At 53.7% G+C, this 57,671-nt stretch carries 53 protein-coding genes and 1 tRNA gene; 31 read left to right on the top strand and 23 right to left on the bottom strand.

What is annotated here, in order from left to right; all coding sequences use genetic code 11:
* Nucleotides 1–1,047: an autoinducer 2 ABC transporter substrate-binding protein gene (locus tag TALK_RS19125; RefSeq protein ID WP_085620768.1), complete on the bottom strand. Its 1,047-nt coding sequence runs from the start codon at nucleotides 1,045–1,047 to the stop codon at nucleotides 1–3.
* A 136-nt stretch (nucleotides 1,048–1,183) separates the two neighbouring features.
* Complete coding sequence (deoC, locus tag TALK_RS19120) at nucleotides 1,184–1,855, bottom strand: deoxyribose-phosphate aldolase (RefSeq protein ID WP_085620759.1); 672 nt, start codon at nucleotides 1,853–1,855, stop codon at nucleotides 1,184–1,186.
* A 260-nt stretch (nucleotides 1,856–2,115) separates the two neighbouring features.
* On the opposite strand from deoC, the gene TALK_RS19115 reads away from it, so the two are divergent.
* Nucleotides 2,116–2,874: a DeoR/GlpR family DNA-binding transcription regulator gene (locus tag TALK_RS19115; protein WP_085620758.1), complete on the top strand. Its 759-nt coding sequence runs from the start codon at nucleotides 2,116–2,118 to the stop codon at nucleotides 2,872–2,874.
* Nucleotides 2,875–2,895: 21 nt separating this feature from the next.
* On the opposite strand, the gene TALK_RS19110 is transcribed toward TALK_RS19115, so the two are convergent.
* The 10 genes from TALK_RS19110 to TALK_RS19065 form a co-directional block, all read right to left on the bottom strand.
* On the bottom strand, nucleotides 2,896–3,651 hold the full coding sequence (locus TALK_RS19110; protein WP_085620757.1) for a tetratricopeptide repeat protein: 756 nt from the start codon (nucleotides 3,649–3,651) through the stop codon (nucleotides 2,896–2,898).
* 52 nt (nucleotides 3,652–3,703) lie between these two features.
* Nucleotides 3,704–4,198 carry a cytochrome c-type biogenesis protein gene (locus TALK_RS19105; RefSeq protein WP_085620756.1) on the bottom strand — a complete coding sequence of 165 codons (495 nt, stop codon included), beginning with the start codon at nucleotides 4,196–4,198 and terminating at the stop codon, nucleotides 3,704–3,706.
* A complete protein-coding gene (locus TALK_RS19100; RefSeq protein WP_085620755.1) occupies nucleotides 4,195–4,731 on the bottom strand; it encodes a DsbE family thiol:disulfide interchange protein in 537 nt (178 codons plus the stop codon). The genes TALK_RS19105 and TALK_RS19100 overlap by 4 nt, the downstream gene beginning before the upstream one ends.
* Nucleotides 4,728–6,773, bottom strand: coding sequence for a heme lyase CcmF/NrfE family subunit (locus TALK_RS19095; RefSeq protein WP_085620754.1), 2,046 nt, complete (start codon nucleotides 6,771–6,773; stop codon nucleotides 4,728–4,730). The genes TALK_RS19100 and TALK_RS19095 overlap by 4 nt, the downstream gene beginning before the upstream one ends.
* A gap of 143 nt (nucleotides 6,774–6,916) precedes the next feature.
* Nucleotides 6,917–7,405: a cytochrome c maturation protein CcmE gene (gene ccmE / locus TALK_RS19090; RefSeq protein WP_085620753.1), complete on the bottom strand. Its 489-nt coding sequence runs from the start codon at nucleotides 7,403–7,405 to the stop codon at nucleotides 6,917–6,919.
* Nucleotides 7,406–7,420: 15 nt separating this feature from the next.
* A complete protein-coding gene (gene ccmD / locus TALK_RS19085; RefSeq protein ID WP_085620752.1) occupies nucleotides 7,421–7,618 on the bottom strand; it encodes a heme exporter protein CcmD in 198 nt (65 codons plus the stop codon).
* Complete coding sequence (locus TALK_RS19080) at nucleotides 7,615–8,406, bottom strand: heme ABC transporter permease (RefSeq protein WP_085620751.1); 792 nt, start codon at nucleotides 8,404–8,406, stop codon at nucleotides 7,615–7,617. Before TALK_RS19080 ends, ccmD begins: the two co-directional genes overlap by 4 nt.
* Nucleotides 8,407–8,479: 73 nt before the next feature.
* A complete protein-coding gene (ccmB, locus tag TALK_RS19075) occupies nucleotides 8,480–9,145 on the bottom strand; it encodes a heme exporter protein CcmB (protein ID WP_085620750.1) in 666 nt (221 codons plus the stop codon).
* Nucleotides 9,142–9,873: a heme ABC exporter ATP-binding protein CcmA gene (gene ccmA, locus TALK_RS19070; RefSeq protein ID WP_085620749.1), complete on the bottom strand. Its 732-nt coding sequence runs from the start codon at nucleotides 9,871–9,873 to the stop codon at nucleotides 9,142–9,144. Before ccmA ends, ccmB begins: the two co-directional genes overlap by 4 nt.
* Before the next feature lie 179 nt (nucleotides 9,874–10,052).
* Nucleotides 10,053–10,796, bottom strand: coding sequence for a DUF1223 domain-containing protein (locus TALK_RS19065; protein WP_085620767.1), 744 nt, complete (start codon nucleotides 10,794–10,796; stop codon nucleotides 10,053–10,055).
* Between the two features lie 280 nt (nucleotides 10,797–11,076).
* Here TALK_RS19065 and TALK_RS19060 point away from each other — a divergent pair, with 280 nt between their 5' ends.
* A complete protein-coding gene (locus TALK_RS19060; RefSeq protein ID WP_085620748.1) occupies nucleotides 11,077–12,414 on the top strand; it encodes a sodium-dependent transporter in 1,338 nt (445 codons plus the stop codon).
* An 87-nt stretch (nucleotides 12,415–12,501) separates the two neighbouring features.
* Here TALK_RS19060 and TALK_RS19055 read toward each other — a convergent pair whose 3' ends face one another.
* Together TALK_RS19055 and acnA are read right to left on the bottom strand one after the other, a co-directional pair.
* Nucleotides 12,502–15,090, bottom strand: a complete 2,589-nt coding sequence (locus TALK_RS19055; RefSeq protein WP_085620747.1) for an EAL domain-containing protein — start codon at nucleotides 15,088–15,090, stop codon at nucleotides 12,502–12,504.
* A 220-nt stretch (nucleotides 15,091–15,310) separates the two neighbouring features.
* Entirely contained in the window at nucleotides 15,311–17,998 is a 2,688-nt protein-coding gene (gene acnA, locus TALK_RS19050) for an aconitate hydratase AcnA (RefSeq protein WP_085620746.1), read from the bottom strand.
* Nucleotides 17,999–18,799: 801 nt separating this feature from the next.
* Between acnA and TALK_RS19045 the strand changes: the two genes are divergently transcribed.
* From TALK_RS19045 to TALK_RS18965, 17 genes are all read left to right on the top strand, one after another.
* On the top strand, nucleotides 18,800–19,609 hold the full coding sequence (locus tag TALK_RS19045; RefSeq protein WP_085620745.1) for an ABC transporter ATP-binding protein: 810 nt from the start codon (nucleotides 18,800–18,802) through the stop codon (nucleotides 19,607–19,609).
* A 2-nt stretch (nucleotides 19,610–19,611) separates the two neighbouring features.
* Nucleotides 19,612–21,561, top strand: coding sequence for a long-chain fatty acid--CoA ligase (locus TALK_RS19040; RefSeq protein ID WP_085620744.1), 1,950 nt, complete (start codon nucleotides 19,612–19,614; stop codon nucleotides 21,559–21,561).
* Nucleotides 21,562–21,630: 69 nt separating this feature from the next.
* Entirely contained in the window at nucleotides 21,631–22,524 is an 894-nt protein-coding gene (locus TALK_RS19035; RefSeq protein ID WP_085620743.1) for a branched-chain amino acid ABC transporter permease, read from the top strand.
* Between the two features lie 18 nt (nucleotides 22,525–22,542).
* Nucleotides 22,543–23,616, top strand: coding sequence for a branched-chain amino acid ABC transporter permease (locus TALK_RS19030; protein WP_085620742.1), 1,074 nt, complete (start codon nucleotides 22,543–22,545; stop codon nucleotides 23,614–23,616).
* Nucleotides 23,617–23,723: 107 nt separating this feature from the next.
* Nucleotides 23,724–24,968: an ABC transporter substrate-binding protein gene (locus TALK_RS19025; RefSeq protein WP_085620741.1), complete on the top strand. Its 1,245-nt coding sequence runs from the start codon at nucleotides 23,724–23,726 to the stop codon at nucleotides 24,966–24,968.
* A 112-nt stretch (nucleotides 24,969–25,080) separates the two neighbouring features.
* Complete coding sequence (locus tag TALK_RS19020) at nucleotides 25,081–25,902, top strand: ABC transporter ATP-binding protein (protein ID WP_139833888.1); 822 nt, start codon at nucleotides 25,081–25,083, stop codon at nucleotides 25,900–25,902.
* A 46-nt stretch (nucleotides 25,903–25,948) separates the two neighbouring features.
* Complete coding sequence (locus TALK_RS19015) at nucleotides 25,949–27,184, top strand: phenylacetate--CoA ligase family protein (RefSeq protein ID WP_085620740.1); 1,236 nt, start codon at nucleotides 25,949–25,951, stop codon at nucleotides 27,182–27,184.
* A gap of 238 nt (nucleotides 27,185–27,422) precedes the next feature.
* A complete protein-coding gene (locus TALK_RS19010) occupies nucleotides 27,423–28,583 on the top strand; it encodes a trans-sulfuration enzyme family protein (RefSeq protein ID WP_085620739.1) in 1,161 nt (386 codons plus the stop codon).
* A gap of 113 nt (nucleotides 28,584–28,696) precedes the next feature.
* The gene (locus TALK_RS19005; RefSeq protein WP_085620738.1) at nucleotides 28,697–29,905 is read left to right on the top strand and encodes an MFS transporter; all 1,209 of its coding nucleotides are present in this window, start codon (nucleotides 28,697–28,699) and stop codon (nucleotides 29,903–29,905) included.
* A gap of 174 nt (nucleotides 29,906–30,079) precedes the next feature.
* On the top strand, nucleotides 30,080–32,959 hold the full coding sequence (locus tag TALK_RS19000; protein WP_085620737.1) for a monovalent cation/H+ antiporter subunit A: 2,880 nt from the start codon (nucleotides 30,080–30,082) through the stop codon (nucleotides 32,957–32,959).
* Between the two features lie 4 nt (nucleotides 32,960–32,963).
* A complete protein-coding gene (locus TALK_RS18995; RefSeq protein ID WP_085620736.1) occupies nucleotides 32,964–33,320 on the top strand; it encodes a Na+/H+ antiporter subunit C in 357 nt (118 codons plus the stop codon).
* Entirely contained in the window at nucleotides 33,320–34,852 is a 1,533-nt protein-coding gene (locus tag TALK_RS18990) for a monovalent cation/H+ antiporter subunit D (RefSeq protein WP_085620735.1), read from the top strand. Before TALK_RS18995 ends, TALK_RS18990 begins: the two co-directional genes overlap by 1 nt.
* Before the next feature lie 20 nt (nucleotides 34,853–34,872).
* Nucleotides 34,873–35,367, top strand: a complete 495-nt coding sequence (locus tag TALK_RS18985) for a Na+/H+ antiporter subunit E (protein ID WP_245830047.1) — start codon at nucleotides 34,873–34,875, stop codon at nucleotides 35,365–35,367.
* A complete protein-coding gene (locus TALK_RS18980) occupies nucleotides 35,364–35,633 on the top strand; it encodes a K+/H+ antiporter subunit F (protein WP_085620733.1) in 270 nt (89 codons plus the stop codon). Before TALK_RS18985 ends, TALK_RS18980 begins: the two co-directional genes overlap by 4 nt.
* A gap of 12 nt (nucleotides 35,634–35,645) precedes the next feature.
* Nucleotides 35,646–36,050, top strand: coding sequence for a Na+/H+ antiporter subunit G (locus TALK_RS18975; RefSeq protein ID WP_085620732.1), 405 nt, complete (start codon nucleotides 35,646–35,648; stop codon nucleotides 36,048–36,050).
* Nucleotides 36,051–36,138: 88 nt separating this feature from the next.
* A complete protein-coding gene (locus TALK_RS18970) occupies nucleotides 36,139–36,654 on the top strand; it encodes a GNAT family N-acetyltransferase (RefSeq protein WP_085620731.1) in 516 nt (171 codons plus the stop codon).
* An 80-nt stretch (nucleotides 36,655–36,734) separates the two neighbouring features.
* Nucleotides 36,735–37,349, top strand: coding sequence for a ribonuclease HII (locus TALK_RS18965; RefSeq protein WP_085620730.1), 615 nt, complete (start codon nucleotides 36,735–36,737; stop codon nucleotides 37,347–37,349).
* A gap of 22 nt (nucleotides 37,350–37,371) precedes the next feature.
* On the opposite strand, the gene TALK_RS18960 is transcribed toward TALK_RS18965, so the two are convergent.
* On the bottom strand, nucleotides 37,372–38,154 hold the full coding sequence (locus tag TALK_RS18960) for an acyl-[acyl-carrier-protein] thioesterase (protein ID WP_085620765.1): 783 nt from the start codon (nucleotides 38,152–38,154) through the stop codon (nucleotides 37,372–37,374).
* A gap of 135 nt (nucleotides 38,155–38,289) precedes the next feature.
* Entirely contained in the window at nucleotides 38,290–38,796 is a 507-nt protein-coding gene (locus TALK_RS18955) for a hypothetical protein (RefSeq protein ID WP_085620729.1), read from the bottom strand.
* Nucleotides 38,797–39,152: 356 nt separating this feature from the next.
* Between TALK_RS18955 and TALK_RS18950 the strand changes: the two genes are divergently transcribed.
* Nucleotides 39,153–39,746, top strand: a complete 594-nt coding sequence (locus TALK_RS18950) for a TetR/AcrR family transcriptional regulator (protein WP_085620728.1) — start codon at nucleotides 39,153–39,155, stop codon at nucleotides 39,744–39,746.
* 48 nt (nucleotides 39,747–39,794) lie between these two features.
* On the opposite strand, the gene arfB is transcribed toward TALK_RS18950, so the two are convergent.
* Nucleotides 39,795–40,211: an alternative ribosome rescue aminoacyl-tRNA hydrolase ArfB gene (gene arfB, locus TALK_RS18945; RefSeq protein ID WP_085620727.1), complete on the bottom strand. Its 417-nt coding sequence runs from the start codon at nucleotides 40,209–40,211 to the stop codon at nucleotides 39,795–39,797.
* 170 nt (nucleotides 40,212–40,381) lie between these two features.
* On the opposite strand from arfB, the gene TALK_RS18940 reads away from it, so the two are divergent.
* Nucleotides 40,382–40,792 carry a YbaN family protein gene (locus TALK_RS18940; RefSeq protein ID WP_085620726.1) on the top strand — a complete coding sequence of 137 codons (411 nt, stop codon included), beginning with the start codon at nucleotides 40,382–40,384 and terminating at the stop codon, nucleotides 40,790–40,792.
* Between the two features lie 21 nt (nucleotides 40,793–40,813).
* On the opposite strand, the gene TALK_RS18935 is transcribed toward TALK_RS18940, so the two are convergent.
* The 5 genes from TALK_RS18935 to TALK_RS18915 form a co-directional block, all read right to left on the bottom strand.
* Nucleotides 40,814–41,197, bottom strand: a complete 384-nt coding sequence (locus TALK_RS18935) for a MerR family transcriptional regulator (RefSeq protein WP_085620725.1) — start codon at nucleotides 41,195–41,197, stop codon at nucleotides 40,814–40,816.
* 37 nt (nucleotides 41,198–41,234) lie between these two features.
* Nucleotides 41,235–42,836 carry a sensor histidine kinase gene (locus TALK_RS18930; RefSeq protein WP_085620724.1) on the bottom strand — a complete coding sequence of 534 codons (1,602 nt, stop codon included), beginning with the start codon at nucleotides 42,834–42,836 and terminating at the stop codon, nucleotides 41,235–41,237.
* Between the two features lie 11 nt (nucleotides 42,837–42,847).
* Entirely contained in the window at nucleotides 42,848–43,474 is a 627-nt protein-coding gene (locus tag TALK_RS18925; protein WP_085620723.1) for a chemotaxis protein CheC, read from the bottom strand.
* Entirely contained in the window at nucleotides 43,471–43,845 is a 375-nt protein-coding gene (locus tag TALK_RS18920) for a response regulator (RefSeq protein WP_085620722.1), read from the bottom strand. Before TALK_RS18920 ends, TALK_RS18925 begins: the two co-directional genes overlap by 4 nt.
* An 80-nt stretch (nucleotides 43,846–43,925) precedes the next feature.
* Nucleotides 43,926–46,349 carry a putative bifunctional diguanylate cyclase/phosphodiesterase gene (locus TALK_RS18915; protein ID WP_245830049.1) on the bottom strand — a complete coding sequence of 808 codons (2,424 nt, stop codon included), beginning with the start codon at nucleotides 46,347–46,349 and terminating at the stop codon, nucleotides 43,926–43,928.
* Between the two features lie 379 nt (nucleotides 46,350–46,728).
* Here TALK_RS18915 and fdxA point away from each other — a divergent pair, with 379 nt between their 5' ends.
* From fdxA to TALK_RS18900, 3 genes are all read left to right on the top strand, one after another.
* The gene (gene fdxA / locus TALK_RS18910; RefSeq protein ID WP_085620721.1) at nucleotides 46,729–47,064 is read left to right on the top strand and encodes a ferredoxin FdxA; all 336 of its coding nucleotides are present in this window, start codon (nucleotides 46,729–46,731) and stop codon (nucleotides 47,062–47,064) included.
* A 297-nt stretch (nucleotides 47,065–47,361) separates the two neighbouring features.
* Entirely contained in the window at nucleotides 47,362–47,862 is a 501-nt protein-coding gene (locus TALK_RS18905) for a CarD family transcriptional regulator (protein ID WP_085620720.1), read from the top strand.
* A gap of 94 nt (nucleotides 47,863–47,956) precedes the next feature.
* Complete coding sequence (locus TALK_RS18900; protein ID WP_085620719.1) at nucleotides 47,957–48,763, top strand: hypothetical protein; 807 nt, start codon at nucleotides 47,957–47,959, stop codon at nucleotides 48,761–48,763.
* 142 nt (nucleotides 48,764–48,905) lie between these two features.
* Here the strand turns inward: TALK_RS18900 and TALK_RS18895 are convergent, their stop codons facing one another.
* Nucleotides 48,906–50,387 (bottom strand): M48 family metalloprotease, encoded by a 1,482-nt coding sequence (locus TALK_RS18895; protein WP_085620718.1) that lies wholly within the window; start codon nucleotides 50,385–50,387, stop codon nucleotides 48,906–48,908.
* A 189-nt stretch (nucleotides 50,388–50,576) separates the two neighbouring features.
* Between TALK_RS18895 and TALK_RS18890 the strand changes: the two genes are divergently transcribed.
* The 7 genes from TALK_RS18890 (at nucleotide 50,577) to TALK_RS18860 (ending at nucleotide 57,528) form a co-directional block, all read left to right on the top strand.
* Nucleotides 50,577–51,401, top strand: a complete 825-nt coding sequence (locus TALK_RS18890) for a hypothetical protein (protein ID WP_139833887.1) — start codon at nucleotides 50,577–50,579, stop codon at nucleotides 51,399–51,401.
* 73 nt (nucleotides 51,402–51,474) lie between these two features.
* A complete protein-coding gene (gene pip / locus TALK_RS18885) occupies nucleotides 51,475–52,437 on the top strand; it encodes a prolyl aminopeptidase (protein ID WP_085620716.1) in 963 nt (320 codons plus the stop codon).
* 82 nt (nucleotides 52,438–52,519) lie between these two features.
* A complete protein-coding gene (locus TALK_RS18880; protein WP_085620715.1) occupies nucleotides 52,520–53,044 on the top strand; it encodes an acyloxyacyl hydrolase in 525 nt (174 codons plus the stop codon).
* 143 nt (nucleotides 53,045–53,187) lie between these two features.
* Nucleotides 53,188–53,264: transfer RNA gene (locus TALK_RS18875), tRNA-Arg, on the top strand.
* 181 nt (nucleotides 53,265–53,445) lie between these two features.
* Complete coding sequence (locus tag TALK_RS18870) at nucleotides 53,446–54,594, top strand: homogentisate 1,2-dioxygenase (protein WP_085620714.1); 1,149 nt, start codon at nucleotides 53,446–53,448, stop codon at nucleotides 54,592–54,594.
* Between the two features lie 400 nt (nucleotides 54,595–54,994).
* A complete protein-coding gene (locus TALK_RS18865; RefSeq protein WP_245830045.1) occupies nucleotides 54,995–56,080 on the top strand; it encodes a hypothetical protein in 1,086 nt (361 codons plus the stop codon).
* Complete coding sequence (locus TALK_RS18860; protein WP_085620712.1) at nucleotides 56,077–57,528, top strand: hypothetical protein; 1,452 nt, start codon at nucleotides 56,077–56,079, stop codon at nucleotides 57,526–57,528. The genes TALK_RS18865 and TALK_RS18860 overlap by 4 nt, the downstream gene beginning before the upstream one ends.
* The last annotated feature ends 143 nt before the right edge of the window (nucleotides 57,529–57,671 follow it).

The raw sequence follows: 57,671 nt of genomic DNA, 5'->3' as shown, positions 1-57,671 counted from the left end.
TCAGAAGTTATACTTGTCCATGTTTTCTTTGGTCACACCGACCCAGCCCTGACCATAAACCAGATTGGCATTGCTGCCTTCCGGGGTGCTGAGATTGGTGTAACCCGGCAGGCCAAGGTCAAGACCGGCCTTGATCTGGTCGCCCTTGCCATCCAGTGCCATAACGGCCAGCATGTTCATGGCATAGCCAGCAACTGCCGGATCCCAGAACTGGATGTATTCGATGTCGCCATTTGCCAGATATTCACCGGCAACCGACACCAGACCGGTACCTGCGAAGTGCAGTTTACCTTGAAGACCGCGTTCGGCGATCAGGCGACCGGCACCTGCCGAGGTTGGCATCGGACCGCCAACGATACCCTGAAGGTCCGGGTAGGTGGTCAGGGTTTCTTTGAGTTTGGTGTAGTCGGTATTGGCGTCGTCATAGGTTTCGAGACGCTCGGTCGCCAGTTCCATATCCGGGAAATGTTCTTTCTGGTATTCGACGGCACCGTCGATCCATTCATTCTGGGATTTGGAGGTCAGGCTGCCGACGGTAGCTGCATATTTTCCCTTGCCACCCATAGAGGTCCCGAGGACTTCCATCAGCTTCGCGCCGTATGCCTTGTTATCAAAAGCTTCGAGGATGTAGTCGGCGTTTTTCAGATTTGATGCTTCGTGGGCGATCACGACGATACCACGGTCACGGGCCTTTTTCAGAACCGGTTCGACGGCTTCGACCGAGAATGGCACGATGTTGATGGCATCAACGCCTTGTGCGATGAGGTTTTCAACCAACTGGACCTGTGCGGCGGCATCCGCTGCACTCGGCCCGACCATCCATGTATCATGACCGGTGTCTGCGCCGAACTGTTTGACACCTTCGCGCATACGGTCGAACCAGGCGATGCCGTCAACTTTGACCACGGTGGCGATGGAATATTCCTTGCCGGTGGTTTCGGATGTGAATTTCGAAATGATGTCCGGCGTTTTGATCGCTTCGTCTGCATGGGCCACACCTGCAAGCAGGGAACCGGCGACGACAAGCGATGAAAGAAGCTTGTTCATTGTTACCTCCAAATTGAAATCGGTTTTATCGTTGGCAGTTTTCTGCGTCTTATTGGCATGAAAGCCAAGGCTTTTCATGCGGGTCGTTCCGAAAACGGCAATTTCCGGTGGCCGGGATGCGGCCACCGGCACCGTATTACTGACCGATAATCCGAATGCTGGCGCTGGCGCCAATACGTGATGCTCCGGCTGCAATCATCTTGAATGCGTCTTCGGTGGTCCGAACCCCGCCCGACGCCTTGACCCCGATATTAGGGCCAACGGTTTTGCGCATCAGGGCGATATCCTCGGCGGTGGCGCCGCCACCGGCAAAACCGGTCGAGGTTTTGACGAAATCGGCACCGGCCTGTTTGGACAGTTCGCAGGCAAGGACTTTCTGTTCGTCGGTGAGCAGGGCGGTTTCGATGATGACCTTGAGGATGGCATCGCCACAGGCCTCTTTTACTGCGGCAATATCGGCGCGAACGGCATCGGTATCACCGCTTTTGAGCAGGCCAAGCGCAATGACCATATCGACTTCGCGCGCCCCCTGTTCGACCACCCAGCGGGTTTCGGAAATCTTGGCGGAAACCGGATCGGCCCCAAACGGGAAACACACCACCGAGCATGTCAGTACATCGGTATCAGCCAGTTTGCGCACGACCAGCGGGATATAGATCGGATTGACACAGACCGCCTTGAAAGCGTGTTTTCGCGCATCGGCGCACAGCGAGACAATCTGATCGGGAGTGGCATCGGCGGCCAGAAGGGTGTGATCAATATAAGCGGCAAGATCGCCAGCAGCGATCGGAGTTTGACCATTCGGCATGTAACGTTTCCCTCGGCGATAACGGGTGATTATCGCCATTTTGTTAAATTTATAACATTTGTTGAAATGATCCTGTCATCGGGCTAACATCTGGTCAAGCCAAAACATCTCAGGACAGAACTTGATTGAGTTGCTCGCCACGTCGCTATAATCAGGGGTTTTGTGATAAAATTTATGGTTGTTCTGGGTTGTTGACGGTGCCATTTTCTAGGCGTGACTGCGGCCTGCCAGCCGATATATCGGCAATGAACGGAGTCTGAATGTCGACCAAATCGCAGGACCGTATAGAAGCCCTGACCCGCAATCTGGAGGTCAGCAATGTGATCCGGTTGAAGGATGCCGCCGATCTGCTGGACGTTTCAGAAATGACGGTCCGTCGTGATGTTGCCGCCTGTGAAAACATTTTCACATATATGGGGGGATATATCACATTGAAGACGCCGGCTGCCGGCGGCCTTGGATATATCATGGACCGTGAACGTGGTTCCCATACAGATCTGAAGCGCACGGCATGTCAGATTGCAGCACGTTATGTCAAACCGGGCGATACCATTTTTCTTGATTGTGGTACGACCATTCCCTATCTCGCCAATGCGTTACCGGCAAACCGCGATATCACGGTGATCTGTTATTCGATCAATGTTGCTGAAATCCTGTGCAAAAAGTCGGGCCTTCGGGTGATCATGCTGGGGGGCATGTATCATGCGTCTTCCGCATCCTTTGCCGATAGCCACAGCGTGAATGCTATTTTGAACCTGAATATCAATACCGCCTTCATGTCGGCGGGCGGGGTGAATATCAGCCGCGGGGTCAGTTGTTCCAACCCGCATGAAGTTGATATTAAACGGGCGGTTCTCGAAACGGCAGCACATAAAATCCTTGTTGTTGATTCAACAAAATTCAATGTCCTCAAGCCCATGCTGTTTGCCAAGCTGGATCAGTTCGACATGATTTGTACCGACCCACAATGCGACCCGGAACTGGCAAGCAAAACCGGTTGTCCCCTGATTACACAATAGTGGCGGACCTGGCGTCTTAGCCTAGTTCGGCTCGGCCTGTGTCGCGTCGGCGATTGCCGCGTTCAGCGACTGTATTTCCGCCTCGGTTGCACCGCCAAGCGGATCATCCTTGGGAATGTCGCGATAAAGATCAACAAAGACATTCAAGGCCTGTCGGAATTTTCCCTGCTGTTTTAACATTATACCATAATAATACCGGCTAAGTTGGTGGTTGGGCATTCGGCCCAACGCATGCAGGATCAATTCGCGCGAAATCTTGTCGATCTGGCCCTGTTGGGCGGTGATGCGGGTATCGGCATATTCAATGGCCAAGAGCGGGTTATGCCCCGACAGGGCATAGGCGCGCGCAAAGGCGGCAACCGCCCGGTCAATATCGCCGAGCCGCAACGACCCACGTGCCAGAACCACCCAACCCTGTAAATTGCGCGGGTTGGCTTCCAGTGACAGGACGATCTGGCTAAGCAAACGGCGGATTTGCTGATCTGTCTGGAAATCGGGGTCGGCAGCGTCGCTTGCCGCGGCGGCGGCGGCCGCAAGATTGCGTTCACCGGCCCGTTCTGCATAGGGGCGGGCGGGGATTTGCGGTGTGCCGATTGTGCCATAAAGCACACCTGCGGCAATAACCGGCACCAATGCAAAGCCGATCCGGACAACCGTCGGGAATTCGCGTTTTCCATCGGTGCCGTCCGATGCCACACCATCATTGCCGCGTTGCAGGCTGGCAAAGATTGCAAGCCCGGCAAAACCGGCAAGTATGACAAGGCCAAGCCAGATCAAGGACGACCTCGCTTTGTGGCAGTGTTATATGCGCGGTTTTCTGGGAGCATCTTTATGAACGGTCCTGTGACGAGCCAAGAATTTCAGTCAGACGTTTTTCTTCCTGATCCGAAAGTGATTTTGGTCCGGCACCGTCTTCGCGTTGTTTGCGGCGGTAAAACGCAATGACCGCAATCAGGGCAAATAATGCCAGCAGGATCGGGCTGATCCACAGGATATAGGTTTCGGGTTTCAGCGGCGGATTCAACAGAACGTAATCACCGTATCGTTCGACGATATAGTCGATGACTTCGTCATTTGTGTCGCTGGCGATCAGGCGTTCACGCACCAGAATGCGCAGGTCGCGCGCCAGATCGGCATCAGAATCGTCAATTGACTGGTTCTGACAGACCAGGCATCGCAGTTCCTGACTGATGTCACGTGCGCGTTCTTCAAGGACAGGATCGGAAAGCATTTCGTCGGGATTGACGGCATAGGCAGGTCCGGCGTGCAGTCCAATCAGAATGACGGCGAATGCCGCAAACAGGGAACAAGTTGGGCGCATCATCCCTTTAACTCCGCAATTTTGGGAAGCAATACTTCCTCAAGAACTTCGTTGGTGACCGGTCCGACATGTTTGTAACGGATCTGACCGGTGCCATCGATGATAAAGGTTTCCGGCACACCATAGACGCCAAAATCAATCCCGGTACGTCCTGAAAGATCCATGCCCACCGCACTATAAGGATCGCCCAGTTCGCCAAGCCAGTTCACCCCGTCCTGCGGGTCTTTTTCCTTGTAGTTCAGGCCATAGACCGGAACGTTTGCTTCGCGCGCCATGCGTTTGATCAGCGGATGTTCCGCCCGGCATGGAATGCACCAGCTGGCGAACACATTGAGTACTGACACATTGCCTTTGGAAATGTCTGCTCGTGACAGGCCCTTGTCGCGGCCCGGCAGGGGCGGCAATTGGAAATCCGGGGCGGGTTTGTCAATCAGGGCAGATGGCACGACCGACGAATCTTTGCCGATATTCATCAGGAAAACACCGGCAAGGGCTGCAAACAGCACCAGCGGGATGACTGCGATCCAAAATCTCATGAAGCGGGAACTCCGTTTTTCTTATAGCGCAGGATAACGCGCGTACCGATGCTGATAACCCCTCCGATCAGCATCAGTAACATTCCACCCCAAACCCAGGGCATCATCGGCAGGAACCGAACGGTCACAACACGTCCGCCGTCTTCGGCGCGTTCACCGATCGACACATGCAGGTCGCCATCGCGCCCGTGCCAGATATCGGCTTCTTTGGTTTCTATGCCGCGGATCGGGTAATAGCGGACCTCGGGAAACAGTTCGGTCACCGGAAGCGCGTTGCGATAAACGATAAAGGTTGCTTTGCGCGTGGCAAAGTTTTCACCCGGCAACAAGGCAACGCCTTCGTATTGCAGGTTATAAGGGCCAATCTGGATGCTTTGCCCGGTGCGGGCCGATAACACCACTTGCTGTTCCCAGATTGCGCTGGCCGATCCCCCGGCAATCAGGATGGCAATCCCGATATGGGCGAATGTCATGCTAAGGTAGCGGGGGCCAAGCAACTGAAAATTACGATATTTGCCTTCGCCGTGATCGGGTTGGCGCCACAGGCGTTCCCACAAATCACCAAGGGCGGCGGTAAAGACCCATGCCGCAAGGCCAATGCCGAGCAATGGGACTGGCGATGCATCGATAAAGCGCATCCAGACAAACAAAACAACGATCAGCGACAGCAGGGCGGCAAGTTTCATGCGTCGCCCGATCAGCCATGCCTCGTCATTGCGCCAGCGAAGCGTCGGGGCAAATCCCATAAGAAACAGCATCGGCACGCCGATCGGAATTAAGGCCTGTACAAAAAAGGGCGGACCCACGGTGATGATGTCGCCGTCAAACCAGCGCAGGATCAGCGGATAAATCGTTCCGATCAGAACCGTGGCGGCGGTGACCGACAACATGACACTGCTGATGAACATGCCGCTTTCACGTGAAATCAGCGAGAAATCCTTGGTGTCGACCATGCCACCGGCACAGCGCCAATACATGAAATAAGCCCCGGCAAACAGGATGCAGAACCCGACCAAAAGCGCAACACTGTCGCCGGTGCTCAGCAAGGCGGTTGGCAGTGGCCCCAAAAGGTCAGATCGGACAAGAAAAGTTCCGAACCATCCTGCGCCAAATGCTGAAAGAGCCAAAAGTGCCGCCCAGGGTTTAAGGGTTTCGGTTTTTTCCATAACCGCACGACAATGCAAAAAGGCCGTGCTTAAAAGCCATGGCAACAGCAACGCGTTTTCGGATGTGTCCCAGTACCACCAATTTCCCCATGCCTGTTCGGTATAGGCCCGATAGGCATTGATGGCGATGGCAGCCCCCAAAAGGGTCCAGGATGCCAATGCCCAGGGGCGCAACAATTCCGACCATGAACGATCAAGATTTGCCCCGGGAAGGGCGGCAAGCGTTGCGGCAAAAATCACAGACAATCCGGCAAGACCGGCATAAAGCACCGGGCCGCGCAATATGCCGGGGACGTCTTGCAATTGCGGGTCAAGACCACGGCCGTCAAGCGGCGCCATGACAGATCGCAGGAACGGGTCGGCGTCAATCAGTGTGGCAGCCGCCAGAAGGGCGGTAATGATTGCAAGAATGCCAAGCGTGACGCGGTCTTGCTGTGTGATGCCGCGCAGGGTGGTCTGGACTGCGAAAAGCAATGTGGCGATTGTGCTGGCGGTAACCCATAGCAGCATCGCCCCGCTATCGGGGATAAAGGCCGCACCGATACGATACAGCATCGGGGTTGATGAATGGCTGTAATTGGCAACAATTGAAAGCGTGAAGTCGCTGACGATAAAGGAATGGATCAGTGCGGTTTCAGCAATGATTGCCAAAATGCACATCGCAAAAGGCAGCGGCCAGACACTGAGATGATTGGGATGTGTTGTGTTGTCTTGCCCGTTGTCGGATCGGTTCGTTACCGGCCCGGTTGCCAGTGTTTGAACGGGGGCCAATACGTAATAGCCCGCGCGAAAAAGCGCCGGGCAAAACAGCACGGCCTGACAACACCCCAAAACAAGAATGAGGATAAGGGCAAAATGACCAAACTCTGCAATCATGCGTTTCTTCAGATTTCCCCGATATGTGACATTCGATAAACGAACACCACAAGACCCCTGCTGTCAAATCGCAAGGGATGCATCCAGATTTATTGGTGCATTGAAGGCGTCAATGCACCGATTTTATGATGGCAGAATGTGGCTTAATTACGCATTTCTTCGGCGTTGCGGGCTTGGATTTCTTCCCAATGGCCGCTTTTTTTCAAGGAATCAGCGACTTCTGGCGGCATGTAATTCTCGTCATGTTTGGCAAGAACTTCGGATGCGATGAAGTACCCCTGTGTGTCCATGTGACCTTCGGCGACGATCCCCTGACCTTCGCGGAACAGATCGGGCAGGATGCCGGTATAGGAAATTGTGACCGCATTTACCATGTCGGAGACAACAAAAGTCACGGTTTCACCACCGCCCAATTTTTGTAGGGACCCTTCCTCGACCAAACCGCCAACACGCAGGCGCTGATCAGGATCGATGGGCGATTTTTCGGCGATTTCGGTCGGGCTGAAAAAGAACACGACCGAATCTTCAAATGCTGTCAGGGCAAGCGCGGCGGCGGCACCAACGGCCAGAAGGGCCGCAAGAATGATATACATGCGTTGGCGTTTACGGGATTTTGCACGCGAAAGAGACACTTTTGTATTCTCCGCTCAGGACGTTTGGTCTTTAGGGCGCACCCGGCGCGGGCGGCGAGATTTTAGAACGGTTTCAAGTTGATCGAGTTCGGTTCGGCTTTGGCCAAGACCGCGCAGCGTTGTGATCAAAAGCACGATCAGCGAGATGGCCGCGATGCCATAGCTTGCCCAGATATAGCTGCCATATCCGCCCATCGAGAAGAATTCGCTCATTTTCCGGCTCCGGCGTTGTGACCTTGGTCATAGGCAAGATTGCTGTCATCGCCCGATGTGGGGGCGCGGTCGTCAAAAACACCGCTAAGCTGAAGCGCACGGATGCGGCGCTGGTTCAGTTCAAGCCGCACGCGCAGCACCAGAACGATGAAGTAATAGCCGGTAAAGGCAAAGGCCATGATCAGAAGCGGGGCCAGCATGCTGGGGTCGATGCTCGGCCCATCCATGCGGGCAACCGATGCCGGTTGATGCAGGGTGTTCCACCAATCGACCGAAAACTTGACGATTGGCACATTGATCGCCCCGACAAGGGCCAGCGCCGATCCGGCCTTTGATCCGCGTTCGGGATCGTCAAATGCATTCACCAGTGCGATATACCCAAGATACAGGAACAACAGGATCAGCATCGATGTCAGGCGGGCATCCCAAACCCACCATGTCCCCCACATCGGTTCGCCCCAAAGCGATCCGCTAATCAGGGTCAGGGCGGTAAAGGTCGCGCCGATCGGGGCGGTGGCGCGCGCACAGATATCAGCCAGCGGATGCTTCCAGATCAGGCTCATGGCGCCACATGCGGCCATTCCGATATAACAGAACAACCCCATCCAGGCGGCGGGCACATGGATATACATGATCCGAACCGTGCTGCCCTGTTGATAATCAACAGGTGATGCGAACAGCGCCAGATAGAGTCCGACGACGGTCAGGATGACGGTCAGCGTTACCATCCAGGGCATCATGGCCCCGGTCAGTTTCAGAAACACGCTTGGTTTGGCGAAACGATGCATTTTCTCTCGTCCGTTTGCGGTCATGGCGCCGAAGGTCGTTATTTTTGCTCTGTCGTCTTTATCATTATTATTATCATTCCACAGCCTGTCGGATGGCATGTGCGGTGGCAAAGGGGGCCGCGGCCAGTGAAAGCAACAGAATTGCCCCCATGATCTGTAACTGTGCCTGGGCGGAAATGCCAAGCAATGCGGCCTCGACCGCACCGGCACCAAATATCAGTACCGGTATATATAGGGGCAAGACCAACAATGACACCAGTACCCCGCCCCGGCGCGCGCCCAATATCAGGGCCGCGCCAATCGCGCCGATCAAACTAAGTGCAGGTGTGCCGATCAGCATGGCGATCATCAATGTGGCAAACCCGTTCTGATCCATATTTAACATCACCGCCATGATCGGGGCTGCCATAATCAACGGCAAGCCCGTGGTCAACCAATGCGCGCAGACCTTGCCCAAAACCAGCAATTCCAGCGGCGCAGGCGACAGGGTCAGCAGTTCCAGCGTGCCATCCTCGTAATCGGTCTGAAAGACACGTTCCAGTGACAGCATCGCCGCCAGAAGGGCCGCAACCCAGATCACACCCGATGCGATGCGAGCCAGGATATTGACCTCGGGCCCGACACCGAACGGAAACAGGGTGGTGGTCACGATAAAGAAGGCAACTACCATCACGGAATCCGCCCCCTGGCGCATTGCCAGACGCAAGTCGCGACGCAATATGGCGACAAAGGCATTCATATCGTGGCCCCCGTCTGCTTGCCTTGATCTATGTCGAATGGGTGGTTATCGCCAGTGTCTGTCTCGTCAGCATCGTCCTGATCGGCGAGCCATTCCATCATCGGAATGGCAAATTGATCAAGGTCGAGGATCGTGGGTGATGTGACATCAAGATCAATATGCGTTGAATAGATCACAATTCCACCCTTTGCCCGGAAACTTGCAATCAGGCGGGCCAGCTCGGCACAGCTTTCGCGATCCAGCCCGACTGTTGGCTCGTCAAGCAACCAAAGATCGCTGCTGCCTAAAAGGATGCGGGAAAGGGCGGTGCGGCGTTTTTGCCCGCTTGAAAGGTAACGTCCGGCCGTATGGGCAAGGTGATGAATATCAAGGGCGCGCAGCGCCTGATCAATTTCACCGTCAATATCGGAAACCCCGCGAAGTTCGGCCCAAAGGCGCAAATTATCGCGGACGGACAATACCGGTTTGATGGCGTCCTGATGGCCCAGATACTGCAGGCGGGCGCGATGCGCGATCCGATCATCTGCGATGTCGTGTTCCTGCCAGCGGATATTGCCCCGGCGGGGGGACGTCAGCCCGGCCATCAGGCGCAACAGGCTTGATTTCCCCGCCCCGTTTCGACCGCGCAGCATTACGGCATCGCCTGTACTGGCAGAAAAGGCAAGATTGCCAAATACCAGACGTTCGCCGCGCAGGCAGGTCAGATCAGAACCGGTAAAAACTGTCATCTAACTCATTTGGCTGTCGGAATTCATGCCGGATATGCGTTTTCTATAACGCGTCCTAGTTTATTAATCATGCTTTATCCGACATTGGCCGCGATGACATTGTTTCAAATCAATCCAAAAAGCCGTCAAACGCCGCAGCAATCAAAAATCGGCTGCGGCGTTGATGAAGATATACTGTCCTAGAACCGGATGACAGAGGCGCTGCGGATCGGGCCACCGCGGCCTTCTTGTACCAGAATGGCAATGCCGCCATCACATACCTGACCAAGGGCAAAGTCCAGTTCACGCCGGTTGCCATTCCAATTGCCAAGATCGACCATTTCACGCACGACATTGGCATGGACCAGTCGACGACCGGAATTTTCACCGGACCGGACATCGCGGGCTTGTTCACGATCAAAGCCAACCAGCCAAAGGTGATAGGACTGCCCCGGTGGCGGGGTATCTGTCATGCCGAGCATCACCTTGCCACTTGCCGGAATGGCCGGGTCGTCCGATAGCAGGGAAAGATCTGCCCAAACCTGTAACGGGGTGGCTTCGTCGCCGGTGGTGGTGATTTGCTGTTTGGCGGTGGCACGGATGACATGACTGCCGTTAATCACGACCTGCGGGGTATAGACGTATCGTTCGCGCATATGACTGGCGTAATCACGTTGTCGTTTGGTGTAATTGGCATCGGAAAATGGATCTTCCCAGCCAAGATAGTTCCAGTAATCGACATGGAATGACAGCGCAAGAAAGTCGCTACGTTCCTGATTTATCTCGTAAAGAACGTGATCGGCCGGGGGGCACGAATTGCATCCCTCTGAGGTGTAAAGCTCGATCACGGCGCGCGGGGTTATGGCTTCTGCGGCATTGGCCGTCGCAAAACCTGTCCAAAGTATCGTTCCAAGGATGATGAGAAGGGGGCGAAACTGTTTCATGGCGTGATGATGCCCCAGTTTTCCCATCAACCACCAATCACAAGGCCTTGAAAGAAGCGTTTGTGTGAAAACGACCGATATTTGCGCAAAACCCGGGAATTTCGACAGGAGATTTCGGAAGATAGGTGCTATTAGCTCCGGTCGATCCCGAAGGGGGTAACAGGCCATCACGGGATGCGCAGGGTCAAATCACCTTTGCGTTTATACAGAAAAATGAGGAAGAGGCACTGCGGCGGGAGCAACTATCCGTGGATGCCGGTCCAAGAAAGGTTTGCAGATAATGATGAAACGAGAGCATTGGGGTTCGCGCCTTGGCTTTATTCTGGCGGCTGCCGGGTCGGCTGTCGGTTTGGGGAATATCTGGAAGTTCCCCTATATGGCAGGCGAGAATGGCGGCGGTGCCTTCCTGCTGATTTATCTGGCATTGGTCTTTACCATCGGTTTGTCGGTGATGCTGGCGGAAATGGTTCTTGGCCGTATGGCTGAAAAGAATGCGATTGGGGCGTTTGCAAAACTCAAAGGCGGTGCTTGGCCATTGATTGGGTTTTGTGGTGTTGCTGCGGCCTTTATCATTTTGTCATTTTACAGTGTGGTCGCGGGCTGGACGATTTCCTATATGGTCAAATCGGTCACCGGCGCACTTGCCATTGAAGACCCGGATCAGTTGGGCAGCCTGTTTGGGGGCTTCATTTCCGATCCGGTTTCGCCGCTGATTTATCATGCGATCTTTATGGTACTGACGGTTTTTGTCGTTCTATCGGGCGTTGGGGCCGGTATTGAACGTGCATCGAAAATCCTGATGCCGGCATTGTTCGCATTGCTGCTGGTTTTGATCGTGCGGTCGGTTACCCTGCCGGGGGCCGAAGCCGGTATTACCTTCCTGCTGTCGCCGGACTTTTCGAAAGTGACATGGACGACGGTGTCCGATGCGCTTTCGCAGGCGTTCTTCTCGCTCTCGCTTGGGATGGGGGCGATGATTACCTATGGCTCGTATCTGAGCAAAAAGGAAAACATCGCAAGTTCGGCGGGGTGGGTCACCTTGCTGGATACGATGGTTGCCGTGATGTCGGGTCTTTTGATCCTTCCGGCGGTGTTCGCATTTGGCTTTGATCCAAGTGCCGGTCCGGGGCTTACCTTTATCACCTTGCCGGCTGTGTTTGCACAGATGCCGTTCGGATCGTTCTTTGCGTTCCTGTTCTTCCTGCTTTTGGCGATTGCGGCGCTGACCTCGGCGGTGTCGATCCTGGAAGTCGTCGTTGCCTATTTCGTCGATGATCGTGGCATCAGTCGCAAATGGGCATCGATCACGGTCGGTGTGATCATTTTCCTGATGGGGATTCCGTCGTCGCTGTCGCTGGGGATTATGGGGGACTTCACCATCTTTGGTATGGGCTTCTTTGATCTGATGGACTTTGTCAGTTCGAAATTGCTGCTGCCGATTGGTGGTTTGTTCATTTCGCTGTTTGTCGGCTGGGTCGTCTGGGGCAAGGCCAAGGAAGACATTGCATTGCATAACGGGATCGTGCCGTTCTGGATCAACGCCTGGGGCATTATTGTAAAGTTTATCGCACCGGTGGCGATTGCCTTTATTTTGCTTAAGGGGCTTGGCGTTCTGTAATTGCCGGTCTGCACCGCATTGAAAATCAAAGGGTGGGGAAATTATCCCCGCCCTTTTTGCTTGTTGGCTATTTGAGGTTTGTGAAGCTTAGGATGCTTTTGCACGTCGTTGTTGCGATAGGCTAAGAATATCATCAGCATCCATCGGCTTGCCCAGAAGATAGCCCTGGATATAGTCGCAACCGGCATCACGCAGCAGGTTAAGCTGTTCTTCGGTTTCAACGCCTTCGGCGACGCATTTCTTGTGCAGGTTCTGGGCCATGTTGATGATGGTGATCGCCAGCGTATTGCCTTCGCGGCCTTGATTGATATCGCTGACAAAGCTTCGATCAAGCTTGATCGTATCAAAGGGCAATTGGCGCAGGTAGCTGAGACTGGAAAAGCCGGTGCCGAAATCGTCAAGCGAGATCTTGACGCCCAGATCGCGGATGCGTTGCAGATTGGCGCGCATCTCGTCGATGTTTTGCATGAACAGGCTTTCGGTGATCTCGATTTCCAGCCGGTCACTGGCAAGGCCCTTGTCGACCAGAATAGTGCGGATTTGTTCGGCCAGATCGACAGTGCCATAGAATTGCTGGACGGAAACATTTACGGCCATCGTAATGTTATGCAGCCCCTGTTCCCGCCATGAAACGGCCTGTCGGCAGGCGTGTTGCAAAACCCAGCGGCCCAGTTCACCAATAACCCCCATCTGTTCGGCGATCGGGATAAAGGTTGTCGGGGAAATCGGGCCAAGGGTCGGATGGTTCCAGCGCAACAGGGCCTCGACCCCGTGCAATTCGCCGGTGCGAGCCTGAAACTGGGGTTGATAGACCACATGAAATTCGTCGTTATCAAGTGCCTGGCGCAGGGCGGTTTCAAGTGCCAGATCGGCACCATTGCGACTGTGGCTGGCGCGGTTATAGCGACTGAACTGGTTTCGGCCCTGTTCCTTGGACTGCATCATCGCGATTTCGGCATTACGCAGCAGATTGGCCGTATCGTTGGCATCACGCGGGAATGAAGCAATGCCGATACTGGCCGAGATGTAAATATCCTGCCCTTTGCGGGTTTTATGCGGTTCGCTGAGTGCGTCCAACAGGTCTTTGGCCAGTTTGGCATCCTCTGCGGTATCGTCGGCGGCATTTTTATCTGACGGTTTGTCGCCCGAGAGCAAGATGGCATATTCATCCGCGCCAACACGCGCCAGAACGCCGCCTTCGTCCAATCGGCGATGAAGACGACGGGCCACTTCGACCAGAACATCATCGCCGTCACTGTGGCCCAGCGTATTGTTCACGCGCTGGAAATTGTCGATGTCTAGCAACAGGATCGTCAGGCTTGTGCCATTACGACGGGAGTCCCCAATGCCATGCGCCAACAGTTCAAGAAAACGCCGCCGATTGGGGTAGCCGGTCAGTTCATCAATATGGGCAAGCCGTAGAATGTCTTCGCGGTTTTTCTTGCGTTCGCTGATATCGGTAAAGATCGACGCATATTGGCAAATTTCGCCTTCGCCATTGCGGATGGCGATAATCGACAGCCATTCCGGATAAACTTCCCCCGACTTTCGGCGGTTCCAGATTTCGCCTTCCCATTTGCCATGTTGCTGAATGCTGCGCCACATTGCGGCATAGAAATCCGGTGATTGCCGACCAGATTGCAAAATTCGGGGGTTTTTGCCAATCACATCCGATGCGCTATAGCCGGTAACGCGGGTAAAGGCCGGATTGACCAGTTCGATGATCCCGTTGGCCGTGCAGATCATGATCCCGTCCGGCGAGGTTTCGATGATCTTGTTTGCAAGAAACAGGGATCGTCGCGCCGCAGATAATTCGGTATCGCGCCCTTCCATCAGGGCACGCAGATGGGCGAAATAATCCTGTTCGATGAATTCCAGAAGATCGGCAAAAGACAGCACGCCAATCACGTTGCGCGTGTCATCAATAACCGCCAAATGGCGGATATTTTCGTTCAGCATGGTGTCGCGTGCGTCGCTCAGACTGGTCTTGGCGGCAATCACATGCAGGGGGTGACTGGCAATGTCGATTGCGGGACGCGCATGTCCCCCATTGGCGAGGTTTTGTAAAATATCGCGTTCGGTGATGATGCCGGCATGGTCAAGAACCGATACCTGCTCGGTCTTGACGGTCGGGTCATAGATAATCGCGCAATCGCATTTGGCCTCGTGCATGCGTGCGCGCAGTTCCGACATACTGATATCGCCATCAACGAAAATAGTCGTGCGTCGGATGGCATCGCCAACATCCCCTTCGCCCAGCGTGCGCAAACTGCCCTGATGACGGATCAGGTCCGACTGGCTGATGATCCCGGCCAGACGGTTTTTTTCGTCAATCGTGACCAGATGGCGGACATGGCGTTCGCGCATTCGCACCATTGCGGCTTCGGGGCTGGCATGAAGGGAAATGCTATGCACCGGGGCCGACATCCAGTTTGAAATCGGTTCATCAAGCGCATGGACGCAGTCTGCCGGTAAGGCCAAACAGTCCTTTTCCGTCCAGATGCCGACCGGCAGATTGTCTTTGGTGATGATGATTGAACTGCAATTGACTTCGCGCATCATTTCAATGGCGCGGGCAAGCGTTGTTTCCGGAGCGCATCGTAAGACGGTGCCCGGTGAAATCGTGCCTACGGTCAGGTTTGCAGTTCGGCCATCCGTTAAATTGGGGCGCGTCATATTAACCTGTTGTCAAAACCCTGCGGGTCACCCGGCTCAGGGGCGTCACTATTTTGGCCTAACCCCTATCAAATCTGATGGCAGACTGATTTGTTTTAAATCAATCCAAGGAGGCGGTTCAGCCAAGGTTCAATTATAAGATGTGACATGCGCATAAAAAAAGCACCCCGCCTTAAAAAGACGGGGTGCTTGAAGGTTTGGCTGATGATTTCAGATGAAATCAGGCAGCTTTCATCATGTTGCGCAGAACGAACTGCAAAATGCCGCCGTTCTGGTAATACAGGACTTCGTTTTCGGTATCGATACGGCAAGTGGCGATGACCTCTTCGGTGCTGCCATCTGTGCGCGTGATACGAACCGTAACGTCCTGCATTGGGGTGATACCGTTGGCAACACCCAGAACGTCAAAGACTTCGGTGCCGTCCAGCTTATAGGTCTCTCGACCTTCACCATTTTTGAACTGCAACGGCAGGACGCCCATGCAGACCAGGTTGGTGCGGTGGATACGTTCAAAGCTTTCAGCCAGAACAGCTTTGACGCCAAGAAGGTTGGTGCCTTTTGCTGCCCAGTCACGCGACGAACCGGTGCCGTATTCTTTACCAGCGATGACAACCAGCGGGGTGCCTTCGGCCTGATAACGCATGGCGACATCATAAACCCAGCCCTGTTCGCCAGACGGGTAATGAACCGAAACACCGCCTTCGGTGCCCGGAGCCATTTGGTTGCGAATACGGATGTTGGCAAATGTGCCGCGCATCATGACTTCGTGGTTACCACGGCGTGCGCCGTAGGAGTTGAAGTCACGAACGGCAACGCCGTTTGCTTTGAGGTATTCACCAGCCGGGCTTTCTGCCTTGATCGAACCGGCCGGAGAAATGTGGTCGGTGGTGACAGAATCACCCAGGATCAGAAGCGGGCGTGCGCCGTGGAAATCGGTGAAATCACCCGGTTCTTTCGCCATGTTGACGAAATAGGGCGGGTTTTGCACATAGGTCGACTTGTCTTCCCAAAGGAAGGTTTCGCCTTCGGTGACCTTGATGTCCTGCCATGGTTTCGGACCGGCAAAGATGTTGTCGTAACGATCTTTGTACATCGACGCCGAGATCGAGGCAGCAATGGTATCTGCGATCTCTTTATTGGTTGGCCAGATGTCTTTCATAAAGACGTCTTTGCCATTCTTGTCGGTGCCCAGCGGATCGTTGTTCAGGTCGATCTTCAGGTTACCGGCAAGCGCATAGGCAACAACCAGCGGCGGAGATGCCAGATAGTTGGCTTTGACATGCGGGCTGATACGGCCTTCGAAGTTACGGTTGCCAGACAGAACCGCTGTGACCAGCATGTCCTTGTCTTCGATGGCAGCGGCAATCGGGGCCGCAAGCGGACCAGAGTTACCAATACACGTCGTGCAGCCGAAACCGGCAATGTTAAAGCCAAGCTTATCAAGGTAATCCTGCAAACCGGCTTTTTCGAGATAGTCGGCAACAACAAGCGAACCCGGTGCAAGCGAGGTTTTCACCCACGGTTTGCTGTGAAGGCCGAGCTCGACAGCTTTTTTCGCCAGCAGACCGGCCGCAATCAGCACACTCGGGTTCGAGGTGTTGGTGCAGGAGGTGATGGCAGCGATAACAACGTTGCCGTCCTTCATGTCGAAGTTTTCATTCGAAACCGGAACGGTACGATCAGCATCAACACCCGGTGCCATTTCGGCAAAGGTTTGTTTGAAGCTTGAAACGGCATCTTTGAGAAGAACACGGTCCTGCGGACGCTTCGGACCCGAAAGGGCCGGCTCGACGGTTGAAATGTCAAGTTCAAGCGTTGCGGTGTATTCTGCTTCATGTGCCGGGTCGCGCCACATGCCCTGTTCTTTGGCATATGCTTCGACCAGCGCGATCTGATCTTCTTCACGGCCGGTGTTACGCATATAGTTCAGCGTTTCATCATCGATCGGGAAGAAGCCACAGGTCGCGCCATATTCCGGTGCCATGTTACCAATGGTCGCACGGTCCGGCAGGCTCATATGGTCAAGTGCATCGCCATAGAATTCGACGAATTTGCCGACCACACCTTTTTCGCGCAGCATCTGAACGACGCGCAGCACGAGATCGGTGGCGGTGATGCCTTCTTTCATCGAGCCGGTCAGTTTAAAGCCGACGACTTCCGGGATCAGCATTGAAATCGGCTGGCCAAGCATTGCGGCCTCGGCCTCAAGACCGCCAACACCCCAACCGAGAACGGCAAGGCCGTTGACCATGGTGGTGTGGGAATCTGTACCAACCAGTGTATCAGGATAAGCAACGGTTTTGCCGCTGTCATCTTTGCCGGTCCAAACGACCTTGGCAAGATGTTCAACGTTCACCTGGTGGCAGATGCCAGCTCCGGGTGGGACGATGCGGAAATTGTTGAAGGCACCCTGGCCCCAACGCAGGAACGAATAACGTTCGCCGTTGCGTTCGAACTCGACATCCATGTTTTTCTCAAGGGCGTCGTCGGTACCAAAGTAATCAATCATGACCGAGTGGTCGATGACGAGGTCAACCGGTGAAAGCGGGTTCACCTTTTGGGCGTCGCCACCCATTTTAACGACCGCATCGCGCATCGCAGCAAGGTCAACAACGGCGGGAACACCGGTGAAATCCTGCATCAGGACGCGGGCCGGACGATAGTTGATCTCGTGGCTGCTTGAACGGGTTTTAAGCCATTCGACAACGGCTTTGACATCGTCGGTTTTAACGGTGAAATCGTCTTCGTAACGCAGAAGGTTTTCAAGAACGACCTTCAACGTGAACGGCAGTTTTGAAACGTCGCCGATTTTCTCGGAAGCAACTTTGAGGCTGTAATAGTCGTAGGACTTGTCCCCGACATTCAGCGTGCGGCGCGTATTCAGGTTGTCTTTGCCACAAATGGACATCAGACCCTCCTCAAGGTGGTTAAAGGGCTTGTCGTGACAAGACACCCCGACCGTCGGAGCGCCGAGCGGTGGGCTATCTGTATCTCGTGACGCGGGTCACGGCTACATATGTATGTGCCCGGGGGTTACACCACAATTCCCTTTGAAAGTCCAGACCTCCTAAAGGGGCATTCTTGAAATCTGTATGATAACAACGAATTGGTTCCGCAGGCAGGGGAAATAACAACCAAAAGGGGATCGATTTCGCCGGAAATTGCGATAAATCGATCTGATTGTTTTTTGCGAGTCTGACTGTGTGACGCGCGATCAAACAAGACTCGGATGGTCAACGCACCCTGTTTGATCACGGGAAATCCTTGTTGATACCGCGCCGAATCGGTTCGGCGTGGTGGCCGATGAAATGGGAATTCAACGGTTTGGCGACATGTCATTGGTGCAGCGCGAACATGTCGGACGATGTTGCGGCGCAATATTATTTTTCCGAAATCATGATCGGTTGTATTGCGGTGACCTTACGGAATTATAGATGGAAAAGCCTTTACGGGTTCGGGTCGAAAAAATTGTGCAGCGCGAATTTGTAAAAAGTCTCAATTCGTTGCTGTGCAACACGTTGACGGCATTTGCTGAAATTGGTACTTAAATACGTATTAAATGTGTCACGCCCGGTTTCCGTAAGGTCGGGTTAGATAAAAACGGCACATCATCAGGGAAATTGAACAAGAGGCATAAAGGTATCGCTTTGAATTCCGGACAACCGGAAAAGGATGCCTGCGGCCCAAGTCAGGGAGGATAAGCGTTGCTATGACGTCACAGGATCCCATTTTGCAGATCAGCGACGTGTCGCTTGTGTTTGGCGGCGTGCGCGCGCTGAGCGATGTCAGCTTTTCTGTCCAGCCTGGCGAGCTGTTTTCAATCATCGGCCCGAACGGTGCAGGCAAGACCTCGATGCTGAACTGCATATCCGGTCGGTATCAGCCCACGATGGGGTCCGTGTCCTTTAAAGGACAGAATGTGACTGGGCTTAAACCGAACGCCCGTGCTGAACTTGGTATTGGTCGTACATTCCAGAACCTTGCGCTTTTTGGCCATATGAACGTTCTGGACAATATCATGGTCGGGCGGCATCACCTGTTGAAAAACAACTTCCTGACCGGTTCGCTTTACTGGTTTTCCTGTGCCCAGAAGGAAGAGCTTGAACATCGTCGCTTCTGCGAGGATGTGATCGACTTTCTTGAAATTTCGCACATTCGCAAGGCGACGGCGGGCACGCTGTCCTATGGCTTGCGCAAACGTGTTGAACTGGCGCGTGCGGTGGCGTTGCGCCCTGATCTGATCCTGCTGGATGAACCGATGGCCGGTATGAACCTCGAAGAAAAAGAGGACATGGCGCGCTTTATCATCGATCTCAATGAAGAATGGGGGATGACGGTGGTGATGATCGAACATGACATGGGGGTTGTGATGGATATCTCAAGCCGGGTCATGGTTCTCGATTTTGGGCGCAAGATTGCCGAAGGATTGCCCGAAGAAGTCATGGCCAATGCCCATGTCAGAAAGGCCTATCTTGGCGAAGAAGACGACGTGACCGACGAAGACGAGCAGGTGGCCTGAATATGACTAGCAATACTCCAGAATATGCCGATGTCCAGGCGCTCGATACCTTTCCGAAAGTGCTGGCCTATAACGCGCGTCACTGGCCCGATGAAATTGCCATGCGTGAAAAGGAATTCGGCATTTGGCAGGAATTCACCTGGAAAGATTACAATGACCGCGTCAAATGGATGACGCTTGGTCTGCGCGATATGGGGATCAAGCCCGGTGATGTGGTTGGCCTGATCGGTGAAAACCGCCCGGAATGGGTTTGGGGCGAAGTCGCAGCCCACGGGTTGCGGGCGATGTCGGTTGGTCTGTATCAAGATAGCCTGCACGACGAAGTTGCCTATCTGATTACTTATTCCGGTGCGCGCGTTCTGATCGCCGAAGACGAAGAACAATGTGACAAACTGATCGAACTGACCGACCAGATTCCGACGGTTGAATATATCGTTTATTGTGATCCGCGCGGTCTGCGCAAATATGATGATCCACGCCTGATGGATATCGAAAAACTGTATGAGCTTGGCCGGTCGATCGAAGCAAAAGACCCCGGCGCCTATGACGCGATGGTTGCCGATACCCGTGGTGACGAATGCGCCATTTTGTGCACGACATCGGGCACCACGTCCAAACCGAAAATGGCGATGCTCAATTCCGGTGATTTTTTGGATCATTGTGCCGCCTATTTGCGGGCCGATCCGAAATATCCGGGTGATGATTATGTTTCGGTTCTGCCGCTGCCATGGATCATGGAACAGGTTTATGTTGTCGGGCAGTCGCTGATCAGTCGCCAGATTGTGAATTTTGTCGAAGAACAGGAAACCATGATGGCCGATCTTCGCGAGATCGGACCGAATTTCGTTCTTTTGGCACCGCGCGTGTGGGAATCCATTGCGGCTGATGTTCGGGCACGGATGATGGATTCAACCCTGTTCAAACAAAAAATGTATGATTTTGGCATGTCGTTGGCCCGCACAGCCCTTGATGCCGGTGGCCATTCCAAATTTGCCGATGTCATTTTAATGAATGCCTTGAAAGACCGGCTGGGCTTTTCCAATTTGCGCTCGGCGGCGACGGGCGGGGCGGCAATGGGGCCGGAAACCTTCAAGTTCTTTCATGCCATGGGCGTTCCGTTGCGCCAGCTTTACGGCCAAACTGAACTTTGCGGCGCCTATACTATCCATCAGCCCGATGACATCGATTTTGATACTGTCGGCAAGGCGTTTGATAATTCCGAAATCCGGGTCATCAATGCCGATGAAAACGGGGTTGGCGAAATCGTCGCCCGGACATCGGGCATGTTCACCAGCTATTATAAAAATCAGGCGTCCTATGACGAGGATGTCCGCGATGGCTGGATGCATACTGGCGATGCCGGATACTTTAAAGAAGACAACAAGCATCTTGTGGTGATCGACCGCCTGAAAGATTTGGCGGAAACATCGACCGGGGTGCGGTATTCGCCGCAGTTTATTGAAAACAAACTGAAATTCTCGCCGTTCATTGCCGAGGCCGTGATCCTTGGCAAAGGATTGCCGTTCCTGTCGACCATGATCTGTATTCGGTATTCGATCATGGCAAAATGGGCCGAGCAGCGCGGGATTGCCTTTACCAACTATACCAACCTGTCTGCCCAGCCGCAGGTCTATGACATGATCGTTGATGAAATCCGTCAGGTGAATGAAACCCTGCCCGAAGCCCAACGGATCAAGCGTTTCCTGTTGCTGTATAAGGAACTTGATGCCGATGACGGCGAACTGACCCGGACGCGCAAGGTGCGGCGTAGTGTTGTTGCCGAAAAATATGCTGACATCATCGATGCGGTTTATGCGGGCAATGACAAGGTTGATATCGATACCATGATCACATTCCAGGACGGGTCAAAAACCCGCATCCAGACCAGTGTCAAGGTCATCGATCTGGACGCAAACAATGCCGCAAAGACGGCCTCCAAAGCCGCCGAATAAGGCCGCGATAAAAACTGTGCGCCCCGATTGCTTAGACGGCAGTGGGGCCGCCATTACAGGGATGGCAACATGAATTTCGAACTTCTGTTCCAGCTTCTGCTGAATGGGCTGATTGTCGGGACACTTTATGGCGTTGTCGCCATGTGTTTCGTGCTGATCTACAAATCGACCCAGATCGTGAACTTTGCGCAGGGGGAATTCCTGCTGATCGGGGCGTGGGTTTGCTATGCCTTCCTGGTCGAAATGCATATGCCTTTCTGGCTGGGCTTTATCTTTACGTTATTGTTCATGATGGCCTTTGGCGTCGTCTTGCAGATGATCGTGCTCCGCCCGATGATTGGCGAACCGATCATTTCCGTGATCATGGTGACGATCGGACTGTCGATCTTTTTCCAGGCCGCGACGAAATGGATTTTCGGTGCGACCACGGCAACCTATCCGCAAGTATTTGAAACCCGATCCGTCAACCTTTTGGGGATGCAGATCGAAACCGCCTATATCATGAGTTTCGTGATCTCGCTGTTCATCATGGCCGGGTTCTATTGGTTCTTCAAATATTCCAAGCTGGGTCTTGCGATGCGGGCCACCGCATTTGATCAACAGGTCGCGCAAAGCCTTGGGATTTCCGTCAAAACCGTGTTTGCCATGTCTTGGGCAATTTCGGCCCTGGTGTCGGGTGTTGCCGGGATTGTGATCGGCATGGTCAACGGGGTGTCGTCGGGGCTTTCGGTCATCGGGATCAAGGTGTTCCCGGCGGTTATTCTGGGCGGGCTTGATTCGATTGTTGGCGCAATTGTCGGCGGGGTGATCATCGGTCTTTTGGAAAACAGTGCCGAGTTTGTTGACGGTCAATATCTGCACTGGGGCAACCTGTTTTCGATCGCACCGTTTTATGTGCTGATCATCATTCTTTGCATCAAGCCATACGGTTTGTTTGGCACCAAAGACATCGAACGCATCTAAGGGGCGGAGTAATACGTTATGGCTGGATTTTCGATGCGTCCCTGCGGTGATTTTCGCACCACTTACCGACAGGATACGCGGATATTTGATACGACTTTCGTGCGTTATGCTGCCGTTTGTGGTGTGATTGCAACGGGACTGATTCCGTTTGTTCTGGATGGATATTACGTCAACCTGTTTATCCAGATTTCCTATTTCGCGATTGCGGCACTTGGGTTGAATATTCTGGTTGGTTTTACCGGCCAGATTTCACTGGGGCATGCGGCCTTCTTTGGGTTTGGTGCCTTTGCATCGGCCTGGATCAACAATCACACCGGCATTCCGGTTTTGCTGTCGATCCCGCTGGCCGGTTTGATGACAGCGGCTGTTGGACTTTTGTTTGGTTTGCCTGCGGCGCGTATCAAAGGGCTTTATCTGGCGATTGCGACGCTTGCGGCACAGTTCATTCTTGAAGATTTCTTTGCCCGTGCCAATTGGTTCACCGGTGGGTCTTCTGGTGCGGCGGCAAATCCGGTCAATGTGTTTGGCTATGAAGTTTTCGACGATTTCAGCTTCTTCTATGTTTGCCTGTTTTTCCTTGTGGTGATGTTCCTGCTTGGCAGCAACCTGATGCGGACCCGTGACGGGCGCGCCTTTGTTGCCGTGCGCGATCATTATCTGTCGGCTGAGATCATGGGGATCAATCTGACGAAATACCGTCTGATGAGCTTTGCAATCTCATCGTTTTATGCCGGTGTTGGTGGGGCGATTTATGGCCATTATCTGGGCTTTGTATCCGCCGAAGGCTTTACCATCCTGCTGTCAATCCAGTTCCTGGGCATGATCATCATTGGGGGACTTGGCTCGGTCAAGGGCACCTTGATGGGGACTGTTTTCATGGTGATGCTGCCGGAAGTTATGGAATCCGGCGTGAGCATGATGAGCGTTTTCGACTGGGCCAATTCGACGGCAGTGACCGACGGGCTGGCCTATATCAAGGAGATGGCGATCGGTCTGGCCATCATCCTTTTCCTGATCTTTGAGCCGGACGGGCTTGCACACCGTTGGAAACAGATCAGGGCGTACTGGAAGCTTTATCCCTTCTCGTATTGAAAATATTGCCGAAACCCGTTCGCCAAAAAACACAAAGGAACGGGATCAAAATCGGCAAGGACCGGGAGGCTACTTTGTTTAGTAAAACGTCCAAGGGAGACGTCGTGATGAAAAGACTGATTGCTGCGACAGCTATTGTTGCAACCGGCCTGTCGATTTCGGCAGCCAAGGCAGATGACGACATGGTCTTTGTCGGCCATCTGATGGATATCACTGGCCCGACCGGTTTTATCGGCAAATTCTATGCCGATGGTGTGCGTGATGCGCTTATGTATATCAATACGCATGGCGGCATTAACGGGACCATTCTTGACTCTGAATCGATTGATTATGCCTATAAAGTTCCGCAAGCGATTGCGAACTACAAGAAATGGCGTTCGCGCAACGAAATGGTCGCGATGCAGGGTTGGGGCACTGGTGATACCGAAGCCCTGATCAGCTTTGTTGCCAGGGACAAGGTGCCGGTCTATTCCGCATCCTATTCCGGCCATCTGACCGATCCGACCGCGAAAAACCCGAAAACGGCCAAACCTGCGCCCTATAACTTTTTCTATGGTGCTTCTTATTCCGATGCCTGCCGTGCAATGGTTCAGTGGGCGGCTGAAGATTGGAAAGCATCGGGTGGTTCGGGTAAACCGATCTTCTCGCATATCGGGGACAACCATCCCTATCCGAACGCCCCAAAAGAAGCCTGCGCGGAATATGCGACCGAGCTTGGCTTTGAAGTGACCTCGCCGGTTGTTGTTTCGATGAAGCCGGGTGATTTCAAGGCACAGTGCCTGACGATCAAGGAAGCCGGGACCAATTATGGTTATCTTGGTAACCTTGGCCCATCGGTTGTGTCATTGGTGAAATCCTGTGACACGGTTGGTGCGACCCCGAAATGGCTGGCCAATATCTGGGCAGGTGATGTTGAGACGCTGAAAACCATTGGCGATGTTCAGAACTATGTCTTCCCGGCAATGACCAGCTTCTGGACCGACGAAGGTGTTCCGGGCATGGCGTTGGTGCGTGAAATTTCGAAAATGTCCGATTCTTCGGGCGAAGAATTCCGGACCCATCACTATATCCGTGGCATTTGCTCGGCCTATTACATGAAAGAAGCCATGGAATGGGCCAAGGAAAACGGCGGGATCACCGGCGAAAACATCAAAGCTGGCATGTATGCCCGCGAAAATTGGGTCCCCAAAGGTCTTGAAGGCGTTTGCATGGAAGCAACCTGGACCGCCGAAGATCATCGCGGCATCAATACCGTGAATATCTATAACGGCAGTGCCAAGGGTGGTGAAGTGACTGTAACCAAGGCGGCAACTGTGACCTTGCCGCGTCGTGAAGACTGGCTCGGCTACTAGGCCCTGACCAAAAGACAGATGTCTCCCGAAGGTGTTCGGGGGCGGGGTGGCAAATTGCGCGCCCGCCCCCGACGCCGGGGGATGCAATCAGAACGTGATCGAAAGGGACACCATGGCAGAGCCCGCCGGTAAAATCGAAACGGCAGAACCGTTGTTGTCGGTTAACAATATCGAAGTTGTGTATGACGAGGTGATCCTTGTTCTGCGCGGGGTGTCGCTTGAAGTCCCGCAAGGCAAGATCGTGACCCTTTTGGGGCCAAACGGGGCTGGTAAATCGACCACGCTTAAGGCCATTTCCGGTCTACTTAAGACCGAAGACGGCAAAGTCACCCGTGGCGATATCAATTTCATGGGGCAACAGATTGCCAACGGCAACCCCGAGGATATCGTGCGTTCCGGCCTGTTTCAGGTGATGGAAGGCCGCCGTATTATCGAAGATATGACCTGTGTCGAAAATCTGCGACTTGGCGCCTATACCCGCAAGGACAAGGGCGTTAAGGACGATATCGATATGGTGTTTGAATATTTCCCGCGCCTTCGCGAACGGACCGGTCTTGCCGGTTATCTGTCGGGCGGGGAACAGCAGATGCTGGCAATTGGCCGGTCATTGATGGCACGTCCGAAAATGATTTTGCTTGATGAACCTTCGATGGGTCTGTCACCCTTGCTGGTCAAGGAAGTGTTCGGGATCATTGAAAAGATCAACCGCGACCAAGGCATCACCATGCTGATCGTTGAACAGAACGCCAATTTTGCCCTGAAAGTCGCTGATTACGGCTATATCATGGAAAGCGGCAAGGTGGTTCTTGACGGCACCAGTGACGAGCTTTTGAACAATGAAGACGTCAAGGAATTCTACCTTGGTGGTGGTTCCGAAGAACGTAAAAGCTTCAAGAACATCAAATCCTATAAACGCCGCAAACGCTGGCTGTAAATGGCGTTTGGCGTCTTGTTATGACCAGAAAACGGATCGAGCCATCATGTTGAATACTTTTTACGATGCCAGGGAAACCCGTGCGCCAAAAGATCGCGAAACCGGTCTTATGGCGGCCTTGCCGCGCGTGATCCATCACGCCCAAAGCAAGTCCGCCGGATTTGGCCGTATCCTTGATGGCGTCGATCCGGGCAGTATCAACAGTCGCGCAGCACTGGCCAAATTGCCGATAACCCGCAAATCCGATCTGATCACGATGCAGTCGGAAAACCTGCCTTTCGCCGGGTTGAATGCAACACCGGTTCCCGTTCTTGGCCGCATTTTTCAAAGTCCGGGTCCGATCTATGATCCGGAAGGCAAGGGCGATGACTGGTGGCGGATGGGGCGTGCTTTCTTTGCTGCGGGTTTCCGGCCCGGCGATCTGATCCATAACTGCCTGTCCTATCACCTGACCCCGGGGGGCTTCATGTTTGACAGCGGTGCGCGTGCATGCGGCTGTGTGGTCATCCCGGCTGGTGTCGGCCAGACCGAAGCCCAGGTTAAGGCGATCAGCGACCTGAAACCGACCGGTTATTCCGGCACGCCGTCGTTTTTAAAAATTCTGATGGAAAAGGCCCGCGAGTTGGGCGGGGATGTATCTTCGATCAAACGTGCGCTTGTATCGGGCGAAGCACTGCCACCGTCACTACGGGACTGGTTTGGTGAAAATGGTGTTGAAGTGATGCAATGCTATGCCAGTGCCGATCTTGGTTTGATTGCTTATGAAAGCGATACACGCGGCGGCATGATCGTTGCCGAGGACATCATCCTTGAAATCGTCCGCCCCGGCACGGGTGACCTGGTGGCCGAAGGCGAAGTCGGCGAGGTCGTGGTGACCTCACTTAATATGGACTATCCGCTAATTCGCTTTGCCACTGGTGATCTTTCGGCAATTGCGATGGGGCAAAGCCCGTGCGGGCGCACCAACAGCCGGATCAAGGGCTGGATGGGGCGCGCGGATCAAACCACCAAAGTCAAAGGCATGTTCGTTCATCCCCATCAGATTGCCGACGTCGTCAAACGGCACGCCGATATCACCAAGGCCCGTTTGGTTGTCACCCGCAAAGATGATGTTGATGTGATGACGCTGGCCTGTGAAACCGATAGCGCCAATTTCGATACCAATGCGGTGGGCGAAACCCTTCAGGGGGTTTGCAAACTGCGCGGCAAGGTCGAAATCGCAACACCGGGCAGCTTGCCCAATGATGGCAAGGTGATCGACGACCAACGCGATTATTCCTGACCGGCGGCCAAGCCCCGCCCCGATACTGTTTTGTGTATCGATTGGTATTTCGACTGTTTCATTCCCGCTCGGGAAACCTTGATGTCGTCCGGCTTGGTCCGGGCGGCATTTTTTTTATTTATGGCATGCGGTTTTTGTGATGGTGGTCGTTATGCTTGTGGCAGGACGGGTTCGTTGATTGTTCTTGTGCAATCGGGCTGCTCTAATGGCGAATATGTGAAAATTATGGAGCCACCCCATGCAGGATCAAACAATTTGCGTATCGCCCCCCGCAATCTCTGAAGACGGATATGTCAGCCTGACAACGCCGGTTCATCGGGCCTCGACCATCGCGTTTCCCGATGTCGCATCCTATACCAACCGGGCCGAACGGGGCCCTGATGGTTATAGCTATGGTTTGGGTGGTACCCCAACTACCAAGCAACTTGAAGCCACCATATCCGCACTTGAAGAAGCCAATGGGACTTTGCTTTTGGCATCGGGGCAGGCGGCAATCATGCTGGTATTCCTAAGTGTTCTAAAACCCGGCGATACCATTTTGATCCCCGATTGCGCCTATCCGCCGGTGCGGTCATTTTGCAAATCGTTTTTGGCGGAACGTGGCATTGGCCATCGTGTTTACAATCCCGATTGGTCAGCTGCCGAAATCGGTGATCTGATGGATGCGACGGTCAAGTTGCTTTGGGTGGAAACACCGGGATCGACGACCATGGAAATGGTGGATGTTGCGGCCCTTGTGGCAATTGCCCATGCCAAGGGCGTTCTGGTCGGCTGTGACAATACCTGGGCAACGCCGCTTAATTATAAACCGCTTGCTCATGGTGTGGATTTCGTTGTTGAAGCACTGACGAAATATGCCGGGGGCCATTCCGATGTGCTGATGGGGTCAGTATCGCTGCGCGATGACGGATGGTATCGCACTTTGCGGGCGACCATGGGGATGATGGGGCTGGGCGTGTCGCCCGATGATTGTGTGCTTGTCCTGCGCGGGCTTGAAACCATGCCGCTTCGATTGAGGCATGCGGAAAAAACCGCGCTTGATTTTGCCCGGCGGATTGCCGAAATCATTTCGCCGCAGCTTGTTCTGCACCCGGCCTTGCCCCATAGCCCGTCACATGCCTTGTGGGCGCGTGATTTTGCCGGGGCCAGTGGCGTTTTTAGTATCGCCATCCCCGAAAAATCCGAACCTGCCGTCATCGAACAGATCAATGGGGCAAAGACCTTTTCAATTGGTGCATCCTGGGGCGGAACGCATAGCTTGTTGGCTCCGATGTCAGTCGCAAGCGACCGCAGTTTCCCAAAACCCGAACATGGCGGCACGATTTTGCGCATCAGTATCGGGCTGGAAGACCCGGTTGATCTGTGGGCGGATATTGGCGCGATCATCAAGGCGATTTGATCCGTCGGTTCTGTTGCCGGGATTATGCGGGGATCCCCTGGGCATATGCGCTGGTCATTGTGTCTGGGCGATGTATGATGACGCGCTAATTTTGAATGATTTCAGGGGGAACCATGGCGCAGCCTAACAAGTCACTGGCTGTTGGCATGATGACGGTTTGCCAGTTGATGGCGCTTGCTCTGTGGTTTTCGGCGACGGCGGTATTGCCGCAATTGCGCGCTGAATTTGACTTGGGTGCGGTGCAGTCGTCGCTGTTTACCAGTGCTGTGTTGTTGGGGTTTGTTCTGGGCACCTTGGTCAGTGCGTTTTTCGGTCTGGCCGACCGGGTTGAACCGCGGCGTTTCTGGGCGGTATCGGCCCTTGTCGCGGCAACCGCGAACCTTCTGATTTTAACCGTGCCGATTGACGGGATCGTGGTCATTGTGCTGCGCCTGATTACCGGCGTCTGCATGGCGGGGATTTATCCGATCGGCATGAAGATGGTGGCGACATGGTCGCGTGGCGACACCGGGTTTTTGATCGGGCTTTTGGTTGGGGCGTTGACCATGGGGTCGGCGTTGCCACATCTGTTTGTCGTTGCTGTGCCGCTTGATTGGCGGCTGGTGATTATTGCCGCCAGTGTATCGGCCTATATTGCCGGGATTGCGATCCTGTTTGTCAAACTGGGCGGCACACCGGGACGGTCCCCGCGCTTTGATCCACGTATGGTTCGGCAAATCTGGTCGAACAAGGCCTTTCGCCATGCGTGTTATGGCTATTTCGGGCATATGTGGGAACTTTATGCCATGTGGGGCTGGATCGGGCTGTTTTTGTATGGGGCGCTATCGGTGCGAACGTATGAAAATCCGGGGATATGGGCGGCTCTTTTGACCTTTGCCATCGTCGGGGTTGGGGCCTTTGGATCCTTAGCCGGAGGATGGTTGGCGGATCGGATTGGCCGAACGACCGTCACCATGGCGGCAATGGCAATGAGTGGGTTATGTGCATTGGTCGCAGGTGCACTTGGTGATGCCCCCTTGGTCGTATTGATCGTGATCTGCATTGTTTGGGGCATTTCGGTGATTGCCGATTCCGCGCAGTTTTCGTCCTGTGTGATTGAATTGGCCGATCCCCATCAGGTGGGAACTGCCTTGACCATGCAAAATGCAATTGGTTTTATCATCGCATTGGGATCAATCCATCTGGTGCCGGTGATTGCGGATGCCTTTGGCTGGTGGGGGGCGTTTGCCATGCTGGCGATTGGCCCGTTACTGGGCTTTATTGCCATGGGACGTTTACGGGCGATGCCCGAAGCAACCCAGCTTGCCGGGGGGCGACGATAATTTGATGGCTTCAGGAAGAGGGCTGGTGATCCCCATCACTTGACTGCCTCAGATAAAAAAATGCGCTGTTTGGGTTTTCTTGACCATTTTCAGCACAAATATTACCTTCTGCCAGAATTTTCTTGCTGTTGCGCACGGGGGCGTGGCGGCGTTTTCCAAAAATAAGGGTCTTTCATGAGTCTCACCCTCATTGTTTTGCTTCCCTTCCTTGGGGCGGTGCTACCCGCTGTTATGATCCGGGCCGGGCGCAATGCCTGCGCAACGGCGACCGGTTCTGTCACGCTGCTCGCGTTGATTTTGCTTATCGCCAAGGCACCTGCTGTTATTGGCGGCGAAGTGTTTCAGGTTCGCTATGAATGGCTGACCGACTTGGGTCTGAATGTGACCTTTTTCCTTGATGGTCTGGGCTTGCTGTTTGCGACCCTGATCCTTGGAATTGGCCTTTTGATCATCATCTATGCCCGGTTCTATCTGTCGAAAGACGATCCGATGGGGCGGTTTTATGTGTTCCTGTTGCTGTTTCAGGGCGCGATGGTGGGCATCGTCCTGTCAGACAACGTTCTGCTGTTGCTGATTTTCTGGGAACTGACATCGCTGTCATCGTTCCTGCTGATCGGGTATTGGAAACATCTGCCAGAAGGCCGACAGGGCGCGCGTATGGCGTTGACCGTCACCGGGGCAGGCGGGCTTGCGATGATTGCCGGGATGTTGATCCTGGGCGATATCGTCGGTTCCTATGACCTGACCGTGATCTTGCAACATGCTGATCTGATTCAAGCCTCGCCGCTTTATGTTCCGGCACTGGTTTTGATCCTGTTGGGGTGCTTTACCAAATCGGCGCAATTCCCGTTCCATTTCTGGCTACCGCATGCCATGGCCGCACCGACCCCGGTTTCGGCCTATCTGCATTCGGCAACCATGGTCAAGGCGGGTATCTTTTTGATGGCGCGTATGTGGCCGGTTTTGTCGGGCACGCCGGAATGGTTCTATATCGTTGCGACCGCCGGTCTGGTGACCATGGTTCTGGGCGCATGGATTGCGATTTTCAAACATGACCTGAAAGGTCTGCTCGCTTATTCAACGGTCAGTCATCTCGGTCTTGTAACCATGTTGCTTGGATTTGGAACGCCGATTGCCGCGGTTGCCGGTGTGTTCCACATCATCAATCATGCGACATTCAAGGCCGCCCTGTTTATGACGGCGGGCATCATTGATCATGAAACCGGAACCCGCGATATTCGCCGTCTGGGTGGATTGCTTAACCTGATGCCGATTGCGGGTACTATCGGGGTTATCTCGGCGGCATCCATGGCCGGGATCATCCCGTTGAACGGTTTCCTGTCCAAGGAAATGATGCTTGAAGAAGCATGGCATACCGTTTGGTTCGACCAGAATTGGGTCGTGCCGGTGCTTGCCACCATCGGGGCTTTGTTCTCGGTCGCCTATTCGTTCCGGTTTATCTTCCACGTTTGGTTTGGCAAAACGCGTGATGTACTGTCCCATGAACCCCATGATTCGCCGTTTGGCATGTGGGGGCCACCGGCCTTCCTGACGGCTTTGGTGGTTCTGATTGGCCTGTTCCCGGCCGTTATTGCCGGGCCGCTGGTTGCGGCGACGGCCAGTGCGGTGACGGGTGGCAATTTGCCGGAATATCATCTGGCACTTTGGCATGGTCTGACCCCGGCATTGGGCATGAGCATCATTGCGATTGTCGGTGGTGCGTTGCTGTTGATGCGTCATCGCGGGCTTTTGTCGGTAACGGCAAATCTGTCGCGTCCTGATGCCAAGGCAATGTTTGATTGCCTGATCGTCAAGGTCGTCGATCTTAGCCGGACGGTTTCGGACAATCTGCATAACGGATCGCTGCAACGTTATTTGGCGGTGATGATTTTTGCCGCGCTGGCCATCGGGTTGTCGGGCTTTTATGCGGAACCCGATCATACGGCGGGCACACGAGAACTTTTGGCGGTATCCCCGCCAGCCGCGATTGGCTGGGTCCTTTTGGTCGTGACGTGTATTGCGGCGGTCGCGATGCATCATAACCGTCTGCTAGCCCTTCTTTTGGTTGGTGTGATCGGTTTGATCGTCTCGCTTGGGTTCATCTATCTGTCGGCACCGGACCTTGCCCTGACCCAGATTTCGGTCGAGGTGGTAACGGTCATTCTGATGTTGCTGGCATTGAATATCTTGCCAAAAGAAACGCCAAAGGAAAGCCAGCCGGGACGCAAGTTCCGTGACTGGATTATTGCCGCAGGCGCCGGGCTTGGTATGGGCGGTGCCGTCTGGGCGATTATGACGCGTGAATTGCCAAATTCGATTTCGGCCTATCATCTGGCCAATTCCAAGATCGAAGGCGGCGGGACCAATGTGGTTAACGTCATTCTGGTCGATTTCCGTGGCTTTGATACCTTTGGCGAGATCATCGTGCTTGGTATTGCGGCCCTGTCGATCTTTGCTTTGATTGAAACCGTTACCCAGGGGGCGGCGGCCAAACGTCTTGCTGATTGGGTGGTCGATCATCGCCGGTCGGCTGATCGCCATCCGATGATGATGGTGGTCGCAACGCGTGTGATGTTGCCGCTGTCGCTTTTGGTGGGGGTTTACATCTTCCTGCGCGGACATAACGAACCGGGCGGTGGCTTTATCGCCGGTCTGGTCGTTTCGGTGGCGCTGGTCATGCAATATATGGCGTCAGGCTTTGGCTGGACCCAGAACCGGATGAAGGCCAATTACCACGGCATGATCGGTCTTGGGGTGATTGCCGCGGCCATTACAGGCATGTCGGCCTGGGTAGCGGGCCTGCCCTTCCTGACCAGTGGTTTTGTCCATGTTCATCTGCCGATTGTTGGCGAATTTGAACTGGCATCTGCCATGGGCTTTGATCTGGGTGTGTTTTTGACGGTGGTGGGCGCCGTAATGCTTGCTCTTGCCAAATTGTCGCAGGTTGAACGCATGGCTGCACATGGCGATATCAACCCGGAGCCGATGGACTACGATCCGTCGGTTGCGGCACCCCCGGTTGCGCCCGCCGTGACCGCCGAGAAGGAGGCCTGATATTATGGAATTTTTAGTAGCAAGCAGTATCGGGCTTTTGACCATGTGTGGCACCTATATGCTGCTGCGTGGGCGGACTTTCCCGGTGGTGATCGGTTTGGCGCTTTTATCCTATGCGGTGAACGTTTTCCTGTTCGCCATGGGACGCCTGACCATCGATATGCCGCCGATCCTGCGTGATGGTGTGACGGAATATACCGATCCGCTGCCCCAGGCACTTGTCCTGACGGCGATTGTGATTTCGTTCGGGATGACAGCCCTGATCGTGGTGTTGTCGATCCGTGCCTATCTTGAAATCGGGAATGACCATGTTGACGGTTGCCCGGTTGGCGAGCCTTCCGAAGCAGGAGATAAAAACTGATGGGTAACTGGATTGTTGTTCCCATTGTGCTGCCTGCCGTGATGGCCGCCCTGATTGTTCTGGCGGTACGTCACGACATTGTTTTGCAGCGCATATTCTCGATCACCGCGACGGTTGCCCTTGGTGCAGTCGCGGTGGCACTTGTGATCTTTGCCGATGGCAATGGTCCGGAAATGTACGCGTTAAGCGATTGGCCTGCGCCGTTTGGCATTGTTCTGGTCCTGGATCGGTTGTCAGCGATGATGGTTTTGCTGACGGCGGTCCTTGGCCTTGGTGTGGTTTTGTTCGCTTCAAGCGAATGGGACAAGCGCGGCCAGCATTTTCATGCCCTGTTCCAGTTCCAACTGATGGGCGTCAATGGTGCCTTTCTGACTGGCGACGTGTTTAACCTGTTCGTCTTCTTCGAAGTGTTGTTGATCGCGTCCTATGGGTTGATGTTGCATGGTGCCGGGGCCGAACGCCTTAAGGCGGGTATGCAATATGTTGTGATTAACCTGACCGGGTCGTCGCTGTTTCTTGTCGGGGTCGGCATGATGTATGCGGTGACGGGCACCCTGAATATGGCCGATCTTGCCATTCAGGTGCCTTTGGTTGCCGAAGGCGATGCCGCGCTTTTACGCGCCGGTGCGCTGATCCTGCTTTTGGTGTTCTGCGTTAAGGCGGCCCTTGTGCCGGTTCATTTTTGGTTGCCGGGTACTTATGCCAATGCCCCGGCACCGGTCGCGGCCCTGTTTGCAATTATGACCAAGGTTGGGGCCTATTCGATCCTGCGGGTTTATTCGCTGGGCTTTGGCGAAAATGCCGGGGATATGGCGTGGTTGGCGCAACCTTATATCTTGCCTGCGGCGATTGTGACCCTTGCGGTTGGCATGATCGGGGTTCTGGCGGCCAAGCGCCTTAATAGTCTGATTGCGTTTTCTGTGATCGGGTCGATGGGAACGCTTTTGATTTCCATTGCGCTGTTCACACCCGAAAGCATTTCAGCCGGTCTTTATTATCTGCTGCATTCGACCTTTGCCGGTGCGGCCCTGTTCCTGATCGGTGATCTGGTGGCGTCGCGACGGGGCCAATATGGTGATCGTCTGAACACCGCCCCGGTATTCCACCAATCGGGATTGATGGCGGTTTTATTCTTTATTGCCGCGATTGGGATGGCTGGCATGCCGCCGCTTAGTGGCTTTATCGGTAAATTGCTGATCCTTGATGCGGCCCGTGAAAGCGATGCGGCAATCTGGATTTGGTCGGTGATCCTTGTGACGTCGCTAATGGGGATTGTTGGCTTTGGCCGGGCGGGCAGTGTCCTGTTTTGGAAAAGTGCCTCTGCCGAGGGGGTGATCGAGGTTGAAGGTGCGCAATGGCCGGTTCTGCCGATTATTGCGGCATGTGGCATGCTGGCAGCGCTTGTTGCCCTGACTGTGTTTGCCGCCCCGATCACTGATTACATGCAGGGAACGGCGGCGCAATTGTTTGACACCACGGATTACATCCGGGCTGTGCTGGGTGACATACCCGCCGCACAGCTTGGCCAGTAAGCAGTGATGAAAGGATAGTGATGATGTTGAAACGTTATCTTCCCCACCCGCTGCTGTCGCTGGTTCTACTGGTTGTCTGGGTGCTTTTGGTCAATGAAATATCGGCAGGAACGGTGGTGTTTGGTGCGATCCTTGCGATCGTGATCCCGCTGATTACGTCGAACTTCTGGCCTGCACGGCCAAAGATCGGCAATGCTTTTGCCATTTGCGAATATGGTTTGATCGTGCTGTGGGATATTTTGGTGGCGAATGTGATCGTTGCCGGGTTGATCCTGTTTCGCAAGACTGAAAGTCTTGAAAGCAAATGCGTCGTCGTGCCGCTTGATCTGACCTCGCCCGAGGCGATCACGACCCTTGCCGGGACGATCACCATGACGCCGGGCACGGTCACCATTGATCTGAGTGCGGATGCCAAAAGTCTTTTGGTGCATTGCCTTCATGCCCCCGATCCACAGGGCGTGGTTGATGACATCAAGACCCGCTACGAAGGCCGTCTGAAGGAGATTTTCGAATGATCGAATATGCACTGAATTTCGGCTTCATCTGTGTGGCGCTGGGGCTTTTGATGAACCTCTGGCGTTTGGCCAAGGGACCGACCATTGCGGATCGGGTTTTGGCGGTTGATACCATGGCGATCAATGCGATTGCGCTTCTGGTGCTGTATGGCATTAGCCGGGCAACCTCGATGTATTTCGAAGCAGCCCTTTTGTTTGCCATGTTCGGCTTTGTTTCCACCGTGGCCTATTGCAAGTTCGTCTTGCGCGGCGACATTATCGAATAAGGGAGCAAACAGATGCCGTTTATTGCTGAACTCGTCATTTCTGTGCTGATCGTGATCGGCGGGATATTCCTGCTGATCGGGTCATACGGGATGATCAAGCTGCGCGAACTGTTGCCGCGTTTGCATGCGCCGACCAAATCAACCACGGTTGGGGTTGGTGCGATCCTTATTGCATCGATGCTGTTTTTCTGGATCGAACGCGGGCATTTCACCATTCATGAATTGCTGATCACGCTGTTCCTGTTCCTGACGGCGCCGATTACTGCCAATCTGATTGCCAAGGCCTATCTGTTGCGCAATGTCGATCCGGCAAAGGATCTGCCGCCTAGCGGACAGGGTGAAGGATGGGCAACCTTTGATCCGGTCGGTCCGGATGGGTATGACCCAAGCGAAGAATACAATCCCGAAAAGGATTGATCGGGCTTGTGACAAAATTCAAACGGCACCGGTTTTCCGGTGCCGTTTTTGTTAGAATGCTGCAAATGCCACTTTGCAGGGAAGACCCATGATCCTTGAAACCGAACGCCTTTGGCTGCGCCCGCGCACGATGGATGATCTTGACGATTGTTTTGCGATGGATTGCCTGCCCGGTGTGACCGATTTTGTTAAAGGCCCATGGGCGGATGCCGAAGAACATCGTGGCTTTATCTCTGATCGCATCCGCATGGATTACGGCAAGGGCCTTGGTTATTGGTCGTTGTTTGCCAAAACAGCACCGGACCGTTTCATCGGCTGGGTCCTGTTGATCCCCGAAGACGCCAAAGGTCCGGAAATCGAAATCGGCTGGCGTTTGAAACCGGAATTCTGGGGGCGGGGTTATGCGACCGAGGCCGCAAAAACCTTGCTATGCCATGGTTTTGACAACGTGAAATTACTGGGGATGGTTGCCTGTATTGATCATCGCAATGCCGGATCAATTGCCGTTGCGCGCAAGATCGGCATGGTTCGTCGCAACGAGGTTGCGAATGATGTGCTTTACGCCATGACGGCCGATGAATTTGCAGCAAGTATTGTGACCTGACATGACGAGCGACGATTATGGATGACGTTGCCGATACCCGCTGTCCTTGATAAGAGGGACCAAGAGGGAGCCATTTGACCATGCCGGATTTCAGTATTGAGGATCAGTATCGCGGGCGCATTGCCGGGATCGATGAAGTCGGTCGTGGCCCGTTGGCAGGCCCGGTGGTGGCCGCCGCGGTGATTTTGCCCCGTGATGAACGGCTGCCCGACATCCTTGTTCGGGAGTTGAACGATTCCAAGAAGTTGTCGGTGAAAAAGCGTGACCTTCTGTTTGCGATCATTATGGATTGCGCCGAGGTTGGCATCGGTGCGGCATCGGTTTGTGAAATTGATCGGATCAACATCCTGCAGGCGACCTATGTCGCCATGCGACGTGCCGTCGATCAGTTGGGGCATGTCCCCGATCAGGCATTGGTCGATGGCAATCGTGATCCGGGGCTGCCCTGTGCGGTTGAAACGGTGGTTAAGGGCGATGGCAAGTCACTGTCGATTGCAGCGGCGTCAATTGTTGCCAAGGTGGTGCGCGATCGCGCCATGGCACGCTTGGCACTGCGCTATCCGCAATTTGGCTGGGAACGCAATGCGGGCTATGGCGTGAAAAAGCATATGGAAGGGCTGGGAGCGGTCGGACCGACCGTCCATCACCGCCGCAGTTTCAAACCGGTTGCCGATTTGCTGGGTAATCTGGCTTAGAGGTGGCGACACAGGGCCATGATCATGCAACGGCCGTTTGATTGCGCGGTACGACGTGGGCTCTTACCAGATCAACGCCGTCTGCATCGCGGGTAATCGCGGCAAATCCATCTTTCTGGCGAAGTTTGACCCGCTCCTGCACCCGGCATTCGGACCTGAACTGGATATCAAGGCTTTCGGGATGAAAATCCGGGCGGGCATCTGTACCGGCTGCGCCAAGTACCCACTGCATCAGGCGGACATTATTGACATGCCCATATAGGTCAAGGTCTGAGGGGCGGGCTTTGATGCTGTCGATATCGGGCAGGGCATCATGGGTAAAGGGTGTGCGCAACGGTGGCTCGATCAATTTTGGTCCCGGTGGATTGGGCAGGCGTTCGCTGATCCAGTCGGGCCAGCTTGCCGCACGGCGTTCAATCAGATCGAACATCGCCCAGAAACTTTGTGCCACAGCAATTACATCGCCATGACGATCCATCAGGCGAAAATCGCGCGTCGCGACGCGTCGTGAAATGCCTGATGGCCATGTTTCAACGATGATGTCCTCGCCATTGCCGGGATAACGACGGACATGAATGACCATGCGCGCCAGAACCCATGCGATCCCTTGGTCAACCGTATCGTCATAGGCCAGTTTAAGGATGCGTGCCCCCCAACCGGCCGCGTCCTGCATGTAATCGGCCAGGGCTGGCAACATCACCAGACCATTGTCGCCAATCTCGGAGTATCGTACCCGATAGGTCCCGCGCCATCCGCAATTGTCCGGCAGGTTCGGTTTGGTAATGTCGTCCCAGTTTATGGCCATTGTGATGTCCGATGATCGTTTGATCATCGGACCATAGGCGGATGTTCGCTGTTGGGCAACATGTGGCGCAGGGGAAATGCCGCAACAAATGTAAAGTGGCGGGATGCCACTTTGCTGAACAAGGTGTATGGTGAATTACTGCCTGGGGTAGGCGCTGTTGATAATCCATTCATTGCTGCTGTTGCGCACAAACGCAAACACGATGCTTCCGATGGTGAAATCGGTGGAAGATGTGCATTTGCCATCGTTTCCTGCCGCAGAACAGGTCGCCCCTGTCATGGTCGTCGTAATGCCCAGCTTTGCAAGTGAGACCTGTTGCCGAGGGGCGTTGCTGGTATCACTGCAGTCAACAGGGGTGATTTGTGTCGTGCTGGTATAGCCATTCCACGCTGTATCCCAGTCAGTATCTGACTTGAACAGCGTTTCACCATTCTGACTTTTGTTCGAAGGCGGGGTGAGACCCAGAATATGTTGGGTCAAGTGGCCGCCTTTTGATGTGTTTTGATCGGCTGCTGCGCTTGCGGTGACTGTCGAGATACCCCGGCAGGCCGCAGCATGGGCCAGACCGCCGGTAAACACGATAGCACATACGGTGATCACGCCAAGCAGGCGCGGAGAGTAAGGTGACTTGAATAGACGCATAATCGTCTCCTGTGATCATTAGGGAATAAGACGATAAGGAGACGATGAAGATTGGGGGCTGTGATGCTGCGCGTTTACAGTGATCAATCTATTGGCCGCTATCGCACCTTTTTAAGTCAAAGCGCTTCTTTTTTGGATCAACTCGGTTTTCCTGTGTGGCCAAGGTTCATCTTGCCCATCGGCAAAAAGACCGTGATGATGATCGGGGTATTGCTTCGTTGCGGTATACCGTCGGCTTTTAGTCGAATATGCGCGGTTTGATTTGTGGCTTTATTTAAATGAACAATCGTGGTTATTTAAATTGAGCAGGGAGGATTGAATGGGTGATTTTTGCAAAAACACTAGTGTTTATTTAAATGTCAAAGCGTAGATATAACAAGACATTGCGGGCAGACCAGGAAGGCGAAACGCGTCAGTGTATCGTTGATGCCGCACTGTGCCTGTATGGCGAAATTGGTCCGGCACGGACGACAATCAGTGCGGTTGCCGAACGCGCCGGGGTGCAGCGTTTGACGATTTATCGGCACTTTCCGGCGGAAAATGAATTGCTCGCGGCCTGTTTGTCGCATTGGCTGGTTTCCAATCCGCCGCCCGATCCCGGATCATGGCGTCAGGGGATTGATCCTGCTGATTGGGGCCTCGCGATCCTGAGCATGCTGTACCACTATTACGCGGAAACCGCCGAAATGTGGGGGCATTGGTATCGCGATCTGGATCATGTTGCGCCCCTGCGTGAACAGATAGCGGGATTTACCGATTATCTTGAAACGCTGTGCCACGATATTCTTGAAAGCCTGCCCGCGGAACGCCGCCAGGGTAAAATGTGTCGTTCGGTGGCACTGCATGCGGTGCAGTTTGCAACTTGGCAGTCGTTTTCAAAAGCCGGGATAGATAATTCGGAAATGGCGGCCTTGATGGATGACTGGCTGCATAAATGCCCGCTGTCGTAATCGAAATCGACAACATTCGACCCCGGGTCGGGGTATTCGATTAATCCGTCAATCCATTGGCCGCTGTCGCATTTTCTTTACGTCGCCACGTTTCTTTTTGGTGTCAATGCGTTTGCGCTTGGCCGATAGGGACGGGCGGGTTTTAACCCGAAATTTCTTGCGTTCTGCGGCTTTGCGCAAAAGTGCCAAAAGGCGTTCGATCGCGTCCTGCTTGTTGCGTTCCTGAGTGCGGTAACGCTGTGCATCGAACAGAATTTCCCCGTCATTGGTCAATCGGCTGCCAGACAGTTCGCGCAGGCGATCACGTACCCGTTGGGGCAGTTCGATCAGGTCGTCAATGCGCACCCGCATTTGCACTGCGGTCGAGACTTTGTTGACGTTTTGTCCGCCTGGTCCGGATGCGCGCACGAACTGAAAATTCAGATGGCGTTCATCAAGATAAAGATCGTTTGAGATTTTAAGCATGCTGGATCGTTTATAATGGTTACAGAACCCGTGGGCGGCGCCGGATCCCTGAACCTGTGAAACCGGTGAGTGTCGATTGAAAATTGACGATAATCCGCCTACATTTAACCTATCGGGTCCTTAACCCTAACCTGTCAGGGGCGGGCAGGACTGTAAACAGGAAATGATACGTGCAGGCATCGCATCTTTATCTGGTCTTGGGCTGGATGTCGGTTGGACTTGGAATTGTTGGTGTCTTGCTGCCAATTCTGCCAACGACCCCATTCATGTTGCTGGCCGCCTGGTTGTTTGGCAAAGGCTCGCCGCGTCTGCATGCCTGGATCAATAACCATCCCCAGTTCGGTCCACCGATCCGGCACTGGAATGAACATGGTGTGATCAACAGCCGGGCAAAAATCACGGCGATGACCGCGTTTGTTGTGATGATTGCGGCATCCTTGATCTTTGTCGAAAGCCGCTGGGTGGTGATGATCCAGCTTATGGTGGCGATCCCGGTCAGTTGCTTCATCCTGTCGCGACCATCGCGCCTTCCCACGCAACTGCCGTTGTCGCAAGGGGGCGAGCCAGGTACCGGTGCCTAGGCCCCGGATGGGGCGAAATACCTAATTGTCGGATTTCCGGGTCAGTTCTTCCTGGCAGGTTTCTTCAAGTTTATCGAGTTCATCAAGTGTCGCATCAATATCCTGACGCTGTTTGCGCAGGGTATCGCGGCGTTCATTGATCTTGTTGACCAAAATGGACAATTGCATGATTTCGCTGCGGTCGGTGTCATACAGGTCAAGAAGGTCGCGGATTTCCTTAAGTGAAAATCCAAGCCGTTTACCCCGCATGATAAGGCGCAGACGCACGCGATCACGCTGGCTGTATATACGGGTTTGGCCCTGACGCACGGGCGCGATCAGTTCCTGATCTTCGTAAAAGCGGATGGTTCGCGTTGTGACGTCGAACTCGCGGGCAAGGTCGGTAATCGAATAGCTGTCGTTCATGACATCTCGTTCAGGTTTACGCTTACGTAAACGAAAACTACATGCTTTCTTGCGTGATCACAATCGGCAATTCTTTTGGTAATTCAACGCAGAAGATACTGCCCTTGCCCGGTGTGCTCTTGACCGTAATCGTCCCGCCGTGCCGGTCGGTGATTTTTTTACAGATCGCAAGTCCGATTCCGGTACCGGCATATTCGCCGTAACCATGCAGGCGTTTAAAGATTTCAAAGATCGTCGCATGATATTGCGGTTCGATCCCGATCCCGTTATCGGTGACGCAAATTTTCCAGCATTGATTGGTCTCTTGGGCTGAAATCCGAACTTCGCCATTGTCAGGATCGCTGTATTTAAGGCCGTTGGAGACCAGATTTTGAAACAGCAACAATAATTGGCTGGCATCCCCGGTCACGGTCGGCAGTGGGCCGTCGCGTACGATATTACCTTCGGGGGCAGAACCGGCACGCCGGAAATTCGCGATAATTGCATCAAACAGGCTATCAAGGGGAACCGACTGGAACGGTTTGCCATGGCGCCCGACGCGTGACAGGGTCAGCAGATCGTCGATCATGCGCTGCATCCGCTGGGTGCCGTCGACCGCATAATGGATGAATTCGTCGGCGGTTTCGTCAAGCTTGTCTTTGTATCGCCGTGCGATCAACTGGGTATAGCTTGACACCATGCGCAGTGGTTCTTGCAAGTCATGTGACGCAGCATAGGCAAACTGTTCCAGCTCGCTGTTGGACCGTTCAAGTTCGGCCATGGTGCGCTGGATTTCTGTTTCATGACGCTTGCGTTGGGAAATATCGCGAAGCGTAATGATGTAATGATACCGGCCATCGGCAGAAAAATGGCTGATTGCGACTTCAAGCGGAATGTTGCGGCCGCTATCCGTGCGTGCCAGAACTTCGATCACGCCAGTACCCAGATCGGTCAAAAGCCGGTCGGTCGGCGGCATTTGAAGGGGGCTGTGCCCGCTGTCAGGCAGCAGAAATCGCATGATATTGCTTAGTTCGGGGTCGCCGCCCGGGCCGAAAAGTTCCTGTGCGCGCGCATTCAACGGTTCGATATTGCCATCATCGGATGCCACCAGAATGGCATCGATGGTATTTTGCAATATCGCACGGGTTCTGTCCTCGCTACGCTTGGTCTGGTTGACGAGTTCGGCCAGTTCGGCGGCTTGCTGGCGCAGTAAACGGTCGCGTTGCACGGCAAGGGTCATGTCGCGAATGGTCAACGAACAAAGCTTCTCGCCCCGTGACGTGGTAATCGGGTGAACGCGGATCGATTGTTCCATACGTTCGAAACTGGCGATAAATTGTGGCAATGGGCGCAATGGAAGCGCCCCCTGATTCAGGGACGGTGAAATGACGGCAGGCATTCCGAATTCAAGGCAATCCTTGATCGCCTGATTAAGGCGCCCCATCCGGGTTTCGGGGAATATCCCGACCAGTTGTTTGCCCAAGACCTGCTCAGCCGGAAGTCCTGACCGATTGTGCATCCATTGGTTCCAGTGGCATATCGCGTAATCGGTGCCGATCACAACAAGCCCGACATCTGCGGTATCAAGCAGATTGCCGTAAAGTTCGGAAGCTTCGGTTGCGTCCGATATGTCGATGCCTGGGGGATGGGGATTTGCCATTGTCCTGCCGGTTAACCGAGCGTGTTTTCAAGGAACCGACGGACCAGTTTCTTCAGGGTCTGGATTGAATCAAGATCCATGACAAACAGGACATAACCGTCGATGTCATTTTGGCGCAGCATGAATTGCACATGCAATATCATCAGAACCGGCATATTGCCGGCGGTGGAATCAGGTCCGGCATCATCATCTAGCAATGCACGGGTTTTTCGCTTGCGAAAGCTGGGCATTGAACAATTGATCGGTTCGCCCAGAACGTTGGCGATGCTGCCAAGGCAGGCATTCAAAATGATGTTCCCGACCTCCATCAGGGCTTCCTGCTCAAGATCGGTCAGCGTATCAAGGGGAACATCAACTTTAAGCAACCGACGCACGAGTTCAAGGCTGCGCTTTTCCGGAAAGACCAGAATGGCTTCGCCTTTGAACGGACCGTCAAAGGATTGACTGACGGCCGATACCACCTCGTCGGGGGATGCGGTCAGGTTGGAGTCCGAGAAACGTTCGACAAATGTAATCGTCGGGACGGTCAATTCAACCGGTTGATCGACCATTTGCGATAATGATGCCGCCGCACGGCCAACACCGATATTGATCAGTTCGCTGATGGTATCGTGTTCAAGTTCACTGATATCGATCATCGACCGGCTTCCTTGCCGGCAAGATAGTCGCGAATTTTTTCCTCTGTCGGCGGCTTGGCCAGAAAGTCCATGCCAGCCTTGGCGGCCTTGTTCTGGATTTCCTGCTGAATATTGGCCGTCAGCAATGCGATCGTGGCATCCGGATAAGAAGCGCGCAATATCGCACCCAGTTCCAGACCATTCATTCCGGGCATGTTGAAATCGACCAGAAGATAGTCATATGGATGTGCCTTGGCCATGACCTGTGCTGTCTCGGCCTCTTCAGCTTCGTCGATCTGCCAATCGGCAAAACTGCTGGTGATGAAGGCCTTGACCAGCATGCGGGCAAATTTGCTGTCGTCGACAAGCAGGACCGATCGCTTCTGTGACATGTCTTTCTCTGATCTTTACATTGTGTTCTTGTTGAATTCACCCTGTTGCAAGAGCGCGCCACCCACAAGGATAGGACTGATTATAACGTCGGCGCAACACTATGCGAAAGCTGTTCGATCTGTTTGGCAATAATCGATGCCGGTTGGGGTTCGGAAATCAGGAAGCCCTGGACCTCGTCGCAGCCATGTTCGCGCAGGAATTCAAGCTGATCTTCCGTTTCAACACCTTCCGCCACGACCTTAAGTCCAAGGTTATGCCCCATAAGGATAATCGTGTTTGTAATTGCCGCATCATCGGCATCGGTCGTGATATCGCGCACGAACGAACGGTCGATCTTGATCGAATTGATTGGCAAGCGTTTCAGATAGGCCAATGACGAATAGCCGGTGCCAAAGTCGTCGATGGCGATTTGAAGGCCAAGTTTGCGTAATTCATCAAGAATGGCTGCAGATTTTTTGATTTCATGCATCATTACGGTTTCGGTGATTTCCAGAATAATGCGCGATGCCGGCGTGCCGGTTTCTTCCAGAATGTTTGAAATCGTTTCGGTAATCCTGCCTTCGATCAATTGGCGGGGCGACAGATTGACCGCGATACTGACTGGGGCCAATCCCATCTCGTCCCATTCGTGGATTTGTTGGCAAACCCGGCTCAGGACCCATTCACCGATCTTGCCGATCAGGCCGGTTTCTTCGGCTACGGGGATGAATTGCATGGGCGATATAAATCCGCGACCGGGCTGTTTCCAGCGGATCAGGGCTTCAAGCCCGGATAAACGGCCGCTCGCCAGTTCGATTTTCGGTTGGTAGTATAATTCAAACTGCCCGCGCTCAAGCGCTTCGCGCAGGTCGTTTTCGATGGCAAGCCGTGCAACCGCACTTTCATTCATTGTTTTGGTAAAGAAGTGATAGGTGCCACCGCCGCGCGCCTTTGCACTATACATTGCCGTATCGGCATTGCGCATCAGAGTTGGGAAATCCTCTCCGTCGGCCGGGCAAAGTGCGATCCCGATTGAAGGGGTGATGAACAAAAAACGCCCTTGAATATCAAAGGCCGGGGCCAGGGCATCCAATACGGCCTGGGACAGGGTCGCAGCATCCTGTGTTTCGCGCAGGCGCGGAATGATGATCAGGAATTCATCGCCACCCAGACGGCCGATAACTTCCTGTCGCCCGATGATACGGCGCAATCGGTCTGCAACTGCCTTAAGCAGTAAATCACCAACATTATGGCCAAGGCTGTCATTGATCAGTTTGAAACGGTCAAGATCAATAAACAGGATGGCCGTTGCGCCTTTCTGTGGGCCGGGGGTATCGCGCTTGTGGCTATCAAGTGCCGCTTTCAGGCTGAATTCCAGCATGCTGCGGTTTGGTAAATTGGTTAGTGCGTCATGATTGGCCATATAGACCAGTTGTTCTTCATAACGTTTGCGCGCGGTAATATCGTGCAAGACCACCGTAATCAGCGGGGTTTCGGCATCCGGGATCGGGCGGAATGCGGCGCTGACATCGATTTCTGTCTTGTCCATGCGGATCAGAGAAAGGGTCAGGCGCTGTTCGGCGACATTGTCGCCAAGATCCAGTGCGGTCAGTTCATCCAGACATTTTTCCAGCTTGGGGATCGCACGCGGGATCACAAATTCCAAAAGCGACCGGCCCTTGGGAGTTTCGTCGCGCGATAGCCCAAGCAACGGATAAGCCGCGGCATTAAACTCGATAATCGTTCCACCCGGTGTGATGGTCAGGATGCCATCGGCGACGTTTTGAACAATTGCGCGCAGGCGGGATTCGCTGTCGCGCACCTGTTGTTCTGTGTGCCGCAATTTGCCAAGTGCATCCCCCATCCCATCAACCAGCGTGCGAATGGAACGTGACAACAAACCCAGTTCGTCATTTTTGTGATGGTGGTTAACAGTGATACTTGTAGAATCGGGGCTTGCGGTATCGACCAGTGCCAGCGCGTTGGATATGCGCAGCAGCGGCTTGGTTAGCCGCAGATAGAAAAAGCCAACCAGCACCATACCCAGCAAAAGGTTGCGTAAAATGCCCGACATCAGAATGCGGGTGGCACGGTTAAGGAAACCCTCGGCAATCAGGGCGGTGTCGATACGCACGATAAGGCTGCCGACCAAATCCCGGCCCGCCCCAATTTCAAGCCGCACATTATATTGCTGGATATTGCCAAACATCAGTTCGGTAAGTGCGGATCGCCCGGATGCAATCGGTTCGCGCGATTGCTGGGCAAGGACATTGCCGAAATTATCGCTCAGTGTGGCGTTGTAGACCGGTTCATATTCAAACAGGCCCGATACAACGCGCGCGGCCAGCGTTTCATCCAAGCCATATGCCGCCTGGGTCGCGGATTCGCGCAAGGTTGAAAGAACCTGATTAACCGTCCTGTCGATCAAATTGCGTTCTTCCTGCAGGTCCCAGAAAATCTGGATGACACTGAAGAATAAACCAATCAACAGGGTAATAACGACAGCGGCGCGTGCCTGTTTCACAGACAAGCGATCACGCCATCTCAGCCGTTGCGTTTTCAGGCTACCCTCCGACAATCCACACCCCCGCATGGTTCTTCGACCATTTGTCGCGGCAAGACTATGTGCTTGACGCAGCAAAAGCAATTGTTGCGCTGTTTCTAATGCTGGAAAAAAGTGACGGATTCTGTATTTTTCGGGCCAGGCCGCTTTATGTGTCGGCTGTCGGGGGTCTATCCCGGGATGCTGCATTGCATCGAAAACCGGAATAGTACTAAAAAAAATGGGATTTTATTGGAGTTGCACACAACCGCACTGCGTGATAACCCAATGCCCGAGAGAGAACAAGGCCGGGCGCGGGGGCAGCCGCTTTACGGCCTCGCAACCTGAACGGAGTTACACCATGACCTATGTGGTGACGGAAAACTGCATCAAGTGTAAGTATCAGGACTGCGTCGAGGTTTGTCCCGTCGATTGCTTCTACGAAGGTGAAAACTTCCTGGTAATTCACCCCGATGAATGCATTGATTGCGGTGTCTGCGAACCTGAATGTCCGGCTGAAGCCATTATCCCTGATACGGAACCTAATCTGGATAATTGGCTTGAGGTTAACCGCAAATTCGCGGAAATCTGGCCGAATATTACGCGCAAGGGTGATGCACCGGCTGATGCCGCCGAATGGGATGGCAAGCCAGGTAAAGTCGAAATGCTCAGTGAAAAACCGGGGACCGGCGACTGATCACGCGTGATAAGCACCTGTAAACACACAATATAGGCACCTTTTCCCTGTCGATGCATGGCTGCATTGAGCTGGTCGCACGGAAAAATTCTGTGATCGACCTCTATGTTGTGTTATTGTGGGAAACTCGCGTTCAAGAGCTCGACAGGCTCGTTCCGCGCAGTCGGATCTCCGTTATTTTATCCTGTCAAAAACCGCGACTACGCCAAAAGCATGGTCGTGCGCAGCTCTTCGCGTCGCCGGGTCTATAGTGTTACAGTTGAATGACCAGGTCCATATGGGCCGGAAGGAAGCTTGATGTCGGATAAGTTGCCGTTTACTATTGGCGATTACGTTGTCTACCCTGCACATGGTGTTGGCCGTGTTGATGGCCTGGAAACTCAGGAAATCGCGGGTCAGGAATTGCGCCTTTATGTGATTACCTTTGATTCAAGCCGCATGACTTTGCGCGTGCCAGTGAACAAAGTGGGTAACTCCGGATTGCGCAAGCTATCCTCGAAAAAACAGATGGATTCCGCGCTGATCACCCTTAAGGGGCGCGCACGTGTCAAACGTACCATGTGGTCGCGTCGTGCCCAGGAATACGAAGCAAAGATCAATTCCGGTGACCCGGTTTCGATCGCTGAAGTGGTTCGTGACCTGCACCGCACGGAAACTCAGCCGGAACAGTCTTTCTCCGAACGTCAGATCTATGAAGCAGCATTTGAACGTCTTGTCGACGAACTTGCCGCAATCGAAAAGATCGACAAGGACAAAGCTTCGGGCAAACTTGAAAAACTGTTGCAGAAAGCGGCCTGATAAAGGCCCTGCAGTTTATCTTGTACGAGAGACCTCTTTTTAAAAACCGGCCGACAAGGTAATCTTGGGCCGGTTTTGTTTATTTGGGCACGTTATGGCGATGAACGCAGTTCTGGCACCGATAAAACCAGCGGACAAGATTTGGGCTGTTGGCGCGATAAACGGCGATCTTACTGCTTTGCAGGCTGTCCACCGAAAGCTTGCCAATAAGATCGTGGCGGGTGACCGTCTGGTCTATCTTGGCAATTACTGGGGTGATAATTCCGGTGAAGCGGTCGTTGGTGTTATCAACGAGTTATTGCTGTTCCGCCGTTTCTTTATCGCCCTGGATGGCGTCGATATTGCCGACATCGCCTTTTTGCGTGGTGCGGCCGAAGAAATGCTTAGCAAGCTTCAGCAAATCCAGTTTGCACCAAACTCGGGCGAGGTCTTTGACTGGATGCTGTCGCGCGGGGTTGCCGGAACGTTGCGCGCCTATGGTTTTGATCCGTCAAATGTTCAATCCTTGATGCGTCAGGGCGCGCATGCGATTGCGCAATGGACAGGTCAGTTTGGCGAATCCTTCCGCCGCCAAAAGGGTCACAGTGCCTTGCTCTCAGACCTTAAACATGCGGCCTATACCACCGATGGTTCGCTGATTTTTGTGCATGCCGGGCTTGATGGTTCGCGGCCTCTGACCGGACAGACCGACACGTTTTGGTGGGGTGGTTCGATGTTTGAAAGCATTACCGATCGTTATTACGATTGTCGGCGGATCATTCGCGGATCATCGCATGCAAGTGTTGGTTTGCAAGAACGTGAATTCACGCTTTCAATTGACGAAGGTGCGGGACGCGGCGGGCGGTTGCTGGCCGTTGCTATTGGCCGCGATGGCAAGATCGCAGATCGCATTGAAAGCTAATCCTGATTAATCCCCGCCCCTGTGCCGATGCGGCGGTTTCGGGATGTTTGGATTGGGAAATAACGTAAAAGGCAGCAAAAATTTTGCTGCCTTTTACTTGTTTGGTGCATGTTTCTGCGGGTTCCGGTTCTCAATCCTGACCCTAATTAATCACAACCTTGATCAGGGATCCCTGTGCGGGGAGCTGTCCTGCCTCAAGCCCGTTGAGAACGGCAAAGGTATCGGCCGGTTCACGCGGGACCGCCATCTGGTCAATAAAAGTCGCCAGATTATATTCCGGGTTCATCGCCCGGACCTTGATCCGCAGTGGATGATATTTCTGCTGTTCCTGTTTGGTCAGCGGGCGGAAGCTGTAGGTCGTGCGGCGCAATGCAACGTTATAGCTGTCGACATTGGCAAGCGGGACAATAAACAGGAATTGATAGGCGTTCTCGCCGTGGCGGATGACAACAACCCGCAGGCGGGCTTTGGTGCCGCTTTTCATATTAACGTCGGCGTATCCGGTTGCGGCTTCCTGGCCGTCGATATCGATATTTTCGATATTGGTGATGGCGATTTTGCTGGAAAATCCGCGTGACAGATATTGATCCAGACGAACACCCTTGGCCTTGGGCGCACCTTCAAACACGATTTGGGCGCCGCCATCGTCCTGGGCAATGACCGCATCGGGTTGGTTGACCATCGAAAAGCCTTCCGGGACTTCAAACCGGAAATCAAGCGGCACATGAATAAATTGAGTACCGCGCACATAGCCGTTATCGGGGCCGTCGCCATAAATGATGCCATCGATTGCGGTCATGTATCTGACCGTTCCCAGTTCCGGGTTGGCCGATACCGTGACATTGGCCGCCTTTTGGGCCTGCTCGATACGATCAAGGGTACGCGGATGGGTTGCCATGAAATCGAACTGGTCAATGTCATCAGGGGATCGTCCGGCCAGCTTGGCCTGTAAATGCGAATGGGCGCGTAGTTTTTTCAGGAACGAAGCCATGCCTTGCGGATCATATCCGGCGCGCGTGATATAGCGCACGCCCAGCATATCGGCTTCAAATTCATGCTCGCGCGAGAACGATGTTAAATATGCATTTGCCCCGACGCCGACGATCTCGCTTGCGCCACTGCCAAGTGCCACCGAAAGTCCCCCGGCCAGAATCTGGGTCAGGACGCCCCGGCTGTATCGCTGTGCCGAATGGCGTGCAACCACATGGCCAATTTCATGGGCCAGAACGCCAGCAAGTTCTGCCTCGTTCGATGCAAGGGCGGCCAATCCGCGCGTGATATAAACGTAACCACCGGGCAGGGCAAAGGCATTGATCACGGCCGAATCCAGAACCGTAAAGGTGAATTTTTCGTCCGGGGCTTCTGAAACGGCAGCAAGTTTGTTGCCGATTTCTGTTACATAGCGCGGCAGATCTTTTTCATCATAGGATCCACCAAATTCCTGAACCATTTTCGGATGTTCTTGTGCGCCGACTTCTTTTTCCTGATCAGGGGACATAAACGCCGTAAAGCTGTCTTCGCCGGTCGCACGATTGGTCGAACAGCCCGCAAGCCCGGCAATCAGGCCAATCGCGCCAAGCGTCGTGACAAACCGTTTTGTGGTCCGATGAAAAAGCCAACCCATTGAAGTCTTTCCTCTTGTGCCCGCTGTGCGTATTCTTTTGGCGAAATGCAGGTTCAAAATGCATTCCTTACGATGTGGTAGCGCGTGTTGGGTTTCCAATCAATATGCAGCAAGAGACAAAACTATTCGCGCAAATCGGGAATTTTTGCGGCGATCTGTCATTGTGCGTGTTTTTTCAATCTGATCTTTGTGACGATCATCTTTGCCAATGTCAGCGGTGCTGCGGCCAATGCCGCTAATGTTACGGATGCCAACAAGGCCAAAACATGGATTTGTGGCCCGGCCTTTGACGCCGCGTCAACACGCAATGCCAATTTTTTACCGCTGACATCCCCGCTTGATCCCCCGGAAATGGTCGATGGCTTGGTGTTTTCCAACACCCCCAAAACACTTTGGCGCTTGGCCGATATTGCCTTTGTTCCGGGCTTTGAAGACGATGCCCTTGTTGCTATGCGCAGGATGGCGGGGACGGCTTTTGAACAGGCGGTCTATTCCGACGATGTTGATTTCGCCGGGCGTAAATTGATGGATCTGCGGGATGATGCGCGATTGCTTTGGCAGGAAGTCTTGCTTGAACGGGGGTTGGCTATTCTTCTTCCGGAAGGCAAAAGATCGGTTGATGTTTTCGCAAATGCAGAAGAACGCGCAATCGTAAAACGACTTGGCATTTGGGGCGATGATGTTGCGGCACCCTATCGCTATGGCGGATCACCAGACAGAGCCGGGATATTGCCAGATGCAAATTTGGCTGTTGGGCATTTTGCCGTGATCGACGCGGTTCTGCAACGGATCGAAGATCGCGAATGGCGCAGTTATCTTAATTTCGGGGAAAACTGGCGCAGCGATTTTACAGTTATGGTCGGGCGTGATTTGCGTGATGAAATTGTCGCAAATGGGCAACATATGGAAAACTGGATCGGCCAAACCATACGCATCCGTGGCGTGATAGAAGATCGCGGTGGTCCCTATATCGAACTTGCTGAACTTGCGGCACTATGCCTTGCCCGGCCTTGAATTGGTTTGCGCTTGTCCGATCACACTTTGGGCGTGTAAAAGATTTGGGCAATAGAATCCAAGAGGCTCTCCAATGCTTTATCCCGAAATTGAACCAACACATTCCGGCTGGCTGGAACGGCCAGACGGGCACGAGATTTATTGGGAAGAGCTGGGAAATCCCGATGGTATTGCCGTTGTTTTCCTGCATGGCGGTCCCGGTGCCGGGGTATCAGCCAACAGTCGCCGGTTTTTTGATCCCCAAAAGTATCGCATCATTCTTCATGATCAACGCGGGGCGGGAAAATCACGTCCGTTTGGCAGCCTTGAAAATAATACGACCGATCATTTGATTGGCGATATCGAAGCCCTGCGCCAAGCGCGCGGTATTGATAAATGGCTGGTGTTTGGCGGGTCATGGGGATCGACGCTGGCGATTGCCTATGGTCAGGCGCATCCCGACCGGGTGCTTGGTTTTGTCTTGCGGGGTATTTTCCTGTGCCGCGATCTGGAAATCGACTGGTTCATGGATGGCATGGACAGAATTTTTGTCGAAGCCGGGAAAAGGTTTTTGGCTGCTGTCGGGTTTGATCGCAATCCGGGAAGTGCTGCCTTGCTTGATCGCTATGGGGATGTTTTTGCGGGTAAGGACGGTGACGTTGCGGCGATTGCGGCGGCGCGGGCGTGGTCCGGGTTCGAAGCAACCTGCTGCACATTGCTTCCCGATGACGGTTTGGTCGAAAATTTCGAAAGCGACGGGATTGCCCTGGCGCTGGCACGGCTTGAACATCACTATTTCGTCAATAAGGGGTTCTTCGCACCCGATCAGTTGCTTGCAAATATGAACCGTATTTGTCATCTGCCGGCCGTGATCGTGCAGGGACGTCATGACATTGTTTGCCCGCCGATATCTGCATTCGATCTATATGCAAAATGGCCTGGGGCAGAATTGGAAATCGTTGAGGATGCCGGTCACGCGGCAAGTGAGCCCGGGATCGTGCGCGAACTTGTTCGTGCAACTGATTCTTTCAATGGCACCGGATTTACAAGAAAATAAAACCACCGGTTCATTGTATTGTTGTCTATATCAAGCATTTGGGTAAGATACGCCCAAGTTGATCCAAGAGGGGACTAAGTTAATGCGGTTGGTTTTGGGGAAAATCCTCGCGCTTGTTGTTGTATTTGGCTTTGCCAGTGCGGCACAGGCACAGCAATTTCTGGGTAATAATAACGATTCTGGCCTGCTGGAGATGTCGACCGGCATGGTGGATATCACGCAGGACGAAGAATCGGCTGAATTCCGCCTCGACTACCGGTTTCAACATGCAATGTTTGGCGTGTTGCGCCCGATTGCCGGTGTGATGGTCACCAGTGACACGGCTGTACATGGTTATGGTGGTCTTGCGATGGATGTCTTGTGGGGCGATCACTTTGTTTCAAGCATCTATACCTCTGTTGGTGGCTATCATCAGGGGGACGGCGAAGACCTTGGGCATTGGATCGAGTTTCGTTCGGGTCTGGAACTCGGCTTTCGCTTTGACAGCCGCGAACGGTTAAGCCTTGGTATCTCGCATATCTCAAATGCCAGCATCGGCGACGAAAACCCGGGCACCGAAATACTGTCGCTGACCTATGCCATTCCGATTGATGCGATCTTTGATTGATTAATTGCCGTTGTTGCACTTTTGCAAAGCCCCGCCCCGTGCGGGGTTTTGTTATTTAAACGCTGTGCAGGGCAAATTTGAAACGCTGCCGGATTGATCGTGGCTGTTTAAGCTGTTAATGGAATGCCTCCTGCCTGAAATGTGCGCCCGTAGCTCAGCAGGATAGAGCACCAGATTCCTAATCTGGGGGCCGTGGGTTCGAATCCCGCCGGGCGCACCATTTCTCCACCCCCTGCTGCGGTTGTGGATTTTTCAGGCTGTTTTGCAGAACTTCTTGCGGGCTCGGGGGTTCTGAAGTGTTGTTTTTCTTGAAATTAGCAGACTGTCATCTCATATCTTGATTAACGGGCTTGTAAACAAAGGCCCCATACATCATGGCCCATCGGGCCGGGAGGTATCAGGTGAAAAACTGGATCCGTCTTCCGAACAGCGAAGGCAATTGCGTTGCTGCGTCCAAGAGTTCGACAAGTTCCCCATCCGTTACAGTTCATGAACGTGAAATTGGCCGGAACGGTTTTATGGGGCCGTCTGCCCATATTTATCACAAGCATCCGCCCGCAGGCTGGGCCGATTTCGAAGGGCCGTTGCGCCCGCGAGCCTTTAATCTGAACAAATTGGCTGCTGGTCCGGAATGTCCTTTGCAGGCGCGGCGCATTTTGCACAACGCGGTGATGGAAGTTCGATATTGGCGGCTGGATGGCAAGATGCATGCACTGGCACGCAATGCTGACGGCGATATATTGGTGTTTGTGCATAATGGCAGTGGCGCGCTTTATTGCGATTACGGGCATATGCCCTATCGCGATGGCGATTATATCTTGTTGCCACGGGGGACAGCATGGCGGCTTGATGCCAGCGACCCATCGGAATTTCTGTTCATCGAAGCCACCAATGATGCGTTTTCGCTACCTGATGCGGCGCAATCGGCCGGGCATCCGGCAATCAATCCGACCCATTTTGATATCCCCAGAATTGATGACAGTTTCCTTGCCCAGCAGGACGATGCCTTTTGGGAAATTCACATCAAACGGCGGGGGGAGATTTCAACCCTGACTTATCCCTATAACCCGCTTGATGCAATTGGCTGGCAAGGGGACCTTAGTGTTGTACGCCTGAACTGGCGCGATTTGCGACAGGGAAACCAGCCCGGACAGCCGGTGCCACCCGCCGCACATAGTACATTTGTTGCGGACCGTTTTGCGATCAGCACCTTTGTCCCCAAAGTGGGTGAGGGCGAATCAGGTAAATTGCGCGTGCCATTTTATCATTCGAACGAAGATTATGACGAATTCATCTTCTATCACCGGGGCGAGTTTTACAGCCGTGGTGATATAAAACCCGGGATGGCGACCTTCCATCCCAGCGGTTTCCCCCATGGGCCGCATCCAAGTGCGTATCAGAAAACCATGATCAGGGTTCCGGTCGAAACCGACGAGGTTGCGGTCATGATTGATTGTGCGGAAATGATCAATATTGATGACACCATTCCCGACGGTGCGGAATGGAAAGCCTATGTAAAGACGTGGGAAAAAGCGAAAGAAACGCTCTAGGGGCAGAACGCATTTGGTTCACGGATGCTGTTTTGCTTTTCTGGGATGAATGCAGGGCCTGGATTTTTGCCGGAGAACTATTCTGGTTTCCGGCATTTTGTTCTATGGCATTGGTCTTGTGGATTGTATGACCTATCCGGGATGTTAATATTTTTGTTAGCTTGTCGCGCTATTCTACAGCCAGACGTATGGTCGTCTCCTTTGTCGTGGACTGGCTGGCGCGATAGTATAAGCTTATGCAGCGGCCTCATGGTGCAGACCCGACTGCGCAGAATGCCGTAGAATAATTTAGTCGGGACTGGATTGATCAAAGCCGATAATGGTTAAGCAGCAATTTGCAAATAAAGGCGGCAGTGTTTCGTCTGTGAGCGGTGCGGGACAGACGGATCCATTATCCTGTTTGCCGGAATCCTTTTCTTCACGCGGCGTGCGGACACCGTTTACGACCAAAACCCTGCGCTATGCCCGGGTGTTGACGGGGCGGAGTGGTCGGACTCTTATCAGTTTGCCCGGTCTTTCCGGCGGTCTTGGGACCTATGAAATGCCGCTTGAAACGCTACGCGAAGTGTTTGATCTGTCGGTGCATGATCGCATGCTGTTTGACCGTCTGATCACACTGGAAAAGTTGTCACCGGAATTGGTCCGCGAAAATGCACGCGCTGTTGCTGTGACTGGCGTCGGCGGCGTTGCGCTGGCCAAGGCTGGCATTACAGGTCAGAACGAAGAAAAATCTGCACGTGAATTGGGCCAGTTGACCTTGCTGTATCAGGCGTTGCGCCAATTGGGCGGTGCCGATGTTCAGGACATGAAGCGTGAAGATCTTTTGACGTCGGAAGGTCAGGTTCGTGCGCGCAAGGCGCTGAACCGTTTTGCATCGGCGGCAAAGGTTGCCAATGATTCGATCATCAACAGCCTCGGCGAATGGAGCGTCCAAAGCGCGCCGGTTGGTTTGGCGATTGAGGGATGTGAAGGGCCGCTGCGATTGTTGACCTTTGGCTTGCAAAAATTGTCCAGTGAGATCGAGGAATGGTCGATTTCAGAACAGGCAGATTTTCGCTTTATGGCGACGCGCGTAATCAATTCCGCCAGTGCCACCAATGAGCATGCGATGCGATTGCTGCGCAAGGTCGACTTGTGGAATGGCGAGCTTGGCAAGGTTCTGAAAGCCTGGTCGCGGGCAAAGGACGATTTGCAAAAGCATATTGATCGCCTGTGGTGGGTTCTTGATGGCTGGCAGGAACTGATTGATCTTTGGCGGACACGCCCGATGCAAGATCGGGTTCGCCAGCGTGAAATTGTCGAGGAAATAGCAAGTTTCGCACCGGTTTTGCCGGTCGAGGAACTTGAACAGATTGAATATGAATTCTGGGTCGATGTGCGTGTTAACCAGATGTTGTGGGCATCCGAATTGCGTAAATTGGGTAGCGGCGAAATTGATGCAGATATGGTTGACCGGTTGGAGCGGTTCCGGAGGCAGTCGGCGTGAAAATTGAAAATGCCGCAAACATGGGAACTTCCCAGCTTGGTGCCTTGTTTGAATCGCTCAGCAGTACGGAAATTGCGCGTTTTACACGTGCCATTGAAAGCGATCGTGCCGATCCCAAACTGCCACTGCCCCATGAACAGATTTTGCAAATCCTGCGGCCGCGTCTGGCGTCGCTTAAGCCGGAACGTTATCCGACACCGATGCGTCAATTCTGCGATCCGTTCGAGGATTTGCTGACATCCTCATCACCTGATGAAAACAGCATCCGCATCAGCCGATCCTCGTTGATGCCGATCTGGAAGCTGGTTGAAAGTTCCAGTGGGCCGGAAATGCAAAAGGTGATTGCCGATATTGAAAAGGCAGGGGCCAAGCGTGATCAGGATATGCTCGAACAGGCCGAACGCCGGTTGTGGAGCCTGAGCGCAAAATGCATTGAAGGTGAAATCGGGGATTCCCGCAGCGGGGTGAAAACCGAACGCGCATTGGCGACCCGGCTTGGGTCGCGGGTCCATCTGAAAGCTTTCGAGGAAATCGGCAAAATCCTGAGCGTTGCCGAAGAAATTGACGCAATGCGCAAACGCTTCCCATCGGTTCCCATTCGTAGTCTTGGAACCGCAGATGTAAGTTGGTTGCGCGACCGTTTTATCGAAATTTCCGAGGAAAAAGAGGGCTACGAGCCTGTTTTCCTTAAAGCTGTTTTGTCGCGCCTGTTACGCCCGAGCGAGCTTTTCAAATTGATCCGCGTGCTGACAAGCAAGGCGGATGATCGTTCGATTTCCAGTTCCAACCTTGCAACAACCGGTGATTTGATTATCGATCTTTTGGCCGAAACCGTGGCCGAGATCGAACAGGGTATCGGGACGGGTAAGGATGAACATCATATCCTGTCGCTGGCGCGCTGGTATGCATCCGAATTCATTCGCATCACGCGGGAGTTCAATATCCGCAAGGACGGCCGTTGGGGCGAAAAGCTGCTTGAAACCCGTCGTCGGGTGTCCAAGGCGATGGCCAATACCATGTTTGGTGCCAGCCCGGATCGTATCATCGAAGCTTTGCCGCAGCTTGAAGTCAAGCAAGGCCCGGGTTCTGGCCGTCAGGCCGCACGCCCGATCTTTTCGCAGCCCTTTGATGATGAAAAGGTTCTGGCCGCCGAGCGCTCCGCCGAGGCAATTGCCGAAACGGCTCGTATTTCGCATGTTCTGGCCGCCCAAAGCTCGGCGACCAAGGCCGTGGTTGAATTGAAGAAAAGATTGAACCAGATCGGACGTGCCGGGATTGATAGCATGGGCCGGTTGGATGCGGATGAGATGGAAAACGCCCAGCGCAATATGATGGGTATTGTCCGTTTGCTTGAAATCATCGATGGCCCCGAAGACGCCGATTTGCTGCGCCGTCGCGGTATGAATGCGCTGCGCGTTATTGAAAGCAATAACAAAAAAGCCAGCTAACCCGCGGATCTATTGGTTCGCGGCCGGTTCGAGGTGACTTGCTTGGCAATCGCAAGCCGTGTGCGTACTACCGGTTGTCTATCCGTTCGGCATTTGTTTGGCGCGAGCAGCGACTAGAGCGGTTCACGTTTTTACAGAAACAT

The sequence above is a fragment of the Thalassospira alkalitolerans genome (genome assembly GCF_002115745.1).
In the GTDB taxonomy this organism is placed as follows: domain Bacteria; phylum Pseudomonadota; class Alphaproteobacteria; order Rhodospirillales; family Thalassospiraceae; genus Thalassospira; species Thalassospira alkalitolerans.
This window is presented reverse-complemented; position numbering and strand designations above follow the sequence as displayed.

Bases quoted from the DNA above. Each gene is read 5' to 3' on its own strand.
- TALK_RS19125 (WP_085620768.1), bottom strand. From the start codon at position 1,047: ATGAACAAGCTTCTTTCATCGCTTGTCGTCGCCGGTTCCCTGCTTGCA.
- deoC (WP_085620759.1), bottom strand. From the start codon at position 1,855: ATGCCGAATGGTCAAACTCCGATCGCTGCTGGCGATCTTGCCGCTTAT.
- TALK_RS19115 (WP_085620758.1), top strand. From the start codon at position 2,116: ATGTCGACCAAATCGCAGGACCGTATAGAAGCCCTGACCCGCAATCTG.
- TALK_RS19105 (WP_085620756.1), bottom strand. From the start codon at position 4,198: ATGATGCGCCCAACTTGTTCCCTGTTTGCGGCATTCGCCGTCATTCTG.
- TALK_RS19100 (WP_085620755.1), bottom strand. From the start codon at position 4,731: ATGAGATTTTGGATCGCAGTCATCCCGCTGGTGCTGTTTGCAGCCCTT.
- TALK_RS19095 (WP_085620754.1), bottom strand. From the start codon at position 6,773: ATGATTGCAGAGTTTGGTCATTTTGCCCTTATCCTCATTCTTGTTTTG.
- ccmD (WP_085620752.1), bottom strand. From the start codon at position 7,618: ATGAGCGAATTCTTCTCGATGGGCGGATATGGCAGCTATATCTGGGCA.
- TALK_RS19080 (WP_085620751.1), bottom strand. From the start codon at position 8,406: ATGCATCGTTTCGCCAAACCAAGCGTGTTTCTGAAACTGACCGGGGCC.
- ccmB (WP_085620750.1), bottom strand. From the start codon at position 9,145: ATGAATGCCTTTGTCGCCATATTGCGTCGCGACTTGCGTCTGGCAATG.
- ccmA (WP_085620749.1), bottom strand. From the start codon at position 9,873: ATGACAGTTTTTACCGGTTCTGATCTGACCTGCCTGCGCGGCGAACGT.
- TALK_RS19065 (WP_085620767.1), bottom strand. From the start codon at position 10,796: ATGAAACAGTTTCGCCCCCTTCTCATCATCCTTGGAACGATACTTTGG.
- TALK_RS19060 (WP_085620748.1), top strand. From the start codon at position 11,077: ATGATGAAACGAGAGCATTGGGGTTCGCGCCTTGGCTTTATTCTGGCG.
- TALK_RS19055 (WP_085620747.1), bottom strand. From the start codon at position 15,090: ATGACGCGCCCCAATTTAACGGATGGCCGAACTGCAAACCTGACCGTA.
- acnA (WP_085620746.1), bottom strand. From the start codon at position 17,998: ATGTCCATTTGTGGCAAAGACAACCTGAATACGCGCCGCACGCTGAAT.
- TALK_RS19045 (WP_085620745.1), top strand. From the start codon at position 18,800: ATGACGTCACAGGATCCCATTTTGCAGATCAGCGACGTGTCGCTTGTG.
- TALK_RS19040 (WP_085620744.1), top strand. From the start codon at position 19,612: ATGACTAGCAATACTCCAGAATATGCCGATGTCCAGGCGCTCGATACC.
- TALK_RS19035 (WP_085620743.1), top strand. From the start codon at position 21,631: ATGAATTTCGAACTTCTGTTCCAGCTTCTGCTGAATGGGCTGATTGTC.
- TALK_RS19030 (WP_085620742.1), top strand. From the start codon at position 22,543: ATGGCTGGATTTTCGATGCGTCCCTGCGGTGATTTTCGCACCACTTAC.
- TALK_RS19025 (WP_085620741.1), top strand. From the start codon at position 23,724: ATGAAAAGACTGATTGCTGCGACAGCTATTGTTGCAACCGGCCTGTCG.
- TALK_RS19020 (WP_139833888.1), top strand. From the start codon at position 25,081: ATGGCAGAGCCCGCCGGTAAAATCGAAACGGCAGAACCGTTGTTGTCG.
- TALK_RS19015 (WP_085620740.1), top strand. From the start codon at position 25,949: ATGTTGAATACTTTTTACGATGCCAGGGAAACCCGTGCGCCAAAAGAT.
- TALK_RS19010 (WP_085620739.1), top strand. From the start codon at position 27,423: ATGCAGGATCAAACAATTTGCGTATCGCCCCCCGCAATCTCTGAAGAC.
- TALK_RS19005 (WP_085620738.1), top strand. From the start codon at position 28,697: ATGGCGCAGCCTAACAAGTCACTGGCTGTTGGCATGATGACGGTTTGC.
- TALK_RS19000 (WP_085620737.1), top strand. From the start codon at position 30,080: ATGAGTCTCACCCTCATTGTTTTGCTTCCCTTCCTTGGGGCGGTGCTA.
- TALK_RS18995 (WP_085620736.1), top strand. From the start codon at position 32,964: ATGGAATTTTTAGTAGCAAGCAGTATCGGGCTTTTGACCATGTGTGGC.
- TALK_RS18990 (WP_085620735.1), top strand. From the start codon at position 33,320: ATGGGTAACTGGATTGTTGTTCCCATTGTGCTGCCTGCCGTGATGGCC.
- TALK_RS18985 (WP_245830047.1), top strand. From the start codon at position 34,873: ATGATGTTGAAACGTTATCTTCCCCACCCGCTGCTGTCGCTGGTTCTA.
- TALK_RS18980 (WP_085620733.1), top strand. From the start codon at position 35,364: ATGATCGAATATGCACTGAATTTCGGCTTCATCTGTGTGGCGCTGGGG.
- TALK_RS18975 (WP_085620732.1), top strand. From the start codon at position 35,646: ATGCCGTTTATTGCTGAACTCGTCATTTCTGTGCTGATCGTGATCGGC.
- TALK_RS18970 (WP_085620731.1), top strand. From the start codon at position 36,139: ATGATCCTTGAAACCGAACGCCTTTGGCTGCGCCCGCGCACGATGGAT.
- TALK_RS18965 (WP_085620730.1), top strand. From the start codon at position 36,735: ATGCCGGATTTCAGTATTGAGGATCAGTATCGCGGGCGCATTGCCGGG.
- TALK_RS18960 (WP_085620765.1), bottom strand. From the start codon at position 38,154: ATGGCCATAAACTGGGACGACATTACCAAACCGAACCTGCCGGACAAT.
- TALK_RS18955 (WP_085620729.1), bottom strand. From the start codon at position 38,796: ATGCGTCTATTCAAGTCACCTTACTCTCCGCGCCTGCTTGGCGTGATC.
- TALK_RS18950 (WP_085620728.1), top strand. From the start codon at position 39,153: ATGTCAAAGCGTAGATATAACAAGACATTGCGGGCAGACCAGGAAGGC.
- arfB (WP_085620727.1), bottom strand. From the start codon at position 40,211: ATGCTTAAAATCTCAAACGATCTTTATCTTGATGAACGCCATCTGAAT.
- TALK_RS18935 (WP_085620725.1), bottom strand. From the start codon at position 41,197: ATGAACGACAGCTATTCGATTACCGACCTTGCCCGCGAGTTCGACGTC.
- TALK_RS18930 (WP_085620724.1), bottom strand. From the start codon at position 42,836: ATGGCAAATCCCCATCCCCCAGGCATCGACATATCGGACGCAACCGAA.
- TALK_RS18925 (WP_085620723.1), bottom strand. From the start codon at position 43,474: ATGATCGATATCAGTGAACTTGAACACGATACCATCAGCGAACTGATC.
- TALK_RS18920 (WP_085620722.1), bottom strand. From the start codon at position 43,845: ATGTCACAGAAGCGATCGGTCCTGCTTGTCGACGACAGCAAATTTGCC.
- fdxA (WP_085620721.1), top strand. From the start codon at position 46,729: ATGACCTATGTGGTGACGGAAAACTGCATCAAGTGTAAGTATCAGGAC.
- TALK_RS18905 (WP_085620720.1), top strand. From the start codon at position 47,362: ATGTCGGATAAGTTGCCGTTTACTATTGGCGATTACGTTGTCTACCCT.
- TALK_RS18900 (WP_085620719.1), top strand. From the start codon at position 47,957: ATGGCGATGAACGCAGTTCTGGCACCGATAAAACCAGCGGACAAGATT.
- TALK_RS18895 (WP_085620718.1), bottom strand. From the start codon at position 50,387: ATGGGTTGGCTTTTTCATCGGACCACAAAACGGTTTGTCACGACGCTT.
- pip (WP_085620716.1), top strand. From the start codon at position 51,475: ATGCTTTATCCCGAAATTGAACCAACACATTCCGGCTGGCTGGAACGG.
- TALK_RS18880 (WP_085620715.1), top strand. From the start codon at position 52,520: ATGCGGTTGGTTTTGGGGAAAATCCTCGCGCTTGTTGTTGTATTTGGC.